Source organism: Micromonospora sp. NPDC003944 (assembly GCF_053605225.1).
The window spans coordinates 115,344-173,014 of record NZ_JBSGIV010000002.1; the positions used below are offsets into that span (position 1 = coordinate 115,344).

Here is a 57,671-nt window from a genome sequence, read left to right on the forward strand (position 1 = left end):
TGCGCACGCTCGCTCCCACGTTCGCTCAGTTGGAGACCGAGCTGCGGGCGGCGGTTCGGACGTGAGGTACAGCTGCACGTCAGGGCCCCGTCCTCGGGCGGACGGGGCCGTCGTCCGAGGACCGGGAGGCTGACCCGATGCACGCGATACTGCTGGTGGGGGGTCGGGGCACCCGTCTGATGCCGCACACCAGCAACCGCCCGAAGGCGCTGATGCCGATGGGACAGCACTCCCTGCTGGAGATCAGCCTGCGTCGGCTGCGTGCCTGCGGATTCACCCGGGCGACGTTGTGCGTCTCGCACCTGGGTTCGATGATCCGGTCTGCGTTCGGCGACGGCTCCCAGCTGGGTCTGCGAGTGGACTACTGCGTCGACGAACGTCCGATGGGCACCGCCGCGCCGCTGCTGCTCGTCCCTGACTGGACCGGGCCCGCCGTGGTGATGAACGGCGATCTGCTGACGTCACTTGACTTCGGGGACCTGTACCGGCGGCACGTGGCCAGCGGCGCCGGGTTGACCGTGGCGTTCCAGCGGTACTGGGTCTCCACGGGGGTAGGGCTACTGCGCACCGACGGTGACCGGATCCGACGTGTACACGAGAAGCCGACCTTCGAGTGGAACGTCTGTTGCGGCATTTACGTGGCCGACCCTGATGTCCGGTCGCACATCCCCGCTGGTGAGCCGACCGACATGCCGACCCTCATCAACGCGCTGACCGACGCCGGGAAGCCGGTCAACGGATACGCCTTCAACGAGTCCTGGCATGACGTGGGCACGCCAGCCCACTACGAGCAGGCGCGTACCGACTTCCTGGCGGATCCGGACCGGTACCTGCGGTTGGTGCCGTCCCCGCCGACCGTGGAACGGCCTCGCCCGGAACTGGACGTCTTCTTCCTCGACGAGCCGGTGCCGGGCGGCGCCACGATCGAGACGTGGACGTGAGCGGCGACGTCGGTGACATCCTCGTGGTCTTCGCCGGCTACGGGGGCGCACGGGCAGGGGCGGAACGTATGGCGGTGCGCGCGACGCAGGGCCTGGCCGCACGCTCGCGGCGGGTGGCCGCACTGGTCACCGCCGCCCATCCGGACACCGTCGCCAGCCTGCGCGCGGCGGGCGTGCCGCTCTTCACTGACGCCGCCCAGCTGCTTGGGGCACACCCGGGTTTCGCCCCGTCGGTGGTGCACGCGTTCGACCTGGCCCGTCCCGACGCGCCGGTCGAGGCGGTGCGACTGGCTCGTCGTCATGGTGCCCGGCTGGCCCTGACCCCCTGCTCGGCACCGGAGGTCTGGCCAGACCCGGTCCGCGCCGGTGAGGTCTGCCGTGCCGCCGATGTGGTCTTCGCCCTGACCGCCGCGGAGGTGAGAGCGCTGAGTGACCTGGGTGTGCCGGACAGTCGGATCCGACACCTGCCGTCCGCCTCGGACCTCACTGGGCCGGTCGACCCGGAAGGGTTCCGACGCCGGCACGGGATCGACGGCCCGTTCGTGCTCTTCGTCGGGCGTCGTATGGTCAGCAAGGGGTACCGGACACTGCTGGAGTCGATGACCACGGTGTGGGGACGGCTGCCCGCCACCCGGTTCGTCTTCGTCGGCCCGGACGTCGATGTGGACGCTCCCGCCCACTTCGCCGCTCACGCCGATCCGCGCCTGCACGACCTGGGCACGGTCGACGAGCAGACCAAACACGACGCGATCGCCGCTTGCGAACTGCTCTGCCTGCCCAGCCTCGCGGACGTGTTCCCGCTGGTCTTCGTCGAGGCGTGGACATGTGGCCGGCCAGTGGTCAGCGGCGCGTTCACCGGCGCCTACGAGGTGGTGCGTCAAGGGGTTGACGGCCTGGTCGTTCCGCCCGGTCCGGCGCACCTGGCCGCCGGGCTGATCGAGCTGCTCGGCGACACCGTTCGACGCCGACAACTCGGTGCCGCCGGCCGGCGACGCGCCGCGCGGTCGTTCGGTTGGGAACGCGTCCTCGACGCCTACGAATCGAGCTACCCGCCCTCGCCCGACCCGGCCGCGCGAGCACGGTGAGCGGCACCGCGACTTCCTGCCCACCCGACGGAAGGAGTCCACACCGATGAGCGCACCGACGGCCCGGCGTTGGCGGGTCACCCTGGCCGACAACACTGTCGATGAACAGGAAATCACCGCGGTCACCGAGGTCCTGCGCTCGCGCTGGCTCTCGGCTGGCGCACAGACCGCCGCGTTCGAGCGTGAGTTCGCCGACCGGCTCGGCGCCGAGGACGCCATCGCGGTCAGCAGTGGCACGGCCGCGCTGCACCTGGCGATGATGGCCCTCGACCTCGAGCCCGGTGACGAGGTGATCATGCCGGCTCTGACGTTTGTGGCTTCCGCCGCGGTGGTGGCGTTGGCCGGCGCAACCCCGGTCCTCGCCGACGTGTGCGCCCCGGACGACCTCACCGTGGATCCGGTGGACGTGACGCGGTTGGTCACCACTCGGACCCGGGCGGTGGTCGCGATGCACTATGCCGGCTATCCGGCGGACCTGGCCGCGCTGCGTGCGGTCAGCGACCGCCACGGCGCGGTCCTGGTCGAGGACGCCGCGCACGCCCCAGTCGTCGAGCACGACGGGCGGATGCTCGGCACCCATGGCGACATCGGCTGTTTCAGCTTCTTCGCGACCAAGAACGTCACCACCGGTGAGGGCGGAATGGTGCTCGCCCGGGACCACGCGGTGCGGGAACGGATCCGACTGGCCCGCTCACACCACGTGACCACCTCCACGTGGGACCGGCTCAGCACCGGCGACGCCAGCTACGACGTCGCCGGACTCGGGCTGAACTACCGGCCGACGGAGGTCTCCTCCGCGTTGGGCCGTGTGCAGTTGGGCAGGCTCGCCCTGGACCGGCAGCGACGCCGTGCGCTGGTCGACACGTACCGGGAGGTGCTCACCGCGGCACCCGAACTGGTGCTGCCGTTCGGCGGCCGGACGGGCGACTCCGCGCTGCACCTGATGCCGGTGGTGCTGCCCGAGGGGACCGATCGGGGCACGGTACGCGAGGGACTCGCTGCAGCCGGCGTGCAGACCTCGGTGCACTACCCGCCGGTGCACCATCTGTCGGCCTACCGGAGCAGCGCGGGCGCGGGTCGCTCCGCGCTGACCGTCACCGACGCGGTCGCACCGCGTCTGCTGTCCCTGCCGCTGCACAGCCGGATGTCCAACGACGATGCGGTACTTGTCGCGCGGGCACTGCTGCGTTGCCTGCGGGAACGCTGAGTGTCGGTGCCCGCGCGATAGCCGCAGGCTCCGGCCCGACCGCATCATTCCCTCATCGACTGGACGGAGCACACCATGATCTCCTCACCATCCGCCGCCACAGCCGCTGCGACCATCCTCGGGCTGCTGACCGAGATGACCGGTCACGAGCCGGGGTCGCTGACCGGCGACACCAGGATCTTCATGGAGCTCGGCCTGACGTCGGCCAGGATCCTCGAGCTGTTGATGCGCTTGGAGGACGAGGTTGGCGTGCCGCTGGTCGGTCATGTGGACTGGTTGCGCATGGAGACCGTCGACGACCTGGCCGCGTTCGTCGCGGGACGGCAGGCCGGCGCGGCGCCCCGATCCTGAGCGCTCCGTGGTGACGGCCCGGGCGGCCTCGGCTGCCCAGGCCGTCACCACGACCGGAACCCTCATGCGTAGTTGTGCACCAGCACCAGCGCCACGCAGACCGGCGCCCGCCGCTCTTCCATCTCGTATGCCAGGCTCAGAGTCATCTGTACGCCGCCTCGAAGCGGCCGAACTCCTCGCAACGTGACACCGGCCCGGATCCGGGAACCGACCAGCACGGGCGAGAGGAAGCGGACTCGCTCGCAGCCGTAGTTCACCTTCACGCGGACGCCCTCGGGGACGAGCACCTGCTCCAGCACCCGGGACGTCAGCGCGAGGATGAGGAACCCGTGAACGACCGTGCCGCCGAAGGGGCCGTCGGCCGCCCGCTTCGGGTCCACGTGGATCCACTGGTGGTCGCCGATCGCCGCGGCGAAGAGGTCTACCTGCTCCTGAGAGATCGGCATCCATTCGCTGAAGCCGAGGTGGTGCCCCACCAGGGCACGCAGGGGTTCGGCCTCGGTACCGACAACGACCATGCTGTTCCCTTCCCGTACTGGTGATGAGACCGCCGGGCTCACCGGGGTCAGTGAACGAGGAAGTACGCCGGTCCCAGCCGCTCCGGCGCGGACGCGTCGACTGCCGCGCCCAGGTGGCGCAGCATCGGGACGTCCATGTCCAGGTCGATCCGCCAGTACGCGCCCGCAGGGCTGCGGTGCGCGGGCCAGTCATCGTCGTCGAGCAGTCCCCAACCGATCAGCGCGCGGAGGAAGAACGGGTCGGCCGGCCACCACCGGTCCTCGGCGTCACCCAACTCCAGCCAGTGGTGCCGGTTCGCGAAGGGGCGCGACAGGCACAGGCCGGTGGCCGGCCGGACCGGGGTACCAAGTTCGCCTCCCCGGGACACCAGGTGGCGCACCGCGAGGGTGCAGTCGGCCAGGCCGGTCTCCCGCAGGAACCCGAGATCGGCGGTGAGTCCCGGCGGCAGCAGATGGAACCGTAGCCTCGCTGCCTCGTCGAGGAGCAGCCGTTGCTCGGGGGTGGGTGCCGGCGGTGCGGCGGCCGGGGCCAGACGGATGTCCACCTCGAACCGGGACGCCTCGGGTCGGCGGGTCGCCACGACCTGCGGTGCGGACGTCACCGCCGAGTCGAGGACGAAGACGCAGCCGGCGCAGTGGTCCCGCTGCGGGCAATACGCGCGCACGATCACCGTGCGTGCCACGACCGCCTCGGCCCCACCGATGCGCAGGGCCGCCGCCATAGCCTCGTACGTCGACCGCTGCGGCGACCGCACCCCCAGCAGTAACGCCGCGTTGCGCAGGTCGTAGCGATCAAACAGCAGGCCGTCCGCGTTCGAGGAGTGCGGGAGACCCAGCTCCACCAACTGCTCCAGGATGGGCCGGGACAGCCGGTGGAACCGGGCCGCGTCCTCCAGCGGCGTGTCGAAGGCGCGATAGCCGTCGGGTACCAGGCTGACCTGCCTCACCACGGCCTCGGTCGTCGACACGGCGGCCGGCTCGGGCGTGGGCGTGGGCATCGCCGGTTCTACCGACTGGGCTTACGGGCAAGGAACAACCCGTTGCCGGGAGCACTGCGCACCGGTTGGAACTCCACGTCTACCAGCCCTGCGTCGGTCAGCCAGTCGTGGACCTCGTCGAGCGGGTACGTCTGCTGGCCGACGCTGTTGAACATGCTCAGCGCCATCATCGCGCCGAAGCTGCGTCCGATCGGGCCCAGTTCCGGGGCGGGGAACTGGTCGAGCAGCACCAGCAGACCGCCGGGGCGCAGGGCGGCGGCGGTCCGGGCGACCAGTTCCCGGTTCTGGCTGTGGCTCTTGGAGTGGATCACGTTGAACAGCAGCGCCATCGAGGTGCTGCCCAGATCGTCCGTGAAGAAGTCGCCGGCCCGGAAGTCGATCCGGTCTGTCATGGCATTCTCGGCGATGGCCCGGTCGGCGAGCCGCTGCATCTCCGGGATCTCGAAGATGGTGGCGCGCAGCTGTGGGTGTCGGCGGCAGAGCGCGATGCTGTAGAGGCCGTAGCCGCCGCCGAGGTCCAGCAGGTGCCCGGACGGGTCCGGCACCGGCACCCGCTCGAGCACCTCATCGATGTTCATGTTGGTGAGGGCCACCATGCCGTCCTGGAACAGTCGCCACTCCCTGGCCAGCCAGCGCGGGGTACGCGGCTGGTCCGGGGTGAACGGGAGGGTCAGGTCGCCGTGCAGCCGGTCCTCCAGGTTCGCCCAGTCGGTGAAGACGATCTTTTCGAAGTACGGGATGCCCATGGTGATCATCGGCAGTAGTTCCCGGGTGGTTTCGGTGGCCGTGTACCGGTGACCGACGCGGGAGACATAGCCGAGGCAGTCGAGGCAGTCCAGCAGGAACGCCGTGCCCCGCGGGTCGAGGTTCGTCTTGCCCGCCACCTGCTCGGCAGTCAATTCCTCCTCGGCGACCGCCGCCAGCACACCGAGCCGGAAGGCCAGGGTGAGGGCCCGGAAACCCCAGGCCGAGAGCATGTCGAACATGAAGGCGGGTACCGCGTTGTCGGCTCCGGTCAGGGACTTCTCGGCGCCAGGGACCGTGATGGGCATGTCGCTCTCCAATCGATCGGCCTCGTCGGTCGCTGATTACGGACGAGGTCAGTGGGGGGATGGCTGGTCGGTTCGGGGTGGTGCGACAGGCCGTCGTGGCTCGGGCGGCTGGGCGACCAACTGCCAGTCCTTGCCGTCCAGAACCACCTCCTTGCACACCGGGGAGCTGGCGGTCGTCCGCCAGCGCAGCTGGATGCGTCGTACGGTCGCCGCGTGGTTGACAAGCAGCACCTCGTGCGGGTCGGCGGCGCGCCCGGGCAGGATCTCCACGTCCGGGTCGGCGCAGTCGACCTCGGGGGTCAGCCCTGCCAGGGCGGCGACGCGTCGGTAGAGGCCCTCCCAGACGGTGGTGGTAAGCCGGCCGGGCACGTCGAGCTGGCGCTCGATCGGGGCCGCGCAGAACACCATCTGCCCGGCGCCGATCGGGTTGCGCACCAGGGCCGGCGTGCCACCGGTGTACCGGCCGAGCACCTGCCCGGTGGTGGCTGCCAGTACCGACGGCCGGACCCCGGCACCGGCCCAGTCGATCGGCCACCGGTCGGTGTCCCACTCGACGTGGTCGTGTCCGTCGGTGAGAAGGGTGTAGTCGACCGGTTCGACGCCGGCCAGTTCGGACCCGGGAAAGCCGTGCAGGTGATCGGCCATCGAGTAGTAGACGGTCGCGCCGTGGCGGGCCGCGGAACCCAGCCGGTCCAGATCGGTCAGCGTGACGTGGCCGACCGACGGGCAGACAACCAGCCGGTAGCCGGTCGGGTCGCCGGCGACGATGTCGACGTCCAGGTGTGCGCGTTTGAGGAGCAGATAGGCGTAGAACGTGGCTACCGTCCCGACCCCCGTGTCGAGGTACGAGCCGCCGTCGACCCGGGCCCGCTCCGGCAGGTAGAGCGCGACCGAGGCCCGGTCCGGGCCTGGCCGCAGTCGGGGTGCCGCGCGCAGCGCCTCGCGCAGCCCTGCCATCGCCGGGCGGGGTGTCCCGTCGAGGCGGTGCAGGCCCACGAAACGCTCACCGGGGCGCTGCTGGTAGGGCTCCAGGGTGGAGGCGATGTCCTGCCAGCACCAGACCAACACTCCGGCGGCGCCGTTGCCCAGGGCGGAGGCGGTGGCGGCGCGCAGGTAGTCCGCCGTCGTGGCCTCGTCGGTGCCGTAGCTGGTCAGCTCGTCGACGAGGGGTACCCCGAACGCCCGCGCGTAGCGGACCAGGAACGGCACCAGGTTGCTCGCCTTGTACGAACTGGTCGACTCGATCGACACCGGCGCCCAGGTGGGAAAGCCGTGCAGCGCGATCAGGTCCAGCCCGGTGGCGTTGTCCGGGCCGAACGGCGCGGCGCCGAGCACACCGGAGGCGTCGTTGGCCTGAGTCACCAGCAGCCCGGGAAGCTGGTCGCGCAACGCATCGGCCAGCCCGCTCTGCCAGGCGACGATGGTGTTTCTGGGCAGCCGGGCGGCCGCTGGATCAACGTTGGCGATCTCGTCACCGAGATCCACGGCGAGCACGTTCCCGGCTCCGCGCAACGCGGTCGCCACCCGTCGGGCGTAGGCCCGTTGCCGGTCGAGCAACTCCGCATCGTCGAAGAGGCTGCGTCCCCGCCGCCAGGGTAGATCCAGGCGTTGCCCGTTCATCCAGATCGTCAGCAGGGAGAGCACGCAGGCCAGCCCCGCCTCGGCGGCTAGGTCGACGGCCGCGCGCAGCCGGTCGAACATGACCGGATCGTGGTGACCGGCCGTCGGTTCGAAGTCACGCCAGAACAGGAAGATCCGCACGGTGTTCAGGCCCGCGTCGGCCATCGCTCGGAAGTCGCGCCGCAGGGCCGACGGGTCCCAGTCGGTCCAGATCTGGCATCCCGCCCGCGACGGGTGGTAGTCGACTCCGGCGACGGTGAACGGGGTGCCGTCCCGCCACAGCTCACCGTCGCGGATCTCAAACGTCATGCTCGGCTCCGGATGCCCGGAGGCGCGCCGACGCTCTGGTCGTCGGCGAGTGCGGCGGCGTACCAGTCGAAGGTCTGTCGCAGCCCTTGGGACAGGTCGACGCGGGGCGCATACCCGATCGTCCGCCGTAGCCGGCTGAGGTCGGGCAGCCGCCGATCCGGGGAGCCGGGCGGGGGGTCGAAGACCTCGAAGGTGGGTGCGTAGCCGCCCATCTGGGTAATCCGTTCGGCCAACTCCCGGATCACGACCTCCTCGGTGTCGTTGCCGATGTTGGCCACGATCGGCTCGGGATCGGGCAGACGGGTCAGGCCGATGGTCGCGTCGACGGCGTCGTCGATGTGACAGAACGCGCGGGTCTGGGTCGCGCCATAGATCGGAAAGGGGTCCTGACGGGCCAGCGTCCGGGCCACGAAATGGGGTATCACGTGGTCGTGACCCATCCGGGGGCCGTAGATGTTGTGGTAGCGGCCGATCCGCACCGGAAAAAGGTCGGCGCACTGGCGCAGCAGCGTCTCGGCGACGATCTTGCTAAGCCCGTACGAGGCCCGGGGCAGCGTCGGGTCGGGAAGCACGAAGGGCACGTCCTCCGGCACCGGGAACGGCGCCAGCCCGAGGCGGGTGGCACCGTCGGCGACCTCGCTGGTGGAACTGAGGTAGAACCGCCCCGGCGGGTGACGCCGGCACCACTGGAGCACGTTCAGCACCGCGCGCAGGTTCACGTTCAGTGCCAGGGAGGGGTTTTCGCTGTTCTGCCGTACCCCGACGACCGCGGCAAGGTGGTAGACCTCGTCGAAGTCACCCACGAGTAGGTCCCCGGGGATCGGCGCGGTCAGGTCGTGCCGAACCAGCCGGGCCTCGCTCCGAACCTCGTCGAGATCCCGGTCGGCCCGGCCCCGGGACAGGTCGTCGAGCAGGGTCACGTCCGCGCCCTCACGAAGCAGGCGGCGGGCGAGGTGCAGACCCACGAAGCCGGCGCCGCCGGTGATCAGGATCCGGTCAGCCACGGCCCAGCCTCCGGTAGTCCACCTCGGCCGCCGCGGACAGCGACGGCGCTAGGTCGCCCCAGACGTCGACCACCACTGCGGGACGGTTCATCGTGCGACGCAGCAGTGCGGCGTCGAGATCGGTGCGGTAGCGCGGATGGTCTACCAGCAGCACCAGGGCGTCGGCGCCGGCCAGACCGTCGGCGAGGGACGCCGGAACGTATCCGAGCCGAGCGGTGACGTCGTCGGGGACCAGGTAGTCGTGGCCGGCCAGCAGGCGGACGCGCTCGCGCAGGCCGTCGGCGACGACGGTGGCGGCCGAACCGCGGACGTCGTCGGTCTCCGGGCGGCCCTTGTAGGCCATCCCGCAGACCAGGACCTTCGCGTCGGCCGGCGCCCGACCGGTGGCGGCCAGTGCCTTGAGTACCCGCTCGGTCACCAGGTGCGGCACCTGCTCGTTGACGGCGCGGGCGGCGGCTACCAGTGGCGGGTGGTAGCCGGCCGTTGCGGCCGAGTACATCAGCAGGTACGGGTCCTTGGTCAGGCAGCTCCCGCCGACGAAACCCGGCCGGGACAGGTCGGGCCGTGGGTAGCCCAGGTTCGCGGCGGCGATGACCTCGGTGGCGTCCACGCCGACCGCCTCGGCGATCATCGCCAGCTCGTTGCCGAAGCCGTACAGCAGGTCGGTGTGAGCGTTGCAGGCCAGCTTGACCAGCTCGGCCGTCTCCAGGTCGGCGGCAACGACCTGGTCGGGGGTGAGCCGGGCGAACAGCTGCCGGGCCCGTTCGGCGGAGCGGTCGTCCAGGCCGCCGACGACCTGCGGGAGGCTGGCGAGTTCGGCGAGCGCGCGGCCCTGGATGGTCCGTTCGGGGCAGAAGGCTAACAACGGCTCGTCCGCCTGTGCGCGCAGCAGGGGTAGCAGCACGCGCCGGGTCGTCCCGACCGGGACGGTGCTTCGTACCACGACGAGGGTGTCCGCGGTGCTGGCGGCGGCTGCGGTCTCGGCGGCCAGCGTGAAGTGGTTCAGGTCCGGCCGTCCGGTGCTGGCGTCGAGTGGTGTGCCGACGCAAATGACGACCGCGGATACCGTGACGCCGTCGAGCGTGTCGGTGACGGTCAGCCGGTCCGCCGGCAGGTCGCGCAGCAGCTCGTCGACACCGGGTTCGAACAAGGCGGGTGTGCCGGCCCGCAGGGCCGCCCGGGTGCCCGGGTCGGCCTCCACTCCGACGACGGGCACGCCGGCTCGGGCGAGGCTCACCGCCAGGGTCAGGCCGACGTACCCGAGGCCGATGACGGCGACCGGGTCTTCCGGCCCGTCAGCGGGGGTCCCTGGTGGTGGGGATGCGGGGTGGGTCATCTCAAACCTCGCTTCCAATCGGTACGGTGGCCACGGCGGCGATCACGGCCTGCCTGTCGACCTTGCCCATCGCGGTGTGCGGCAGCCGGGTCAGCGAATGGAATTCGTGCGGCACCTCGTACGGCGCGAGACCCCGTCTGCGACAGTGTTCGGCGAGGCTGGCCAGTCCGGTACCAGGCCCGAGCACCACTGCCGCGTGCACCCGTTGCTCGCCGCCGGCGTCGGTGGAGCCGAAGACGAAGGCCTCCCGCACCCCCGGGTGCTCGCCGAGGACCCGCGCCACCCGGGTTGGGTTGACCTTGCGACCGCCGACGTTGACGAAGGTGTCCTTGCGGCCGAGCAGGTGCAGCCGGCCGCTGGCGTCGATGCGGGCCAGGTCTCCGGTGTCGTAGAAGCCGTCTGGCCTGTGCACCGGGCCTGGTGCGCCCAGATAGCCGGCAAAGAGGGTCGGCGTGTACACCGACAGCTCGCCGGCGCCGGCAGGTCCGCCCGGTTCTGCGGGGGTCAGCCGCAGCCGCACACCGGGGGCCGGCACCCCGACCGATAGGTCGGGCAACTCGTCGCCGGGGTCCGGCTGGTAGCTGATCAGGCCGGTTTCGGTGCTGCCGTAGAACTGGCGTACCGGGACGCCGAGCACAGCGCGCGCCCGGTCGGCGAGGTCAGCGGGCAGCGGTCCGCCCGACGACACGGCGGCCCGCAGGCGGGCCGGCGTCGGGCGGTTGTGCAGCACCGGGGTGAGCAGCCGGTATCCCTGCGGGGTGCCGAACAAGACGGTTGCGTCGCCGGCGAGCGCGTCGGCGACGCGGCCCGGCTGGAACCGCCGCGTCGTACGGAGTTCGGCGCCGGAGACGATCGCGGCGGTGAGCGCGCCGACCAGGCCGAACGAGTGCGCCAACGGTACTGCGGCCACGACCACGTCGGCCGGGGTCAGTTCGAGGATCTGCTGGTAGGTGCGCCCGCCATGCCATACATTGGCCATCGAATGGCGGACGATCTTGGGTTCGCCGGCTGAGCCGGAGGTCAGTTGCAGCACCTCGCCGGCCCGGCGCGCGGAAGATCCGCCAGCCGTGGTGGGGTGGGCTCGGCACCGCTCGTAGCTGAGGAAGGCGATCCCCGCCGGCTCGGTGCCGGCCGTGCGGGCTGGGCCGACGACGGTGCGGATGCCCGGGTTGCGGGTCGGCGCGAGCAGGTCGGTCAGGTGGGAGCTGACCTCCTCGACCGGCAGCACGTCCACGCCGGCGGCGGTCATCCCGATCAGGGCCGCGGCGCTGGCCGGGGTGTTGTCCACGATCAGGAGGACCGGGGCACCCGGCTCCAGCGTCGCGGCGCCGGCCCTGGCGGCGCACGCCGTGTCGTGCAGCTGCTCCCAGGTGGCGATGTAGCCGCCGGTCGCCGTCGCGGTCCGCAGGGCCACCGCGTCGGGGCGCTCGTCGCGACGTCGGCGCAGCTCAGTCAGCAGCCCGTCGGCCGTCGCTCCGTGGCCGTCAATGACGCTGCCCCCCGCCTACCGCACCCGGCACCGCCGCGTGCGCGGCGCAGACTGCCGCCAAGCCGGCCGGGGTCGCGTCCTCGAAGATGCTCTCCAGGAGGGCGGACTGTAGAGCCTCGCCGGCCTCCGGCCCGGTTGGCTGACAGACATCGATGAGCCGCTGCAGCACGACGACGGCGCGGACCGAGTCGCCGCCGCAGTCGAAGAAGTCTTCGGTCGGGGCGAGCGGGCCGCGCAGCAGTGCCGCGCCCATCAGCTCACCGATCGTGGCGCTGAGGTCGGAATGTCCGTTGCCCATGTCGTCCCCGATCAGCTTGTAGCGGGTGGATGCGTTCGGTGCCGGCGGCCGGACGGGCACGCCTCGTCGCCGTGGGGTCGCCCAGGCGCCGTGCCACCAAGGTTCGTCCGAGCCCGGCTTGGGCAGAAGGCGCGACTGAGCGCGCCAGTGCCCTGCGCGAACGGGTATGGCGCAGTGCGTCGAGCGGCGTCCCGGGCAGCCGAGCGGTGTGTGTTGGTAGCTGCCCGCCCTGACCGTCGGAGCGCCCGTTGGCGGCTTGTCGTGCGCCGTGCAGCGCCAAGAATGGCCAGGGACGGCACAACCGGGAGGCGATGGCATGGCAGACGACGTCGGCGTGCAGGGAGTGCGGTTTGAGGAACTCGCGGCGCGGTACGGTACCCCGCTGTATGTGTACGACTCGACGGTGCTGGGTGCCCAGTTCAGCCAACTACGGGAAGCGCTAGATCCCCGACTGGAGTTCTTCTTCTCGCTGAAGGCGAACCCCAACGTGGCGATCTGCGCCCGGCTCGCCGGCCTCGGCGCGCGCGCCGAGGTGTCGTCCCTGACGGAGCTGCTCACCGCCCGCCGGGCCGGGGTGCGTCCGGAGAACATCATCTTCCTCGGCCCGGGAAAGAGCGCCGAGGAGTTGCAGGCCTGCCTGGCCCAGCGGATCTACGCGATCGTCTGCGAGTCCCTCGGCGAGCTGCGGCTCATCGACAGCCTGGCCAGGGCGGCGGGCACGATCGCTCCGGTGGCGCTACGGGTCAATCCGAACTTCACCGTGAAGGGGTCTGGCCTGACGATGGGGGGGCGGCCTCGGCAGTTCGGCATCGACGAGGACGAGCTGATGCGTCAGACCGGGCTGAGTACCCGCTACCCGGGCGTCCGGCTGATGGGGGTGCACGTCTACATGGGCACCCGCATCCTCGACCCGAAAGTGGTCGCTGACAACAGCCGGCGCATCTTCGCGCTGGCCGAGCGGCTCTCCGCGCGGCTCGACTTCCCGCTGGAGCTGGTCGACGTCGGCGGTGGCCTGGGAGTAGCGTACTTCGACAACGAGCGGGACCTCGACGTCGACACGCTCGCCGGGCTACTCAACCCGGTCCTCGGCGAATTCCGGGCCCGGCATCCGCGGACCCGGCTGGTGATGGAGCTGGGGCGCTATCTGACCGCCCCGGGCGGCATCTATGTGGTCCGGGTCCGCTACCTCAAGACCTCCCTCGGTCAACGGTTCGCGGTGACCGATGGGGGCACGCACCATCACATGGCGGCCGTCGGCATCGGCTCCTACGTCAAGCGCAACTTTCCGATCCAACTGCTCCGTGCGGCCACCGGCGCGGCGGAGCCATGGCAGGTGACCGGGCCGCTCTGCACGCCCAACGACACGCTGGGCAAGAACGTTCTGCTCCCACCGCTGCGTACCGGTGATCTGCTAGGTGTGCTGCGCTCCGGTGCCTACGGTCCGACCGCCTCGCCCGTTCAGTTCCTCAGCCACGGCTACCCCGCCGAGGTCCTCGTCCACGATGGACGGCCATTTCTGGTGCGGGAGCGCGATCGTCCGGAGGACATGATGCGCCGTCAGCATCTGCCCGGTGCGCTCCGGGCCCGGCCAGCTGTGCCGGCTCGCTGACGGCGGGATCCGGGAAGACGACCGGTTCCGACACCGAGCGACGGCGCCGTCGGGCCCGGTGGCGCCGCCGGTGTCAGCTGCCGAACGGTTCGTTGTCGCCCGGCCGGCTGGGCGACAACGGCGTCGCGCCGGCCAGCGCCCGGACGAGGTCCACCGGGCGGCAGTGCCGGTACTCAACCTCGAACGGCTCGGTGCCGGCCAGCGCGACGCTCCCCTGGTAGCCGGGTGGAACCCGCAGGCCACGTACCCGCCACGGGCCCGGGATTCGCCCGTTTGGCCGGTGCACGAGCAGCCCGTCCGGACCCGCCACCGGTAGATCGAGCCCGTTGAGCAGCCGATCCCCGGCGGCCTTGACGCACGCTTCCTTGCGGGTCCAGAGCGTCAGGTGGACGGCGGTTCGCTCGGCGGGTGGGGCGGCGGCGACCAGTCGGGCCTCGGCCGGCGGGAAGTAGCGCCGGGCGATCGCCTCGACCGGCCGGTCACGGTGGGCTCTTTCGACGTCGACGCCGATGTCGCGCTCGGTGCTCACCGCCAGCAGAGCGCACTGGCCGGAGTGCGAGATGTTGAAGCGCAACGCGTCGTCGCCGAGCAGTGGCTTACCCCAGCGTCCGGTACGCAGTGGCACCCGCGCGGGTGGTTCCCCCAGGTAACGGCCGAGGATGACGCGCAGCGACCCGTACACGGCCAGGAACCGGCGCCGCACGGCCCGATCGGCGTAGCTGTCCCGGCGGGCACGCTCGGTCGGATTCAGCACGTCGTCGAAGATCTGGGCCAGTTGCGGCGACAGATCCAGCCCGAGGCGCCAGACGTGTGCCACGCCGGGCCCGGTCACCGGCGTTCCGCCGTCGCCGCCCTGTCTCCGGTGGAGGGATACCCGTCGAAGGCGCCGCGGTCCATCGCGGCGGCCACCGCCAGCCGCTGGACGTTGCTGGTGCCCTCCATGTACTCCAGCGCACCGGCGTCGCGGGCGAACTTGTCCAGCAGCGGCTGGTCCAGTCTGGCGCCCGGCCCGAAGCTGCACAGCGCCCAGCGCGTCACGGCGATGGCCAGCCGGGTGGCCCGCAGCTTCGCCGCCGAGGCCAGGTGCCCACTGCCGCTGTCGGAGTCGACCGCGATGGCCGCCAGGCGGGTCAACCGGCGTACCCCCTCGATCTCTGCCTCGATGCGGGCCAGCACATCGTGCTCGTCTGGGCGCAGCGCGCGGCGGTGCTCCCGGACGTGGTCGCAGGCGGCCTGGGCGAGTCCCACGGCCATCGCCGCCACCGTCGGGCGCAGCAGGTTGAATGTCCGCTGCCAGCCCCAACTGCCACGGCGTATCGGTGAGAGGTGTCGGCCGAGGAGCTGCTCCTCGGCGATCGGCACCGCGTCCAGGGTGAGCGCGCCGAGCTGGGCGCCGCGTACACCGAGGGTCGGCACCGCAGCGGCGGTGAAGCCGGCGCTGGTGGTGTCGACCATCGCCGCCCCGAGGCCGAGTGGCCCATCGCCAGTGCGGTGGAACACCACCCCGACGGAGGCGCGCAGGGCGTTGCTGATGTAGCGCTTGCGCCCGGTCAGGCTCCAGCCGGAGTCGTCGGCCGGCTCGGTGGCGCGGGTGCGCAGGCCACCGGCGTCGGTTCCGCCACCGGGCTCGGTGAGGGCGAAGAAGGTCCACGTGGGCCGGTCCAGGAGCCGGCCGTAGAACCACTCCTGCTGGGCCCGGTCGCCGATGGCCGCGACCAGCACACCAGACATCGACGCGCCGGGCAGCGCCAGCATCATTCCCAGGTCACCGCGGGCGATCTCCTCGCAGAACACCACCCGTTCGAGCGCGGCGGTGAGGTGGAAGCGTTCACCGGCCAGGACCAGCGGCGCCGGGTTGAACGCGGCGGGGATCTGCAGGTAGGCCGCACAGGTGAACGCCGGCGCGTCCAGCAGCTGCAGCACCACGTCGGGATCGCGGTCCAGGTCCAGGGCGTACGGGCGCAACTCGGCGGCCCAGCCACGGGCGTGCCGACGCAGCAGCCGCAGCCGGTGGTCGAGCTCGGGCACGGCTGGTCACCTCCTCAGGCCGGTGTCCGCACGTCGCGGGGTGCCGGCAGGTAGACGTCGGCGAGCAGGTGGGACAGGTACACCGCCCGCCCGGGACCGTCCACGGTGAACCCGGCAGCACCGAGCACCGGCAGCAGCGCGTGATCCGAGGCGGTCAGTTGGTGGTGCGTCTGCACAAGGTCGGCCACCGGGTCGGCGACCGGGTCCACATCGGTCAGCATCGCCCGAACGGTGAGCTGGTCGGTGACCGCCTCGGCGAGGGTGGCCTGGACGAGCTGCTGGCGCAGGAGAGGCCCGTCGGTGGCCCGCCGCCCGGCCAGGTGGGATCGGGCCTGGTCCAGCAGCCCTGCCGAGATGCCCAGCCGCAGCCAGGCCAGGCCGAGCAGCCAGGTCCGATAGGGTGCCCATCCGGGCCCGTCCGGGCCGGGCAGGCCGCGGACGGCCAGCAGGTCGAGGTCGTATACCGGCGCGGGCAGCGGGACAGTGGTGATGTCGGCAAGCCCTCGCAGCGGTGTCCCGCCGGGCCACACCCACTTGGCGGCCCGGCCGACGGGGCCGGGTGCCAGTGCCTGCCCGGTGGGTCCGGCGACCAGTGACCGCGCGGCGACCCGGTCGTGGAGGTCGGTGAGGGCGGCTTCGACGCCAGCGGACCGGGCGGTGTCGTACAACCCGGTCCAGCGGGCCGGAGCGCTGGTGATCATCGTTGCCCCGCCGCCGGGACGTCCAGCAGGCAGGTGGCGAGTCGATCCTGGTCGGAGTCGTGGTCGGCGATCAGCACCCGCGCCCCGTCGACCTGCCATTGGGGTAGCCGGCTGGCTACTTCCTGCCACACCCCGGTGACCGGTTGGCCCAGCGGAGCCGGCAGCACCATGGTGGCGGACGGCACCATGGGCAACCGCCCGTTCAGGCCCGCCCCGGTCACCAGCACCTGCGGTTGGTGCTCCGCCAGCGCCTCGGCGAGGGCCGCTTCCGGCGTCTGGGCAGTGGTCAGCACGCTGCGTGGCGGGTACAGCCGGCCGCCGTCGGCCACCGGGTCGAACGCCAGCACCACCACCGCGTCACGCGTGACCTGCAGCCGGTGCGGTACGGGCAGGTCGTGCAGCAACACGGTCTGGTCGACGACGATGAGCAACAGTCGGCCCGCGCCGTCGCGGCGGGACCGGTTGGCCAGCACCTGCAGCGCCGTGAACGCGGTGACCAGGCCCTGGTCAAGGACAGCGAAGGCGAGCCCAGCATCGGGTACCAGGGTGCTCAGGTGACACATCGGGAAGCCCGGCTGCGAGTCGGGGGTGGCGGCGGCGAGGACGGCCAGGTCGAACCGATCGGCGTGGGGACGCAGGCGAGGCATCACCGCGGTGACCATGTCGGTGAAGGAGTTGCGTCGCCCCTGGAATGCCCCGGGTGGGCAAGTCGTGCCATAGGAGCGCATCAGGTCCGGGTAGTAGACGTGGTCGTCGTTGCCGAACGGCCCGCCGGGGCCGAACACCTGATGCACCGCCCGGGCCAGGCCGAGCGGTGCGGGTTCCCCCGCCGGAGCGCCGATCTGTGACCGACGCTCCGGCGCGGTGATGTACATCAGGCGTTCTCCTCGACCTGGCCGGCGACGTAGCTGACGAGCGCGGCGACGGTCTCAAAATCGGTCGGTTCCAGGGTGTCGGTGTCGAACTCGACGTCCAACTCCGCCTCCAGTTGGATGAGCAGCTCCAGCACGCTGGTGGAGTCGAAGGAGAGGTCTTCGAACAACCGCAGCTGAGGGGCGATGCTCTCCGGGTCACGGCCCAGCATCTGCCCGAGGGCACCGACCACCACGCCGGTGATGTCGCTGGTGGCGGCCTGTGGAGCAGCACCGATGGTCGCGTCGCTCATGTCGTCTCCCTGTCTGGTCGAGGTCCCTCCCGAGCGGGCGGGGCCGGTGGTGCGGGCCGGTGCGGGGCGCGTCGGCCGGGGTTTGGCGGAGGAAGGTCGGCCCGGGGGTAACCCGACGGCGGGCTAGGGCTGTTCGAGGCTCGCGGAGCAGTCCCGCAGCCGGTCGGTGACTTCCCGGTCGATGGCGGCGACCTGCCGGGCCGAGTCGGCGGCCACGAGGCCGTACAGCCGGCCGCCGAACCCGGTGCCCTCGCCTCCGGCGGCGCTCACGGCGGCGTTCACGGTGGCAAAATTGTTGATCACCAGGCCCGGCCGGTCCGGTCGGTCGGCGAGCACACCGTCCAACAGGTCCCGCAACTCGCCGAAGGGCAGCGCTCTGGTCAGCCGGATCGGGTACTGCCGGGCCAGCACGACCGTCTCCGGACCGAACCAGGTCCGGCGCAGCCGCTCCTGGTAGGTGGACATGTTGTTGCGCGCGTTGATCTCGATGATCGGGTAGAGCCGACCGTCGGTGGTGGTCAGGGCGTCCACCCCGACCACTCCGAAGTACCCGTCGGCGGCGAGCCGGCGGCCGATCTCCTCGGCGGCGGAGCGCACCTGTCGGTGTTGCGGTGGGGTCAGGGGTGCCGGCATGCGGTGGCCATGGTGCACACCGTCGCTGGTGATCGCCTCCTTGACCACGTCGAAGTGCACATCGCCGAAGCGGTCGACGGTCATCTGGTAGTTGAGGTCGTAGCGTTTGGGCAACCACTCCTCCACGGTGACGCCCACGCGGCCATCGCCGCGTCGGGCCCTGCGGGCGATCAGGGCGTGCAGTTGGGCGAGACGCTGGGTGTCGCGGACGACCATGATGCCCTTGCCGGAAACACCGAAGGCGTCCTTGAGCACGATCGTCCGCCCCGCGTCGAGCCAGGCGCCGGCCCACCGCACGGCCCGGTCCAGCTCGTCGATATCGCGGCAGACCATTCCCGCTGGCTGCGGCAACCCCACCTCGTCGGCGAGCAACCGGCTGTAGATCTTGCTGTTGACCTGCTTGCAGACGGCAGCCGCCGGTGCGGCCAGAGGCAGTCCGGTGAGCGCCGCCAGGCGTTCCTCGACCACCGAGACGCCGTGCGGCCACAGCTGCGCGCCGGTGCCGGCCAACCGGCCGAGTGCGGCGACGAGCTGCGGATCGGCCACCGCGTCCTCGCTGACCGTGCGCTGTGGCTGCTGGTGACCGATGGTGAGTACCCGCGGCAGGGTTAGTCCCAGATCGCCGAGGTAGCGCAGGTAATCCTCGTCGGGTGGGGCCTTGAGGACGACGTGGTCGTCCGGGCCGGCCAGCAGCAGCGCGCATTCGTCCATCCGGTTGACGACGACCCGGCTGGCCGGCATGGCGATCCCGGGCAGGCCCGGCTCGCCCTGCGCCCAGTGTTCCTCGACCTCGAAGTTGCCGAGCAACACGAGGGGACGGTCGGCGGCGCCGGTCAGCGCGGTACGCAGCAGCGCCAGGACATCACCGCTGAGTGTGTGCATGTGCACGTGTCGCTCTCCAGGCTCGGGGTTCAGTGGACGAGGACCATGGCGGAGACGGTGGCGCCGAGCCCCACCGACGTCATCAGGTAGGGATCGCCGGGTGCCAACCGGCCCTGTTCGCGGGCCAGCTCGTAGGCGGCGAAGGAGTCCGCGGCGAAGCAGTGCCCGGTACGCGGAAGGTTTTCCAGGACCAGGCGCTCGACGCTGCGTATGTTCAGCAGTCGGAGCACCCGCAACCAGGACACCCGGTTGACGTTGTGCGGCAGGATCGCCGCGATCCGATCCAGGTCAATACCGGACTCCTTGACAGCGGCCCGCACCACTTCGGCAAGCATGATCGGGTAGTCGTCGCGGAAGGCTGCCGCGTCCTCCTCCGACATCCACGGTCCGGCGGAGAACCGGCCGTAGGTGCCGGTCGCGTAGGAGAGCACCCGGTCTCGGTGGCCGTGCGCGCTCACCAGCACTGCCGAGCAGCTCTCCCCCATCACACCGGTGCCGGCGATGACCTGGGCGGAGGCCGTGAAGGCCTTCTCCCCGGTGAGCACCAGCGCCAGGGCCGCGGGATCGGGGTCGTCGGCCAGCAACGTGCCGGCGAGATCGACGGCGAGCAGGCCGGAAGCGCAGGCATGCTGGGTGACGGTGAACGTCGTGGCGTGGCCCAGGCCCAACCGCCGGGCGGCCTCCTTCACCGGATTGACCGGGTAGGGCGCCACCACCGGCATCGTCCGGGCGTGCAGCACATAGCGGACCAGGTGTTCCCGGCCGGCGAGCGCCGCCATCCCGGCGCCGCCGCCGACCAGCAGGTCGGCCAGGCTGCTCTGCGGGTCGAGTCGCACCTCGCGGAAACCGTAGAACCGCTCGTGCATCCGAATCTGGGCTGCCGAAAACCCGTAGGCGGCGAGGCACTCACCCACCGGCACGCGGTTCGGTGGTAGGTACGTGTGCACCGCCTCGATGGACGTCACCTGAGCCCCCTTGCGTCGTCGCCGAGCGTCTGATGGGTTGCGCGGTCCCGGGTCGGCACCGCCTTGCGCCAATGACCCTCCCCCGCACTGAGTGCACTCGAAAGCCACCGACGGGCGCACCAAGCCCCTGACCGGACGAGCATGCCCGCAAGCGGGGGTTCTGAGCCCTGTGGTGGACGCGAAGACTGACCTGGTCCGTCGACCCGACGGACCAGGCCAGTGGGGAGAGTGTCCGTGTTCATGCCGATGACCATCGCGGGACGTTCCGCGCGCTCCCCTGAGCGGATACCGGTGGAGAATCCGGCCACCGCCGATGCGTTCGCCGAGGCGCCCCGGTGCACGGCCGCTCAGCTCGACGACGCGGTGCTGGGAGCGGCCGCCGCCTTCGACCGTTGGTCCCGCTCGGATGAGGACTTGCGGCGGGCGGCACTGCTGGCCTGCGGGTCGGTGTTGACGCAGGCGGGCGACGAGGTCGCCGAACTGCTCACCGCCGAGCAGGGCAAACCGCTGCGCCAGGCCCGGGCGGAGGTAGCACTGGCCGCGGACTGGTTCGCCCACACCGCCGAACTGTCGTTACCCCGGCAGCACCTGGTGGCCGAGGCATCCGTCGAGGCCACGATGGACAGGGCGCCGGTGGGCCCCGTCGCCGCGATCGCCCCCAGCAACTACCCGATCATCCTGGCGGTCACGAAGATCGCGCCGGCGCTGCTGGCCGGCAACACGGTGGTGCTCAAGCCGTCGCCACTGACCCCACTGGCCACCCTACGGATGGGGCAACTGCTGGCCGAGGCTCTGCCGGAGGGCGTGTTCAGCACGGTCAGCGGGGACGACGGTCTCGGGCCGGCGCTGGTGGCGCACCCGGCGATCAGGATGATCTCGTTCACGGGTTCGGTTCGCTCCGGGCGGGCCATCGCGCGCTGCGCGGCGGACTCGTTCAAGCGGGTGGTCCTGGAGCTCGGCGGTAACGATCCGTGCGTCCTGCTGCCCGGCGCGCAGGTCGACCGGGTGGCTGGGGAGATCTTCCGGCGGGCCACGGTCAACAGCGGACAGTTCTGCGCCGCGATCAAGCGGGTGTACGTGCCGGCGGGCCAGGCGGACGAGCTGACCGAGGCGCTGCGTGCCGAGGCCGAAGCGGCGACCGTCGGCGACGGGCGTGACTCCCGGACCGATCTCGGTCCGCTGGTCAGCAGGGCCCAACTCGCGCACGTACACCGGTTGGTGGAATCGGCTGCGCGGGCCGGCGCCCGGGTGGTGACCGGTGGGGCGGCACTGCCGCGACCCGGGCACTTCTATCCACCGACCGTGGTGAGCGATCTACCTCGGGGCACGAGCCTTGAGCAGGACGAGCAGTTCGGGCCGGTGGTGCCGGTCATCGGCTACGACGACCTCGACGAGGCGTTGGCTCGGGCCAACGGGACACGCTTCGCTCTGGGCGGCTCGGTGTGGGGTGAGCCGGCTGCCGCGCAGGCGTTCGCCGCCCGGCTCGAGTGCGGCACCGCCTGGGTCAACACACACGGCGACCTGCGACACGACGTCCCCTTCGGCGGGCTGCGCGAGTCCGGCACCGGCGTGGAATACGGCCACTGGGGGCTGTTGGAGTACACCAACATCAAGATCACCCATACCGCACGGCGGCCCTGAACCACCGGATACCGCCGCCGGCCCATCCCTCCTGGAGGTCAACCATGTCCAGTGCAGTCACGTCGTCCGGTCCGCTGCCGCAACCGGAGCCCGACGACATCAGCGCCAACCCGTCGGGCAACCGTCTCTTTCATGACGTCCTCGCCGCCCGGCTTTCCCGCCGTGCCGCGCTGACCGGCGGCGTCGTGGCGGCCGCCGGGTTCCTGGGCGCGGGCGTGGCCGGCGGCGAGGCGGCGGCCACCGCCGGAGCACGGCATCGCCGACGGTTGCTGGGTTTCCGGCCGGTCGAGATCAGCTCGGCGGACACCCTCACCGTCGCCGATGGCTACACCGCGGAGGTACTCATCCCGTGGGGCACCCCGATCCGCGCGAACGGACCGGCCTGGCGCCGGGACGCGACCAACACCGCGGCCGAGCAGGCCCAGCAGATCGGCATGAGCCACGACGGCATGCGGTTCTTCCCGCTGGGTCCCGACCGTGGCCTGCTGGTCCTCAACCACGAGTACACCGACCAGGTGCTGCTCTTTCCCGACGGGGACGCGGTGATGAACCCGGAGAAGGTGGCCAAGTCGCTGGCGGCGCATGGGGTCAGCGTGGTGGAGGTGGCGCTGCGCCGGGGACGGTGGCAACTGGTGGACTCCCGGCTGAACCGGCGGATCACCACGGCCACCCCGGTACGCTTCGCCGGCCCGGTCGCCGGCAACCACCCTTCGTTGCAGACCGGGGCCGAGGCGCGCGGGACGTTGAACAACTGCTCGTGCGGCGCCACCCCGTGGGGCACCTACCTGACCTGCGAGGAGAACTGGAACGAATACTTCGCCACCGACGACCCGGGCTGGGAGCCCACGGCGGAGCAGGCTCGCTACGGCGTGACCCGGCAGGGCTACGGGTACCGCTGGCACCACGGGGACCCGCGCTTCGACCTGGCGGCGACGCCCAACGAACCCAACCGGTTCGGGTGGGTGGTGGAGATCGACCCGCGCGACCCCACCAGCAAGCCGGTGAAGCGCACCGCCCTGGGGCGGATCAAGCACGAGACGGCCACGGTGACCGAGTCCCGGGGACGGGTGGTCGTCTACACCGGCGACGACCAGGTCGGCGAGTACATCTACAAGTTCGTCAGCTCCGGGCGCTGGCGAACGATGCGGGCAACCGGCCGGCACCCGCTGGACCACGGCACGCTCTACGTCGCCCGGTTCGACGACGACGGGACCGGGCGCTGGTTGCCGCTCACCCACGGCTCCGGTCCGCTGACCGCGGCCAACGGCTGGCGCGACCAGGCCGACGTCCTGCTCCGGACCCGGCAGGCGGCCGACGCGGTCGGTGCCACGCCGATGGACCGGCCGGAATGGATCGCCGTCCATCCGCACACCAACGAGGTGTACGTGACGCTGAGCAACGGGCCCGGCTTCCCGAACGCGGCCAATCCTCGGCAGCCCAACCCGTTCGGCCACATCGTGCGGTGGCGTGAGCGGCACGCAGACGCCACCGCCACCACCTTCGAGTGGGATATCTTCCTGCTCGCGGGTGACCCCGAGTTCGACCCGAACGTGCAACTCGACGCGGCGGGGAAGTTCGGTTCGCCCGACGGCCTCGCCTTCGACGACGACGGGCGGCTGTGGATCCAGAGCGACATCTCCAACTCGTCCCTGAACAACCCGCGGACGTACTACGTCAACATGGGCAACAACGCGCTGCTGGCGGCCGACCCGGTCACCGGGGAGGTGCGTCGCTTCGCGGTCGGTCCGCGCGGCTGTGAGATGTCAGGTATCACCTTTACCCCGGACCACCGGACCATGTTCGTCAACGTGCAGCACCCGGGCGAGGCGGTGGCCACCCTGGAGAGGCCCTCGCCGGCGAACCCACGGACGGTGAGCAACTGGCCCGATGCCGATCCTGATGGGCGTCCCCGCTCGGCGACCGTGGCGATCCGACGCCGTGACGGCGGAGTGATCGGTCGCTGACCCCGCACAGCGTCGTGGGCCGGGGGAACCGCTCCCCCGGCCCACGACGGTTCAACCTGCGGACGGCGCCGTGGCGGTGACCTGTCGGCGGACCCGGTTACCACCTCTGACGGCTGCGGCCAACTCCCGGGCGGCGTCCTCGACAACTCGTTGCGCCTTCGCCACATCGGCCCCGGGGGCCATCAGGGAGAGCACCGGCTGCCGGAAGCCCAGTCCGCGAACCGACGTCGGGTAGATCCGTACCCCGTCGGCCCAGAGCCGCGCGAGCACTGGCCGTACGTCATCGAGGTACGACAGCGGGCCCCGGGTGCCGAGGGTCACCGCGTCGTGCGAGAAGACCACCTGCTCGGCGGGCCCCCAGCGGTGCAGCATCGCGATCGCCGGCATGGCGCCGCTGCGCCGGGCGTTGATCTCGGTCACGTGGTAGGAGCCGTCATCGGCGAGGACGAAGTCCACGCACATCCAGCCCCGGAATCCCCGGGCGTGCGCGGCAACCCCGATGCTGCGACCGATATGGGTCATCCGTTCCGCCTCGGCCGGGGGCACCGAGCCGGGTCCGACGTGCACCCCCCGGACCCGAGAGACGTCCACGGCCATCGCGGTGGCCACGATCTCCCGGATCCCGTCGTCGTCGATGCGTAGGTCCACGGCGGGGCAGCCGACTCCTTGACGATGCGCCACGAACTGTTGCACCAACAGCGGGAAGGTACGCAGGAAGGGGTCCCGCTCCACAGCCGTCCACAGCGCGCCGATGCCGCCTGCGTCGCGGTGCAGTACCACCGAGCCGTCCCCACCGACGCCGTACGGGCTCCGCACGATGACCCGCTCGTGCAGGGTGAGCAGGTGCTCGGCCGCACCACGCAACTCGGTGCTGTCGACGACCAGCAAGCCGGGCGGCACCTGCACTCCGGGCACGTCGCGGGCCAGGTCGAGGCAGCTCAGCTTCGAATCGAGGTGGCGGCTGACCCAGTAGTCGCGTTCCGGCACCCCGTCGAGGCGTACCGTCAGACCCCAGCCGCGCAGGGCCGCCGCGAGCAGGAAGACCTCCGGAGTCGCGCCCCAGGTGACCAGCCGGACCTCGTCGTGGCCGGTGAGGAGGTCACGCAACCGGGCCAGCGCCGCGCCGTCGCCCAGCAGGTCCCGTGCCACCATCCCGCTGACCGGGGTGGGCGAGACGACCGGTGGCACCGGTTCGTTGAGCAAGTCGTGTACGTCGGCATACCAGTGCGGGTCGTGGCCCGCCGGCAGCACCAGCACCCGCGGCCGGCTGCTCCAGTAGGCCGCGTAGTCGCCAAGATGCCCCGCCAGGCGGGTGACGACGTCGGTGACGGCCGGGCCCAGCGACACGGCCGGATTGCGGGTGTTGAACTCGGCCACGTTGGGCACGACGACGTCGATCGGTTCTGTCATGCGGACCTTCTCAGTCAGGGCTGCCGTGCCGGCAGGTCGTCGGCGGCCACCACGCGGAGATCGGGGTGGCCGATGGGTGGCAGGACCTCGGAGAGTTGACGGGCCGCCTCCAGGGTCGTGCGGTCCTGGAGGTAGTCGCCGGCCACCGCGATACCGATCGGCAGGCCCCGCGAGTCGCGGCCGACCGGCACCACGGTCGACGGCAGGTAACTGACCCCGGTCAGGCCTGCCCAGACGATCTGATCCCAGTAGGGGCGCGCCACCCCGTCGACGGTCACGGTGCGGTCCTGGAACGGTCGGTGGTCGTGCCGGGCGACCAGGTTCGGCGCCACCGGCAGCAGGATCGCGTCGTAGCCGGTAAAGAACTGCCTCCACCGGGCACGCAGCCGGTTCCGCTGGTCGTCGGCTTCCACCCAGTCGCGGTAACGCTGGGCGACGTGCTCGCCGCCCAGGACCGCGCCGGGCGGCCGCCGCCCGGAGGCGATCTCGTCGATGTCGGCGGCCGTGTGCTCGGGCATCGCCACCGACGCCAGCAACCGCCGGAAGACGCCGTCGCTACCGGCGAGCCGCACCCCGGAGGGCCGGGCCTCCTCGACGATGACGCCGCTGTCGGCGAGCCGGTCGGCGGCATCGCGCAGAGCGGCCCGCACTTCGGCGTCCACCGGGCAGTACGGGTCGTCGAGCCACACCGCCACGCGGCGCACCGGGCGCGGCGGTGGTAGCGACAGCCGCCAGGCCGGCGCGTCCCACGGATGCGGCACGGCGATCGCTGTCAGCGCGATCTCCAGATCCTCCACGGTGCGGGCGATCGGGCCGACCACGGCGATGTCGGCCTCCCGGGGCTTGAACGGGTAGGGCGGGACATGACCGACCATCGGCACCGCCCGGTAGCTGGGTTTGTGGCCGAACACGCCGCAGGCGCTGGCCGGCACCCGGATCGAGCCGGCCACGTCGGAGCCGAGTTCAAGCGGGGTGAACCCGGCGGCGACGGCGCCGGCCGCCCCACCAGAGGATCCGCTTGTGGTGTAGGCCGGGTGCCACGGATTGCGGGCCACGCCGAAGAGCTCGTTGTAGGACTGCAGGTCGCCCGAGCCCGTCGGCACGTTGGTCTTGCCGAACACCACCACGCCGGCCCCGCGCAGCGCGGCCACCGCTGTGGCGTCCTCGCGGGGCTGATAGGTCCGCAGGTCGGTCAGGCCGCCGGTGGTACGCAGGCCGGCGGTGGCGAGACAGTCCTTGATCGTCATGGCCACGCCGTGCAGCGGGCCCCAGCGTTCGCCCCGCACGGTCGCCTCGTCGGCCTGCCGGGCGCGCTCGCGCGCCTGCTCGTCGATGGTGACGACCAACTCCAGTCCGGCGTTGTGCTTGTCGACCCGGGTGAGCTGGGCGTCAAGGTACTCCCGGGCCGAGATGCGACGGGCGGCGATCGCCTCGGCGACCTGCCGCGCCGACCACCAGCACGGATCTGGGTCGGTCTGTCCAGCATCGGGCACCGTACGCCACCTCATTCCACCGTCGTCAGGTCACCGCCTGCCCAGTCTTCGCGTCGGCGGCGGGCACGCGTACCCCTCTCTTCAGCCCTCGATCGGCCATGGCCAGGCGGGCCCGCGCCGCGGCTGACCGGCCGACCGTCAGGCCAGGGCGCCGCGGTGGCCGTCGGGGCAGAGCCGACCGGCCGCCCGTCGGAGCAGGGCGCATCGGCGGCCGTCGGCGGTTGGCCGGGAGCGGTCCGGGTGGCCCAGGATCGCAGCGACCCCAACCAGCGCCGGCGCGGTGTGCCGCGTCGGCCCCGTCACGAAGGTGCGCCGATGACCATGCCAGGAACGCGGGCCGCCGAGCCCGGACGCGGCGCGAGCCCAACCATGCGTGCGGTCGTCTACCACGGTCCGGGATCGGTGCGCGTCGACGAGGTGGCTATGCCCCGGATACTGCATCCGCGTGACGTGATCGTCCGGGTCACCCGCACCGCCGTGTGTGGTACCGACCTGCACCCGTACCGGGGTGAGCTACCGGCGTTCGCGCCCGGCACGGTGCTCGGGCACGAGTTCGCCGGGACTGTCCACGAGGCGGGATCAGAGGCCCCGTTCGCGGTCGGCACCCGGGTCTTTGCCTCCGACGTCGTCGCCTGCGGGCGCTGCCAGGCGTGTGCGCGCGGCTGGCACTACCAGTGCCCGGCGGTGACCCTGTTCGGCTACGCCGACGTGGTGGGGACGCCACTGCCCGGCGGGCAGGCCGAGTTCGTTCGGGTGCCCTTCGCCGACGTGGTGCTCGCCGCAACCCCCGACGACGTCACCGACGAGCAGGCGCTCTTCGTCGGTGACGTGCTGACGACCGGGCTGGCGGCGGTGCACGGCGCCCGGGTGACCCCCGGTGACCTGGTCGCCGTGGTGGGTGCGGGTCCGCTCGGGTTGCTCGCCGGGCTCTGCGCGGTGACCGCCGGGGCCGCGCGGGTGGTGCTCGCCGACCCGACGCCGGCGCGGCGGGAGAGGGCAGCCGGCTTCGGGTTCACCGCTGTCACCCCGGAGCAGCTCGACGAGGCGGTACGCGACGGTAGTGACCGGGGCGCGGACGCGGTCATCGAGGCGGTGGGCAGCGACGCTGCGCTGGCGTGCGCGGTGCGGGCAGCCGCCGCGCACGCCACGGTCTGCGCGGTGGGCGCACACCATTCCGCCGCGATGCCCTTCCCCACCGGGCTCGCGTTCGCCCGCGAGCTGACCGTGCGTTTCGCCGTCGGCGACCCCATCCGGATGCGGGAGCCGGTGCTGGCGCTGATCCGGTCCGGTCGGGTGGATCCGAGCCGGATCGTTACGCACCGGCTGCCGCTGACCGAAGCCGGGTCGGCCTACCGGCTGTTCGACCGGCAGGACGCGTTCAAGGTGGTGCTCAGCGCCGACGGAATGGCCTGACGGCCCACCCATCCGCAGGCCGGCCGGGCACGAGCGACGGAGCATCGACGGAGCGGAACAGGCCACCGCCCGTGCCACGGACGGGCGCGGGCGGTGGCCACCGGTCGGCCCGCCTTCAGGCGGCCAACGGGATGGGGGCGACGTCACGCGAGGCGAGGAAGTCCGGCCGCGGGCTGTCCATCGGCCGGGGTGCGTTGCGGACGCCGTTGTAGACCATCAGCAGCATGCCCCGGTCGAACGGTGACAGGTTGGGCGACGAGGCGTGCAACACGTTGGGGTGGAACATGAGCACGGATCCCGCCGGCCCCTTGGGGCTCACCAGCCCACCCTCCTCTGCCAGCCGGCGGATGACGGCCCGGTCGACCTGGAACTTCTCGGTGGCCGTCAGAGTCGCCATCCAGTTCGGTCCGTCCTCGTAGCCGGCCGGCATGGCGTCGGTGTCGGTGCCGGCGAGCAGCCCGTGCCGGTGGGAACCCGGGATGAACGTCAGTGGGCCGTTGAATTCGTTGACCTCGTTGAGAAACACCGTGACGTTGACCAGGTCCGGCCGGGGAATCCCGTCCCGATCCCGCCAGTTGATGTAGTCCTGGTGCCACTCCCACTGGTCACCGGCGAAGGCGGCCTTGAGGTTGACCTTCGACTGGTGCACGTACACCTCGTCGTCGAGCAGCTGCCGGGCCGCTCCGGCCAGTTCCGCCGACCGGCTGACCCGGGCCACGACTGGATCGGAACGGTGCGGTCCGTACACCGAGCGCACGGTCACCCCGTCGCGCTCCAGTACGCGCTGCGGCCCTTCCTGAGCCAGGATCAGCGGGGCGGCCTCGACCAGCTCGGCGAGCTGATCGGCGGACAGGTGGTCCGCGGGCAGCAGCAGGAACCCGTCGCGGTGGTAGTCCGCCACCATGTCGGCGGTCAGCGGCGCGTGCCCTGCGGTGGGCCGCGCGGCATCGGTTTCGGCCATCTGCGCTCCCTTCTCGTGTGCGAACGGGACCCCGTCGGTGGTCGGCGGTGGTCCGGCGGTCGGAGCCGGCCACAACGCGCTAGCCCCGGTATTCACGCTAGTCAACCTCGACGCTCGCAGCGGAGTCTGCTCCTCATTGCGACCTGGTCAGCTGGGCAGGTCGACCGCCCGCGCCTCCTGCGCTTCCGCCGCACGCCGCCTCAGGCGAAGGTGGAAACGTGACGCATCAGGGCCTGCCGGTCCGTTGATGCCTGAACGATCTCGCCCGGAGAGTGAGTCAGATGAGCAGCACCGAGTTCGAAGCCGGCGACCTCGAAGAGGTCATCCTGACCCACGACGAAGCCGTCCTGATGCGCGGCCTCTGCGCTGAGGCCGTCGAAGCCCTCGGCGAGGCGGACCTGAGCACCCAGGCGGCGATGACCACGGTGGAGCTGATCGGTTGCCGGCTGCCCGAACGCCTGGTCGCAGCCCTGGTGGCCTTCCGGTGCAGCAGCAGCCCGTCGGGCGCGCTGCTGCTGCGCAACGTGCCCGTCGACGATCGGCTGCCCGCCACACCCACCGACGGTTATCTGCCCGACTGGCGTGCGGCCGGCATCGCGACGGCCGCCCAGCTGATGGTCATGTCGCACCTCGGCGACATCATCGGGTACGCCGACGAGAAGCACGGCCGAGTCGTGCAGGATGTCGCCCCGATCGCCGGTGCCGAGCACCAGCAGGAGAACAGCGGCTCGGCCTACCTGGAGCTGCACACCGAGAACGGCTTCCACCCGTTCAAACCGGACTTCCTGAGCCTGCTCTGTCTGCGCCCCGATCATGAGCGGAGCGGACACACGCTGACCGGAACGGTGACGCACGTGCGGCGCCGGTTGTCCCGATCCTGTGTCGACGTGCTGCGTCAGCCGCTGTTCCGGATCCGATTCAGCAGTTCTTTCGCTCAACTCGGGTCGAGCGGCTACTCGGAGCCGGTGGCGGTACTGTCCGGTCCGGTGGACGACCCGGAGCTGACCGCCGACTTCCACGCCATGGAGCCGATGACCGACGAGGCGCGCCATGCCCTCGACGAGTTGGAAGCCGTGCTGACTCCGTCGTTGGCCTCGGTGGCGCTCGACACCGGGAGCCTGCTGGTGGTCGACAACTGGCGCGCGGTGCACGGACGTACCGGTTTCACCGCCCGTCACGACGGCACTGACCGGTGGCTGCGCCGGTGCTTCACCGTGGCCGACCTGCGGCGCTCCCGCGGCGCCCGGCTGGCCGGCTCGCGGGTGCTCGCGCCGCTGACCACGATCTTGGCCGACCGGCCGTCGGTGCAGCCGCCGATGCCGTTGACGGGCGCCACCCGTTCGACCGCCTCGAGATGAAGGGTCCACGATGCGCCGTTTCATCACCACGCTGGACGAGTTGATCGCCCGACCGCCCCGGCACCTGGTGCTGTTGTACTCCGGCGGTCTGGACGGCACCTACCTGCTGCATCTGCTCAAGGACGCCCCGGTCAGCACGACCGCGCTCAACGTCCGCATCGGCCCTCCCGGCACCGACGCGCGGACCCGGGACCTGGCCGCCCGGTTCGGCGCGACATACTTGGAAGCCGACGTGAGCGAGGAGTTCTTCGCTGAGGCCGTGCCGGCCGCGATCCACGCCGACGCCTACTACCAGGGACAGTTTCCGGTCGGGTCCACACTCAGTCGACCGTTGATGGCCCGGGCTGCGGTCCGGGTGGCCCGGGACGTCGGCGGCGACGCCGTCGGACATACCGCCACGTACATGCAGAACAGCACGGCCCGCCTGGGCCGCTCGGTCGTCACGTTGGATCCGACGCTGCACGTGGTCGCACCGTTTCTCGGCTCGAACGTAACCCGGGCGGAGAAACAGTCCCGGCTGGCGGAGGTCGGCGTCGTCCTGCCCGACGCCGTGCACAGCGTCGACGTCAACCCGTGGGCACGGGTCATCGAGAACGGCAGCCTGGAGACCCCGGAGAACCGCCTCGACGAGACGGTGTTCACTCTCACCCGGCACGCGGTCGACTGCCCCGCCGAACCTGTTGAGCTGAGCCTGACCTTCGAAGCCGGGTTGCCGGTGGCGCTGGACGGCGCCACGCTGGCGCTGCGCGAGATGGTGATCGGGCTCAACGAGCTGGCCGGCCGGCACGGCATCGGCCGGTACTCCGGGCTGGAGGACACCGCGTTCGGGGTGAAGAACCACGAGGTCCGGGAGTCGCCCGCCGCAACGGTCATCACGACCGCCCACCGGGCGTTGGCCAACGCCGTGCTCGGCCCGCGCGAGCACGCGGTACGAACGCTACTCTCGGCCGAGTGGACCACCACGGCGGTACAGGGCGGCTGGTTCAGCCACCTCGGGCGCACCCTTCGGCGGTGCCTGACCGAGCTGGACGAGCCGTTGACCGGCACCGTCGAGCTGCGGCTGTACCGCGGTGCGGTGACGGTCCTGAGACTGGTCACGCCGCACGGGCTGCACTACGCCCGGCTCGGCGACGACTTCCACACCTGGATGGACGACTACGGGTACGCCTCCTGGCACCACCTGATGACCCTCGCCGACACCGTCCGCACCGCGGGCGACGGCGACGCACCCCGTCGGAGGGAACGTCGATGACCAACACGGCACCGCAGCTCCACCCCACCGGATCCGGGTCCCCGTCCCGACTGGTCGACCTGTCGCACGTGGTGCGGCACGGCATGACGACGTACCCGGGTCTGCCCGGCCCGCACATCGAGGACCACCTGTCACGGGAGGAGTCCCGTTCCCGGTACGCGCCGGGCACCGAGTTTCAGATCGGCCGGGTGACCCTGGTGGCCAACACCGGCACCTACCTGGACGCGCCGTTCCACCGGTTCGCCGACGGCGGGGACCTGTCACAGGTGCCGCTGTCGCGGCTGGTGGACGTGCCGGGTGTGCTGGTCGACGTCAGCAACTCGTCCACACCGGGGATCGGCGTGGACGCGTTCGACGGCTGCGCCGTCAGCGGCCGGGCGGTACTGGTCCGCACGGGCTGGGACCGGCACTGGGGCACCGCGGACTACGGCGCGTCCGGTCATCCGTTCCTGACCGCCGAGGCGGTCTCCTGGTTGGTGTCGCAGGGCCCTGCGGTGGTCGGCATCGACTCGGTCAACATCGACGACATGGCCGATCTGCACCGCCCGGCGCACACTGGGCTGCTGGCCGCGGGCATCCCGATCGTCGAGCACCTGTGCGGGCTCGAGGGTCTGCCGGCGGAGGGCTTCCGCTTTCACGCCGCGCCGGTCGCCGTCGCGGGTATGGGCACGTTTCCGGTCCGGGCGTACGGGCTGATCGACCCCGTGTGACCCGTACCGTCACCTGCCGCTGGGCTGCCATCCTCGACCGATGGCGGCCCAGTGGTGTATCCGGAGAAAGACGCTGGTCAGCCACTGCGCAATTCAGGAGATGAGCGCCCAGGGTCGCCAATAGCACGATGGGTCTGTAGCCGATGAAGGTCGGCGGAGACGGCCCACGCCATGGGGAGGTGCCGACGTGATGGGCGATCCGGATGCGCTGACGCCGACGGACGCCCGCCTCGTCTCATGACATCGCCTCGCAGGGGGCCGGGGCGGGCTCGTCGCGGCGGCGCGGTTACCACCCTAGTCCAGGTACCCGTACGGCGCCGCCTCGTCCATCGGGCCTAGCCGATCGACGAGGGTACGACGTCCGCCGCCGACGAAGGCGCATCCCGCTGACGCAGTGGAGGTAGTGGAAATGCACAGCATGCTGGAGGTCGACCGCGGCACACTGACAGTCGCGGTCCTGGTGGACAACGAGGTGTTCGGCCGGGGCATCGAGGCGGTGCTCGGTAACGTGCCGGAGGTCTCGACGGTGCACCGCTGCGGATCCCGCGAAGAGTACGAGACCCTGTCACAGTTCGGCGGCATCGACTTCCTCATCGTGGGGCCGCCCGAGGCGCACTGGCTCGAGACCGAGGCCCGGGCGGTACGGGGCAGCACCCACGTCATCCTGCTCGTCGACGAGGCGTCGACCACAAACGTCACCCCGCTGGCCTCGATGCCGGTGGACGGTTTCGTGTCCCAGCAGCGCCTGACCGCTGATCTGCTCAGCGACACCCTGCACCGCATTTGCCGCGGCGAGCTGCCGATGCCGCCCACGCTGACCCGTGCGCTGCTCGCTCGTGCTGACGAGCCGGGGTCGGGCACCCGCGCCCGCACGGTGAACCTGACTGCCCGCGAGACCGAGGCGCTGACTCTGTTGGTGAAGGGGTTGAGCAACAAGCAGATAGCACGGCGACTGGCCATCTCCAGCCACGGCGCGAAGCGCCTGGTGGCGAGCATCATGCTCAAGTTGGACTCTCCCAACCGCACGACAGCCGCGATCAACGCTATCCGGGCCGGTCTGGTGGAGTGCGACTAGTGCTGTGACCACTAACGTGCACCGGGTTGTCGGTGGTGTTGTGGTTCCTCGCCCAGACGATGTCGGAGCGAGCGACTCCCCACCGGTAGTGGGGCGGCCTCAGCCGGCCAACCGACCCTGACACCGCTGGTGGCCCGCGTGGGTCACGCCGGGACGGCGTTGCCGCTGCGCCCGGGTCAGACAGAGGCCGACCCGGGCGGTGCGATGCGCCACCCGCGGCGCTCCCGAATCCCTCCGCCTGGGCATACCCGAAGCCAACCACGAGGATCCCACACAACCCGGCCACTGTTGGTGGACACAGCACTAGCCTCTGGCACTGCTCTGCGTCGCCATCCGAATGGCCACCTTCGCGGCGACTGATGCTCCGGTGGTGCGCCGCGGTCCCCACCCCTAACATCGATGCCAGTCTTGACCAGAGGGGTCGGGTGGACAAGGGGCGGCGACAGTGCGTTATGCCGATGGGCCGAGCTTGACCTGTGAGGTCCACGTCGCGACGAGTCCGTCACGGCTCTGGGATCTGGTAACGGACATCCACCTGCCGCCGCGGCTGAGCCCCGAGTTGCAGCGGGTGGAGTGGCTCGACGGTGTGGACAGCCCGAGAGTGGGTGCGCGGTTCATCGGCTACAACCGACACCGACGCCTCGGCGAGTGGCGCACCGAGTCGCACGTCACCGAGTTCGAACGTCCGCTCACGTTCGAATGGGTCGTCACGGACGTGGACGGGACCTTCGCCGGCGCCGAGGACAGAGCAAGCCTGACGTCTCCGGCGGCCACCTGGCTCTTCGAGCTCACGCCTGAGTCGACCGGCACCCGGTTGCGGCATTCGGTGCGGATCGGCCCCGGCCGCTCGGGACTGAGCCTCGTCATCGACCAGAGCCCCGAGAGTGAAGAGCAGATTGTCGCGCTCCGCCTCGGCGAGCTTCGCGACAACATCGAGCTGGTCCTGAGCGGCATCAAGAGTCTCGCCGAGGAACAGCCTGATCGGCGTCCTTCCCCTGCCTAGGTCCGCACCACCGTCACAGACATGAGGCACGTGCCCTGTAGGGCCGGTGAGTCCGTCGGGCGCGGGAGGAGACGCGCCCGCCGGGGCGGGCGCGGGACCCGATGACTACGCCCGATAGCCCTCGGCGACGATACGTCGCGCCGACTCCTCGTACGCCGCCGGCTCGGTGGGCGCGAACGTGCCCAGCCCGTCGACGTATCGGTTGTACATGCAGAAGGCCGCAGCGATCAGCACCGTGTCGTGGATTTCCAGGTCACTGGCGCCCTCACGTCGGGCCGCAGCGACCAGGTCAGCCGTCACCTTCCGACCGTCCTGCTGGACCGCCGCGGCGATGTGCAGCAGGGCGCGCAGCTTCACGGAGATCGGTGCCGTGTCGGGGTCGGCGCGGACCTGGTCGACCAGAGTCATTCCGGTGTCGAGCTGCGCTGCGGCGAACGCCGAGTGCGACGAACAGCAGAACGTGCATTCGTTGAGGCCCGAGACGTAGGCGGCGATCAGTTCCCGCTCGCCGGCGGTCAACGGGTGCGGCCCTCGCAACAGCACCTCCGCCAGCGCGTTGAGCGGTCCGGCGGTCTCCGGACGGTACTTCATCAGACCGGAGATTCCGGGGAGCTGCTGCTCGTCGAGGCCGAGGTCGATGTGTGCCATGCTGCCACGCTCCTGGTCTAGTGCGGATGACGCCGACGAATCGTCTGGCGCCTTCTGTCGACAGTGGACTTGGTGGTGGCGCAGATTTTGGCAGACATCATCGGTCGAAACTTCTTCCTTCGTGCCCTCTTTCCGGTCGGTGGGATCGGTGGCCGGGTGTGACCGCGCCGCTGGACGCCGCACCGTTGACAGGTCGGCCGTCCATAGGAGATTGTCGCCTCCCGTGGGCGCGACGAGGAGGTTCCCGTGCGGCAGGCCGAGGATCACGTTGAAGTCGACGAACACCAGTACGTGATCATCGGTGCCGGCCCAGCTGGCATCCAGCTCAGCTACTACCTGCAGCAGATCGGCGCGGATTACGTGACCCTGGAGCGGGCAGCGGAACCGGCCGAGTTCTTCCGGCGGTTTCCCCGGCACCGCCGGCTGATCTCGCTCAACAAGGTGCACTCGGTGAGCGACGATCCCGAGATCCGCCTGCGCTGGGACTGGAATTCCCTGCTGCACGAGCCCGCGGAGCTTCCCTTCGCCAACTACAGCAATGAGTACTTCCCGCACGCCGATGACATGGTGCGCTACGTGGGTGACTTCCAGCGGCACCACAAGCTCGCGGTCCGCTTCGGGGTGACAGTCGAACGGATCGAGCAGCGCGTCGGCTATTTCCTGGTACACACCGATGACCAGACCCTGCGCTGCCGGGCCGTGATCGTCGCCACCGGCTGGGTCCGACCGAACGTGCCGGCCATCCGTGGGATCGAGCACGCCGTCGGGTACGAGGAGATGGAGACCGACCCGGCCGCGTACGCCGGCAAGCGGGTGCTGATCATCGGCAAGGGGAACTCGGCCTTCGAGACCGCCTCGGCGATCCTCGGGCAGGCGTCGATGGTGCACCTGGCGAGTCCCCGGCCGCTGCGGCTCGCTTGGAACACCAAGCATCCCGGCGACGTACGCGGGCACCACGGCGCGGTGCTCGACAGCTATCAGTTCAAGACTCTGCACTCGGTGCTGGACTGCGTCATCGACGAGATCCGACCCGGAGCCGACGGCGGTTACGAGGTGCATCTCACCTACACCCACGCCGACGGTGAGACCGCCATGCTGGAGTACGAGTCGGTCATCCGCTGCACCGGATTCGCGATGGACACCTCGATCTTCGACTCGGGCTGCCAGCCGGAGTTGGTGGCCAGCGGTCGGATGCCGACGACCGGACCGGACTGGCAGTCGACAAACATCGACGGGCTCTACTTCGCGGGCACCCTCGCCCAAGCACGGGACTTCAAACGAGCCTCGTCCGCGTTCATCGACGGCTTCCGGTACAACCTCCGCACGCTGACCGCCCTGCTGCGCGAGCGCTATGACGGGGTGCCGCTGGCGTACTCCGTGGTGGCCAGCGACGCCGACATCCTCACTGCCCTGACGCTCGACCGGCTCAACTGGAGTTCCGCACTCTGGACCCAGTTCGAGTACCTCTGCGACGTACTGGTGGTGGACGAGACGACCGGCGAGGTCCGGCACCACGTCGACCTACCCGAGGACCTCGCCCGGTCACGGTTCCACGACGAGCCGCACTACTACACCTTCGGCCTGCGCTGGGGCCGCGACGACTACGGTGACGTCTTCGCGATCGAGCGGCATCCCGAGCCGCACCGGGCGGCCGAGAGTGCGTTCATCCATCCGGTCGTCCGGCGCTACCACGGCGAGACGCTGATCGACGAACTCCACCTGTTGGAGGATTTGTTGGCCGAGTGGCGACGCCCGGAGCGCCACGTCTCGCCGCTGCGGGCGTTCTTCGCCCGCGAGTTGCAGCTACGGCGCTGATTCGCGCATTGCCGTACACCGATCACCGCCTGATCAGCACCTCCGACATCGGCTTGCGGGCGAGATCGGGAACGGTCGCGTCGGGGGCAGGGTGCCCAACCGGCATCACCACGTACGGCCGCTCCTCCGGGGGCCGCTCGCACACCTCGTTGAGAAAGCGCATCGGACTGGGAGTGTGGGTCAGCGTGGCGAGGCCAGCGTGGTGCAGCGCGCTGATCAGCAGCCCGACAGCGATGCCCACCGACTCCTTGACGTAGTAGGGCTTCGGACTGTTCGGGCCCTGATGCACCTCGAAAACCACGATGACGACCGGCGCCACCTCCAGGAACGGTTTACGCCAATCCGTCGCCATCGGGGCGATCGCCGCCAACCACTCCGCGCTGGCCCGCCGGGCGTAGAACTCACGTTCCTCGGCCTCGGCCGCCTCACGCAGGCGCCGCCGGCGATCGGGGTCGGTCACCACGACGAACCGCCACGGTTGCAGGTTCGCGCCGCTCGGTGCCGTCGCCGCGGCGCGGATCGCCTCCTCGACCACGACCAGCGGCACGGGTTCGGGCGAGAAGTGGCGCATGGACCGGCGGGTCGACATCAGATCCGCGAAGGTCCGGGCCGCCTCGAGCATGTCCGCTGTCGTCCTGGTGCCGATTCCGGCGCGGTCTGTCCCGATGGTCATGTACGCCTCCCGACGTCTCCCACCGCTTCAGCATCACGCATGAGGATCGACTGCGGTTACGTAAACGTGCTCTCGTTGCGCGGCTGGTGCACCGCACTGGGTTCGGTCACCGCGATCAGGTAGTCGACCGCGTCGGTCAACCGGCCCCGGCTGGCCACCGCCGCACGCTGGCGGGCCGCGCCGCTTCCCATGCGGAACAGCCGGGCCAGCCCGGAGTCGACCAGCACATCGTCGCCGTGGTCCCGCAGCACCGGCAGCAACGACCGGACGAGGTCGGTGAGCACGTCCCGGGTCGGTGCCGGGCGGCCGGTGCGCAGGTCGAGCACGTGGCCTTCCAACCCGTCGCGCGCCGCCCGCCAATACGCCGCCCGGAGTAGCTCAGCGGGAATGTCGGGACCGTCCTCACCTCGGTCCACCGCCTCGGCGGCCCGGACCACCAGGGCGCGGACCAGAGCGGCGTAGAGCGCCGACTCATGCGCGGTGACCGGGACGTCGGCCACCCGGATCTCCAGCGTCGGGTGGTTCATCGAGGGGCGGATGTCCCAGAAGATCGTGCCGGCGTCGACCGTCGCGCCCGCTGTGAGCAGGGTTTCCACGATCTGTTCGTAGTGGGCGAGCGAGGTGAACGCGGGCGGCGGGCCGGCGACCGGCCAGCGAGGCCAGATCATCGTCCGCCAGCTCGCGTATCCGGAGTCCCGCCCGGCCCAGAACGGCGAGTTCGCGCAGAGCGCGAGCAGAAGGGGCAGGTAGGCCCGGAGGTGGTTGCTGACCAGCACGGCGCGTTCCCGGTCGGGCAGTTCGACATGTACGTGTAGCGCGCAGATGGCCAGTTCGTCGTGCAGGCCACGGAACGTGGCCGTGCCACGGTCCTGCCTGGCGCCCTCGGTGACCGGCGGCGGGATCGGGCCGGGCAGCACGGGTGTGCCGGTGGCGATGACGCGCAACCCGACGCTGGCGGCACATTCGGCGATGACCCGGCGTGCCTCGATCAGTTGGGTGAGCAGCTCCGCCACCGAAGTGGTGGGCAGGGTCCTCGTCTCCACGTGCAGCTTGGTGATCTCACCGGAGACACCGGCGCCGAGGCGGGCCCGGGCCGCTTGCACGACCGTGTCGGCCTGGGGTGTCACGGACCGGGTGACCGGGTCGACGACGAAGAACTCCTCCTCGACCCCGAGGCGTGGTGCCGACCCCGTCGTGGCGCTCATTTCGCTTGCCCGCACGTCGATCGCCCTCTCTCGGCCACCGCCGCCGCACCGCGTGCGGCCAGTGCGACAGGTTACCGGTCGCTGGCGCTGCGGTGGTAGTGACGAGGCGATCGGCCCGGCGCCCGCAGTGTCCACAAGCGATAGCGGCATCGTGTGTTGAGCGGGTCGTGGTCACTTGTCACTGCTGGGTCCGGGCGAGCGGCTGGTTCGCCGCGGCGGGCGGGGCGTCCGGCCCGGGCGCGGTCAGGATGCGCGCCATCAGGGCCGCCAACAGCGCGGTCCGCTCGGGCATCCGCGAGACGTCCACATACTCGCCCCGGGCGTGCGGGCACCCGCCCACGCCACCCAGTCCGTCGAGGGTCGGCACACCGAGCGCGCCGGTGAAGTTGGCATCCGACGCTCCGGGCGCCTGGACGCCGCTCACCGGTGGCAGACCGAGTTCGGCGGCTACCGCCCGGGCCGCCTCCAGCAGCGGTAGCGCCACCTCGGCCGGCATCGGATACCGGTTGATCCCGCCAGCGATGCTGAGCCGGGCTCCTCCGAGCCGGGGTGCCAGCGCCCGGATCGACCTGTCCACCCGGTGAAGTTCGTCCCTGGTCCACGCCCGCACATCGACGGAGAGGACCGCGGATTCGGGCACCACGTTGGTCATCGTGCCGGCGGAGAGTGTCGTGGGTGTCACGCTGGTCTCGCCCGAGGCCAGCGCGCCGACCGCGAGGACGTGGTGGGCCAGCTCCACGCTGGCGTTGATCCCGCGGTGTGGCTCGACGCCAGCGTGCGCGGCGCGCCCGGTCACCTCGACCCGGTAGACCGATCCGCCCTTGCGAGCCACCTTCAGCTCTCCGGACTCGGTGCTGGGCTCACCGACCAGGACCGTGCCGGATCGTCGGGCCTGTTGCTCGATCAGGGGGCGCGAGGCGGTGGATCCGCTCTCCTCGTCGCAGGTGAGCAGCAGGCCGATCCGGGAGGTGTCCGGCAGCAGCTCGAGGGCGGTGAGCATCTGCACGATGCCGGCCTTCATGTCGCACACGCCGGGTCCGGTGGCAATGGTGCCGGTCAGGGCGAACGGCCATTCCCGGATCGTTCCCGTCGGCCAGACCGTGTCGTAGTGCCCCAGCAACAGCACCCGTTGCTCTGCTGCCGGCCAGAGCAGGTGGGGAAGCCCGTCAAGGATGATCCGCTGAGCCGGGCGGCCCAGCGCGGCGGTGCCCCAGGCCTGCAGCAGGTCCGCGCAGGAGGCCAGTTCGGCGGTGGCCCCTGGTGGTGACTCGCGGGTCACCACCTCGTCCAACCGGTTGATCATCAGCCCAGCTCTGGCTCGCGCACCGCGGCCGAATTCATTGACATCGATCATCGTTAAATGGTGTCATCCGGGCCGCGTCGGGAGCAGGACTGTTGTGCCATCTGTTGCCCGGTCCTCGGGTATCCCCTGCTCTGGGGCTCGGATACGGCACGATCAGAGGCGACGGGTTCCGCCGGTGCTTCCCGGGACCGCACACGCGGGCGCCACGGTGGGGCCCGACCCGCCTGCCCTACCGTGGCGCCCGACGACGGTGCCCTTTCCTACTCCTGTAGCACGGAGAGGATGTTGCCGGCCGGGTCGCGGAACCAGGCGATCGGTGGGCCCTCGCCACGATAGATGCCGTTGGCGTCGACATTGTCGTACGCCTCGAAGACCACGCCCCGCTCGCGCAGCGTCGCCACCGCCTGCTCGATGTCCTCGACCGGGAAGTTGAGCATCGTGTAGGTGGCGGGCTGATGCTCGGACTTGGGATAGACCAGCACTTCCTTACCGCCGGCCAGGCGCAGGTGCAACATGCCGTACTCCTCGTCCACGTCCAGCCCCAACGTCTCGCCGTAGAACCTCTGCGCCGCCGGGATATCGTCCACGGAGAACCCGCTGAACGCCTTGGAATGCGCCAGCGTCGTCCCTGCCGTGGTCGGGGCGGCCCGCTGCGATGCGAGATACGCCTCGTTGAGTTCGATGATCTGCACGTAGTTGCCGTCCGGGTCGAGAAGCGTGCCGAAGATCCCGTCCTTGCGTTCCTCCACGGGGGCGAGCCACGTCACCCCGATGCCGTCGAGGTGGGCGGCGACCGCCCGGGCGTCGTCGACCTCGAAGTTGAGGATCATGCGGCCCGGTTCGGCATTCTTGACCGCGACGTCGTCACGGCCATCCATCAGCACGTCGACCCCACCGAAGTCGAGGAACCCCGACGGTGTCACTACCGGGGAAAAGGCGGCGACGTACCACGCGCGCAGCCGCTCGGGGTCGGCCGTGCCAAGCAGGATGCTGCCGAGCCGGAGTTGTGCCATGTGCTCCTCCTCGTGACGTTCCCAAAGACTTTCAGACCCGTCTATCACATGCAGGCGGGCGGTTCGCGTCGCGCCACGCGCGTTGACCGCTCGGACGTCGATTCAGCCTTGTGGTGACTCGCCGATCTGCCGCGCGAGCGTCTCGGTGAGACGGACGGACCGCCCGACGCGGTGGGCCTCGGTCAACAGGGCTCTTCCCCAGCGGGGCCAGAGCCCGGCCAGCCGGGAGGTGAGCAGCACGGTGTCCGCCGCGCCGTCGGCGAGCACGCTACGCAGGCCGATCGTGTGGTGCCCCACGTGCGAGGTGCCGGAGGTCGCCCTGGCGAGCAGGTCCGCGTCGAAGTCCAGCAGGATCGCCGACGGCAGGGTGGCCGGTATCCGGCCACCCGCCCCGACGATGACCGTGCGGCCCGCCGGGTCCAGGCGGGGTATCTCCTGCGCCAGTTCGGCAGCCACATCGGTCCCGCGCGCCCGGTCCGCCCAGGCCAGCAGGAACTGGTAGCTGACCTCCAGGTCCAACGGGCTGACGCGTCGCATCAGCCGCCAGACGATCTCGATGGGTGGCTCCGGATGCTTCACCATCAGCCGGCGGAGGTTGACCATGCAGTCGGCCAGGATCGCGTCCGTGTCGCGGTCGTGGGGGGCGTGTACCGCCCACGCCTGCCGGCTGACGCGGAACCCGACCCCGTCCTTGAACAACCGGTAGGCGAGTTCCAGATCCTCCAGGCCCCAGCCACGGAAGTCCTCGTCGAAGCCGCCCAGCCGCCAGAAGTCGTCGGCCCGCAGGGAGCAGTTCAACGTCCAGAACAGCACCCATGGGGCGGCCAGCCGGCCCAGATCGAAGTCGCAGGCGACGAACTGTGGTTGTCTGGCGTCGGCGAAGCTCGCCTCGTGGTGGAATCGGGCGACGATCTGCTCGGGCGGCATCTCGGCGGCTGCTGTCAGATAACCGGGTGCGGCCGCGGCGGGATCGTATCCGTAGGCGTAGCCCACCACCGCCGTGCGTTCGCCGGCAGCGTGTGCGGCGAGATGGCACTGCAGGTAGTCCGGTCCGACGAGTGCACCGGTGTCCAGGAACACCAGGATCGGGGCCGTCGCCAGCCGGGCGCCGGCGTTGCGCGCGGCACCCGCCCGGAAACCCTGGTCCGGCTGGAAGTGGTAGCGGATGGTCAGCGTCTTCGCGGCCTCCGCTACCACCGCACGGGTGTCGTCCGACGAGCCGTCGTCGGCGACGATGACCTCGAACATCTCCGTCGGCATCCGCTGCCGGGCCAGATTGTCCAGGGTCTGGCGCAGCAGGTCGCTGCGGTTGAAGGTCGGGACGATGATCGACAGTTGCGGGCTGTTCCTGGCTGAGGTCGGCATGCGCACCCTTCGGATCGAGTCCCCGGCAACCAGTCTGCCGACTGTCATCCGTTAACACGCCTCACAGATTGCCGTTCTACCCCCGATCGTCTGCCGGTACCCGGCGTCGCTGACCGGCCGGGCCGGCGTCACCGGGCGGGCCGGCGGGCGACGCCGGGCGCACGCTTGGCGCGGCAGGAGAGGGGGTGGGCTGCGCCGGTCGCACAGCAGTGACGGCGCATCATCGCCTCCCAGGTGATCTGTGCAGCCAGCAGGGGTGGTGCCAGCCGACGGACGCCGGCGGTAGTCCCCAGCCGGGCGCTGCGTCGTGTCGGTGCCGGCTCAGTAGCGTCTGAGGGCGCGGACCTGCCTGGCCAGCGCGTCGGTGAGGCGCACCGAGCGGCCGATCCGGTGCGCTTCCACCAGGAAGTCCGCACCCCAGCGGGGCCAGAGCCCGGCCAGCCGGGAGGTCAGGAGGACGGTCTCGACCGCGTCGTCGGCCAGCGGCGTGCGCAGGCCGATCGCGTGGTGTGCCCGGTGCGAGGTCCCAGAGGCGGCCTTCGCCAGCAGTTCGGCGTCGAAGTCCAGCAGCACCGCGCCGGACAACGCCGCCGGTACCCGGCCACCCGCGCCGAGGATGGCCGTCTGACCGGCGGCGTCGCAGTGGGGCAGTTCCCGCTGCACCTCGCCTGCCACGTCGACCGCCCGCATCCCCTCGGTCCAGGAGAGCAGGAACTGGTAGTTCTCCTCCAGTGCCAGCAGTTGGGTACGCTGCATTACTTTCCAGACGATTTCCACCGGCGGCTGCGGGTGCTGCGCGAGGAACCGCGCGATGTTGGCCTTGCCGTCGACCATGTTGGCGTCCCGGTCGCGGCCCTGGGGCGCGTGCACCGCCCATGCCGACCGGGTCAGGCGGAAGCCGACCCCGTCTTTGAACAGCCGGTAGGCGAGTTCCAGATCCTCGATGCCCCAGCGCCGGAACTCCTCGTCGAACCCCCCGACCCGCCAGAAGTCCTCGGCGCGCACCGAGCAGTTCAACGACCAGAACAGCACCCATGGGGCGGCCAGCGATCCCAGGTCGAAGTTGGCGGCGGCGAAGTAGGCGTGTCTGGGGTCGAAGAAACTCGGCTCGTCGCAGAATTGGGCAACGACCTGCTCGGGCAGAACCCCTTCCATCGCCGCTGCCAGACCAGGCATCTCGCCGTCGATGTCGTAGCCGTAGGCGTAACCGACAAGTGCCGTGCGCTCGCCCTCGGCGTGCTCGGCGAGGACGCGCTCCAGGAATTCCGGGGCGACGAAGGTGCCGGTGTCCAGAAATACCAGGATCGGTGCGGTGGACAACCGTGCGCCGGCGTTGCGCGCCGCGCCGGCCCGGAAGCCGTCGTCCGATTGAAAGTGGTACCGAATGTGCAGCGTCGCGGCGGCTTCGTCCACCACGGTGCGGGTGTCGTCGGACGATCCGTCGTCGGTGACGATGACCTCGAACTTCTTCGCCGGCAACCGTTGCCGTGCCAGGTGCTTCAGCGTCTGCCGCAGCGCCTGGCTGCGGTTGTAGGTCGGAATGATGACCGACACCTGTACGTCGGTACGGGTTGGACGTGACATGGGGGCACCCTTCCGGTTTGGGCCGGCGGTGGCCAGTCTGTCACCGGCCTCCAGGCCGTCTCATCTCCCGAATTGCCGTCCGGAGCCGCACGGGTGACGGCCGTGGGAGCGCACACACGGAGATGCATCCGCGTCGATCGCCCTGCAAGGCTGTGGCGACCTGTCCGGTTCAGGTGCGTGTGACCGCGCCGCAGGTCCGAGCGGCCTTCTCGGGTGGGCTTGGACGACGCTGCCGACGACGTGCCGGGCGCGCGCTGGCCAGCCGCTCAGGGGCCTGGTCGCGGCGGGTGAGAACCACGATGACCATCGGAAGATCCGTCCACCTCGATTGCTCACCGTGCAGATCGTCTGCGCGGGTTCCGCTTCTCGGCACCGGTGCCGGCTGACCGCGTGGTGACGCGTGCGGCGTGGTCACCACCGGGGCTGGGCGTCGGTCGAGCCGTTGATTAGCAGGAGACAAAATGGCCAACTCGCGGCGCTGTAGCGTGGTAATCCCGACCTACAACCGGGCTGACCTGCTCGCCTACACATTGGATTCGCTGACCCGGCAGAGCCTGCCGACCGACCGGTTCGAGGTCCTGATTGGCGACGACGGGTCCACCGACCACACCACGTCGGTGATTGACCGCTACCGGGACCGGCTCGATCTGCACCACCTTTATCAGGAGCACGACGGCGTCGGCGTCACCCGCGCGCGCAACGCGTGCATCAGGCGCGCGACGGGTGAGATCTGCGTGATGCTCGACTCCGGCGTCCTGGCACATTCCGGGTTGCTCGCCGCGCACCTGGTCCGCCACGAGTCGGCGCCCGGACCAGTCGCGGTCATCGGTTACGTCTATGGCTTCGACCTTGACGGCGACAACAACAGCAAACTCGAGCAGTTGATCGACCCGTGGGACGCGGACAGGGCGATCGATCGCCTCACCGCCCAGGGTGGCTATTCCGACGTCCGTGAAGGGTTCTACCGGCGCTACGACAACGATGACTTCGCCGACCTACCGGCACCGTGGATCATGTACTGGACGTGCAATGTGTCGGCGCGTACCAGCCAACTGCGGGGCGTGGGCCTTTTCGACGAGACCTTCCGCACCTTGGGTGGCGAGGATCTGGATCTGGCATACCGGCTGCATTGTGACGACGCCCGCTTCGTGCTCGACCGCGCCGCCAGCGCCGTGCACTATCCCCACCCCAAGGACTTCACGCAGAACCTGACGAACGCGACGATCAACTACCAGCACATGATCGGTAAGTACCGCTCTCCGGTCATGCCGCTGCTCCTGGCGGTGCCGACGATCCACCCATTCAACATCAACGACGTGATCGCCGTGCTGGACCTGCCGCCGAACGCCACCCGGATGGACGGGAAGCAGGCTCGGTGACGGCCAGGTGGAACACCGCACTGGCAGAGCTGAGCAAGCGGTGGAGCATCGTCGGGATCCTGCCGCGCGCCGGCAGGAGGCCGATCGCCGGCCTCGCCGCGATCAACGTTCTCCTGGGTGTCCTTCCGGTGGTCTTCGTGATTGCCACGAGCAACCTCCTCGGTCGCGTGCCCGAGGCGGTCACCGGCGGAACGGGTTCGGCGGCCTGGCGCTCGGTGCTCGCCATCTTCGCGGTGGCCGCGTCGGCCTTCGTCGGTCAGCAGATCGCGGCGCCCTTCCAGGGCTCGCTCGGCGAACTGGTGGCCCGCCGCGTCGACGGGCAGATGTTCGACGAGCTGATGGCCGCCGCTCTGCGGTCCCGGGGCGTAGCGCCCCTGGAGGATCAGGTGGCCCTACAGGACCTCCGGGCGGCCGTCAACGAGGTGCAGTACGGCTTCCAGAGCCCCGGGCAGGCCTGCGCCGGCCTGCTCGCGCTCGGCGCCCGATACGTGCAACTCATCGGTTACGCCGCGGTCGTCGCCCTCGCGTTCGCCTGGTGGGCGGCCCTGGCCCTGGTCGTGGTGGTGCTGCTGTTCCGCTACGGCCAACGCAACGGCATCCGCCATTACTCCCGGCTGCGCTACGCCCTCGACGGGCCCGAACGCAAGATCGACTATCTGCGCGACCTCGGTATCCAACCGGCGGCCGGCAAGGAGATCCGCGTCTTCGGACTCGCCGGCTGGCTGACCGTGACGCTCGATCAGGCATACCGGGCCTGGCTGGCGCCGCTCTGGGTGGCCCGCCGGCGGCTCTACCTCTGGCCCTTCTTCCGGTACGCCCTGGTCGGGCTGGTCCTCACCGGCATGGTCTTCGCCTTCACCGGGCGCGCTGCGGCTGACCAGCTCACCCTCACCGGCTTCGCGCTGGTCATGCAGGCCAGCCTCGGCGCCCTGCGGCTGTCGGAGTTCTATCCCGAGGCGGACAACCAGATCGCCGTGGGCATGACCGCCTACGCCGCCGTCCAACGGTTCGCCGAGCAGGTCGACGCCTACCCGGCCGAGGTCCGCGGCGCCGATCCGGACCGGGCCCCGGCCCCCGCTGCGGCCGCCGTACCCGATCCTGTCGCCACCATCCACTTCGACCGGGTCTCGTTCTCCTACCCCCGGCAGGACCGGCTCGTCTTCGACCACCTGGACCTGACGATCCCGGTGGGCCGGTGCACGGCGATCGTCGGCCTGAACGGGGCCGGTAAGACCACCCTGATCAAGCTGCTCGCCCGGCTCTACGAGCCGACCGGCGGAACGATCCGGGTCGACGGAGTCGACATCCGCACGTACCCGGTCACCCAGTGGCGCCGCAAGCTCGGCGTCATCTTCCAGGACTTCGCCCGCTACGAGATCTCGGCGGCGGCGAACATCGGCTACGGCGCGATCGACGCCGCCGACGACCGCGAGGGCATCGAACAGGCGGCGCGGGCGGTCGGCATGGCCGACGACCTGGCGCGGCTACCCCGAGGTCTGGACACGCCGCTGACCACGCAGATCCTCGGCGGCACCGACCTCTCCGGAGGGCAGTGGCAGCGGATGGCGCTGGCCCGCGCCCTGTTCGCGCTGCGCCACGGTTCACCCATCGTGGTCCTCGACGAGCCCACCGCGAGCCTCGACGTCCGCGCCGAGGCCCGGTTCTTCGACGAGTTCGCGGAGCTGACCCAGGGCGCCACCACCCTGCTGATCTCCCACCGCTTCTCCACGGTGCGGCAGGCCGACCACGTCGTCGTCCTGGCCGACGGCACGGTCGTCGAGCAGGGCAGCCACGACGAGCTCATCGCCCTCGACGGCCGCTACGCCCGACTGTTCCGACTTCAGGCCGACCGGTTCACCGAGGACGCACCGCCCGAGGAGGTGACGACATGATCACCGTACTCGCAGGTTGTCGACAGCTTCTGGGCACCGCCTGGCGGATGGACCGCACCCGGACAATCGCCTCCATCGTCCTGATGGCCTGCGGCGCGCTCGCCGCCCCCCTGCTTGCCGTCGGTCTCGGCGCGATGACCGACGCCGTGGTGGCCGGACGTTGGCGCGAGGGGGCCGTCAACGGCGTCCTGGTCGCCATCCTGGCCATCGTCTCGCTCACCTTCAGCCACTTCGCCCACGTGCTCTACTTCGAACTCTCCGAGCTCGCCGAGATCGACTTCGACAGGCAGCTGATCGGCCTCTCCAACGGGACCGTCGGCATCGCCCACCACGAGCAGGCCGAGCAGGCCGACTCGCTGACCGTCCTGCAGCGGGAGAGCCGCCGCTTCCGTGCCGGCCTGGAGGCCCTGTTCGCCGGGGTGAGCCTGGTGCTCGCCATGGTCGTCACCGCCGTGCTGCTGGCCCGGTTGCACCCACTGTTGCTGCTGTTGCCGCTGGCGGCGATCCCCCCGCTGTACACCGGGCGGCTGGCCGAGCGGCGCCTTGACGCGGCCAAGACCGCGACCGCCGAGCCGGTCCGCCTCTCGCTCAACTTGTTCACCCTGGCCACCTCCTCCCGCCACGCCGGTGAGGTGCGGGTCTTTCGGCTACAGGAGCAGCTCCGTCGCCGGCGCGCCGAGTTGTGGGCGCGCTCCACGAGCGGACTGCACCGGGCCCAGAGCGCAGCCGCCGCCACACTGGTCGCCGGGCAACTGGTCTTCGCCGTCGCGTACGTGGGCGGCGTTCTGCTGATCCTGCGCGACGCCACCACCGGCCGGCACAGCGTCGGTGCGGTGGTCCTCGCCGTGGCTCTCGCCGCCCAGGTCAATCAGCAGGTCACCACGGCGGTCGCGCTGATGCAGGATCTCTTCCGGATGGCCAGCACCTACCAGCGGATGGCGCAGCTGAACTCCAGGGTCGTCGTGCCCCAGGCAACCTCCGCGGGTAACCTGCCGCCCGATCGACTGCGGGCCGGAATCGTCTTCGACAACGTCGAGTTCAGCTACCCGGTGACCGACGCGGTCGCGCTGCGCGGCGTCGATCTCACCCTGCCTGCCGGTTCCATTGTCGCGATCGTCGGCGAGAACGGCGCCGGGAAGACCACCCTGGTCAAGCTCCTCTGCGGCTTCTACCAGCCGACCCGGGGTCGATTACTGATCGACGGGGTCGACCTGCGCGAGTTGCCCATGGACGCGTGGCGGCAGCGGATCGCCGCCGGATTCCAGGACTTCATCCGCTACGAGCTGCTCGCCCGCCAGACAATCGGCGTGGGCGACCTGGCCCAGATCGACAACGACGCCGCGGTGCGGGCGGGGTTGGAACGCGCCCGGGGCGCCGACGTGCTCACCCACCTCCCGCAGGGGTTGCAGACCCAGCTCGGCAAGAGCTACGCCGACGGTGCGGAACTCTCCGGTGGCCAGTGGCAGAAGCTGGCGCTCGGCCGGGCCCTGATGCGCCAGACCCCGCTGCTGCTGGTCCTCGATGAGCCGACCTCCGCGCTGGACCCGGAGGCCGAGCACGGTCTCTTCGACCGGTACGCCGAACAGTCCCGGCTTGTCGCCACCACGACCGGCGCGATCACCGTGCTCGTCTCGCACCGGTTCTCTACCGTCCGGATGGCCGACCAGATCATCGTCGTGCGTGACGGGCGCATCGCCGAGGTGGGCAGCCACGCCGAACTGATCCACGCCGGCGGTCAGTACGCCGAGCTGTTCGCGCTGCAGGCCAGGGTGTACCAGTGAGGGGTCTCCCGGGGTGTCGGGCACCTCCGCGCTGGTGCTGCTCGACGACAGAGCGTAGGCAGCCTGTCCGGACTGAGCAACGAGAACCCGAACCGCGGGCCTGATGTTGACCGAGGTGAACAGCGGGGCACCGCAGAAGATCAGATATAGATAACTATCGATTGGAACTCTCGTGAATCGTCGCATTCCCGGCCGGTCATCCGCCATCCTGTCCCTGCTCGCTACCAGCACCCTGATGCTCGCCGTCCCGGCGGGCGCCGCGAGCGCCACGCCCCGCGCGAGCGCCCCGAGCACCGCCGCCGACAGCTCCTGTCCGTTCACCCGCACGCTCTGCCTGTGGGACGGTGCGAACTTCACCGGCACCCGGTTCACCGTGCAGGCACACACGTCCTCCGGCACCTGCGTCAATCTCGCCGCGCACGGCTGGGGCAACGGTCGAGCGAAGTCCGCCCGCAACACCAGCACCCAGGCGGCGACCCTGCGCTCCACCACTGCCTGCGGCGGCAACACGGTCACGATCCTCCCGCAGCCGTACGGACCGTACGGAGCGATCAACATCGCCTCAAACAGCGTGTACGTCTACTAACCCCGCCACCGCGAAGGCCGGTCCCCCACGAGACCGGGGACCGGCCACGATCGAGAACCTCAATCTGAGCAACCACACCCCCACATCGATCGCTGGATGCTCGGCCGAACACGCCACCCCGGCGGGCCGCGGACGCTCGGATTGAGCGCCCTGTATGTGCGGACAGATTGTCGAGGAGGGACGAGACCGCCGCCAAGGCACCCGCCGGGCACCGGTGACCGCGTCGCGGGTTGCACCGAGACGATCCCACGACGCGTCGGGCAGGTCGGCGGCCCATTCGACGATCTCCGCGAGGCGGTTCGATCCCGAAACCACCGCCGCGCTCGCGATCGCGAGCAGTCCCGGCAGCGGATGGATTCCGGCCGCCGGCGTCTTGTGGGTCCGGAGCCCGGGAGGGCCTGCAGCAACCGTGGTGTGTCCTGTTTCGACAGCGGCAAGATGCGCCGCTGCACCGATCGCGACGCCTGCATGACGAGACGCCTTTGATGAACAACGCAGGGCCGACTACCTGGACGCATTGATCGGTGTCTTGACTCTATGCGCCGCCCTGCTCATGATTTACTGCGGCGTTTCAACAGTGGGGGTCAATGTAATGACGCAGGTAGGACCACCGGCAGGAGGCCCCCCATCAGCCGTCACTCTCAGCGATCCCGGACAAGATGGCCGACTCGCGCGTGTCCGTTCCGGCGCGAGGGATTGGCTGACACGCGGGGCCCACCGGCGGGAACTGAGCATCGCGGGCCTCGGTTCAGTGCTCCTCGCTGTCGCGATGACCTGGCTGATTCCGCCGTACGCGATCCGCGTGATGACTGCCGGCGCCAGGACTGTGCCGATCGCCGACCCGGCCCACACCATCGTCGGTGACGCGGGTGACCCGGCGGCCCAAGCATGGCTGGTGGGATGGGATGGCCACGCTCTCACCCACGGTCTGCGTGGCCTGTGGGACACCAACGCCTTCTATCCCGACAAGTACGGCCTGGCCCTCAACGACAGCCTGCTCGGCTACGCCCCGGCAGGGCTGATCGGCAGCGGTGTCGTCGGCGCCGTGCTGCGCTACAACATCCTGTTCGTGCTGGCTTTCGCGCTCGCCTTCCTCGGCGGCTACGCGCTCCTGCGCCAGCTTGGCGCGAACAAGGTCGCCGCCGCGGTAGCCGGGGCCGCCCTCGCGTACGCGCCCTGGCGCTACGGCCACGACGGCCATTTGAATATTCTCTCTACCGGTGGCATCACCCTGGCCCTGGCGATGCTGGCACGCGGCCACGGACTGTCGCTCACCCACGGCTACCGTGCCGAACGAGTCCGGCCGGGCTGGGCGTTCGCTGGCTGGCTGGTCGCGGCCTGGCAGGTCAGCCTCGGCTTCGGCGTGGGGCTGGGATTCGTCTACGTCCTCGCCGCCCTCTGCCTGATCACACTGACAGCCTGGCTGATCCACCGCCCACGCCTCAGCCTCCGGCTGATCGTCGGCGATCTGACCGGCGGGCTGGTCTTCACCGCGGTGACCGGATACTTCGCGTACGCGTACCAACACGTGCGCGAGCTCAACCCACATGTCACCCGGGATTGGGACTACGTCGCGTTCTTCTCCCCGACACTGCGCGGACTTCTCGTGGCGCCGCAGTCCTCGCTGCCCTGGGGCACCCTGCACACCGACGCCCGCACCGCTCTTGGTGGCGCACCGACTGAGAAAGTGCTGCTATGCGGGTACGCACTGTACCTACTGGCCTTCGCCGGGCTGTTCATATCCCGCTGGACACCGACGCAACGGCTTCTGCTGCTGTCTGGGGCGGTCGTCGGAGTGTTGTTCGCGCTAGGCACGAACGGGCCGATCTACCGACTGCTCTACCTTTACGTGCCCGGGTTCGACGGATCCCGTACACCAGGCCGGTTGATCTTGTGGCCCACTCTCTGCCTGGCCATCCTCGCGGCGGGCCTGGTCACCCACCTGGCCGAGGTGGCTCGCAGGGGCGCCAAGCCGCAATGGTCGGTGGAAGCGGCACGGCTAGCGACCGTTCCGTTGCTGGTCCTCGTGCTCGCTGAGGGCCTGCCTGACCTGCAACACCCCCAAACTCCAGCCAAACCGGCCGCGATGGCGCTAGCCTCCGCGCACGCTCCAACCATGGTGTTGCCGTCCGACGACGGCATCGACCTCCACGTCCTACTGTGGTCGACCGACGGTTTTCCCGCCATCGTCAACGGTGCGGCCAGCTACACCACACCCAACCGTCAGGCCATCCGCGACGTCATGGCGACCTTCCCCAGCCAGCCGGCCTTGGATCGGCTGCACCAGCTCGGCATCCGCAGCGTCGTCCTGCTGCGCAACCGGGTCCAAGGCACCCCATACGAACCACTGCTCAACATCCCCGACGTACCCGGCATCACCCGCCACGACGTCGAGTCCGACGTGGTCTACACCATCGACGCCAACATGAAGTGATGGTGGGCGTGTCCTCGGGATACGAGGATCGTCCTGTCGCCAAGGCACGACAAAGGGCCGTCTCGATCTCCCGAGATGGCCCTTCACCTGCGTCGGGACGGCCGGATTCGAACCGACGACCCCTTGACCCCCAGTTTCACAACGATTCTGTCACGGCATGTCAGAACAGGCTGATACGTCCTGGAATTAGACAAGAGCGACACCTCGCAATGCTGTCCCGTGTCGTGCTTTGCCGCCTGATCCGTCCGTTGCGTTCCAATGCGTTACCGGGCTCGTTACTGCGGATCGTCAAGGACGTCCTCTGCCGCGCGGTCCGCCGGGCTCCGGCGCTCGTGCGATCGCCAGTGGGCCGATCATCGACGTCAGGCTGGATAAGGTCCGACACAGTGCCACAACCCTTCGCCCGCCGCACCGTCGACTACCGTGGGCCTGAATGTTGTCGTCAGGAAGCAGCCGAAGGAGGCTGGTCGATCATGGGTGGTGCAGACACCGGCGGAGCGCCGACGGGTTCCCGATACGCCGACCAGCGGCCCTACGTCGTCGCCGACCGGCTCGACGCCCTGCGAGGGCCGACCAACGGCGTGGTAAGCCTGGATCGCCGGCTCGACTGGTCCGGGCGGGCGCGCTACGACCTGGACAACCCGCGGCGCCTGGCCAGCATGTACGAAACCGTGCTGCGCGAAGCCACTGCCCCCGACGATCTCACCCGATGGCTGGATGGCCGGACCCTGCAACGCCTGTGGCCGGCTCTCGTGGTGCCACCGCAGGTTCGCCGTCTGTGGGAAGCACGATTCCCCGAGCTGGCCAACGCGCCCCGACACGCCGCATAGTGGGCGGCCAGACTCCGCCGATCCATCGCCGGCTGGCGCAGATCGCCCTACAGGTCGGCGGCCAGTACGGTTCGCCTTGGCCGGCGGGCACGCCATCGCCGCCCATGGCATCCTCGACCGCCCCAGTGAAGACGTCGACCTGTTCGCCGACTGGCAACGCCGCGCCGACTTCCCCACCGCCGTCAACGAGGTAATCGCCGCATACCACGCCGAAGGTCTCCGCGTCGAGGTCGACCTTCGACTCGATACCTTCGCTCGACTGCACGTCACCGACCCAGCTCACCCAGAACAGCAGCATCGGGTGGAACTGGTGGCGAACTGGCGCGCCCAGCCGCCCGTCCAGATGGACATCGGTCCGGTCCTGCACCCTGATGATGTGATGGCCGGAAAGATGGACGCCCTCTACAACCGTGCAGCCGCCCGCGACTTCCTCGACATCGATGCCGCCATCGGCAGCGGCCGGTACACCCTCGATCAGCTCTGCGACCTCGCGCACGCCGCCGACGACGGATTCGACCGAGGCATGTTCGCCGCGATGCTTCGCCACGTCGACCGCTTCGACGACGAAGACTTCACCGACTACGGTCTGGCGCCGCATGAGGTCGCCGACATGCGGGCTCGCGTCTCTGCATGGCGGACCACCCTACTCCGAGTAGTCGAATAGGTTCGATCAGGCTGCTCTGCTGCCGCCGTCTCCTCGGCCTGCTCGACTCACGGCACGTCCGGGTCAGGGCGCTCGATCCGCCAGCGGCTCGCGGCAGCGTCATCGATCAGACTGCTGTCGAGCAGCCAGTCAATGGCCCGGCGGGTTGCCCGAGCCTGGTGAAAGGCGTGCCAGACCGTCAGCAGGTGCGGATACTCGTCGTGCAACTCGTCCCTGAACCGTCGGAAGGCACCCCTGCCTTGGACGGCTCGTAAGAGCCTGCGGCCCGCCTGCTCGTCGCCGACCCGCTCGGCGAAGTCGACCATGTCGCGGTACCAGACGGGCTAACCGGCCGAGGTGACGGCGTGGCGGTGATCGATACTGAAGAGGTCTCCGTTAAGTGGGTTAGCGCCCCTGCGTCACCGGGCAGCGTTCACCCGGTCGGAGGTCAGGACACGGCGTACGGAGGCCGCCCTCGGCAGCTGACGCTACTTGCTGCCTGGGCCGCCCCACGGTTCCTGCACATCGGCGATTGGCAGCGGCCCTGTGGCGGCGAAGCCAAGTCTCGCCTCGATGGCGCTCGGGGCGCGACGGTACGCAATCGGGTCGCCGTGCAGCAGCGATGTGGCGTTGGCCAGCTCCAGCAGCGCGATCAACTCGAAGGCGAGCTGTTCGGCGTCGATCGTCTCCGCGAGGTCGCCGAGTTGGCGCGCGTCCTCGATCGTCCGCGCCATCAGGTGGATCCAGGACCCGCTGGTCGTCCGAAGCGGACGTGGCACTTCCTCAGCGCTTGACGCGGAATCAAGAACCAGAATGCCGCTCCATCCAGAACGCAGATGAAGCGGCAGGTCAGAGCGTTCTACAGCGCGCACACCGACGGCCAACCATCCACGTGGTTACCGCCAACAATGATCATCCGTTACCGGATGTTACCGCCGTTGCCTGAGAAGATCTTCGTCTCCCCAGGTCAATCGGTCGGGACGGCCGGATTCGAACCGACGACCCCTTGACCCCCAGTAGTTGAGGGTCCCAGCGGCATGCTCACGCACGTTTGTCCAGGTCGCCTGAAGTATAAGCCAGCCGAGTAATGGGTTCGTCGCAACACTCCCGGAAGCGCCGGGCCGAGTTCGGCCTGCGGGCGTCGTGGAACTCGCGGTCGGCGATGCCGAGCACCACCACGTTGCCGACGCGCCGACGGCAGTGGCGTTGCCGCCGAAGTCAGCCCCGATGGCGAGCGCCCACCAGAGCACCTGAGCCTTACCGAGCCCACCCTCGGCGTCCACCAGCTCGTCGACGATCGGGCTTATCGTGGCCACGTACGGGATGTTGTCCACGATCGCCGACAACCCGGCCGACGCCCACAGCAGCAACATGGTGGCCGGCCACAGCTTGCCCTCGACGGCCTCGCTCGCCGAGCGGGCGATGCTGTCGATCACCCCGGTGGCGATCAGCGCTCCGATCATGATGAACAGGCCGACACCACGGCGGTCACAACAGGATGACCATGATTGGGAACGGGCGGCCTCGGGCCTTCTTGGCGCTCCAGATCGCCAGGTACTCGCAGGCCGGCGCGTTTCAGCTCGCCGACGATCAGCATCATCCCCAGCAGCAGAAAGACGAGTCCAGTCGATGCCCGCCTCTTCGGAGAAGAACGCGTGCTCGGCGTCGGTCGCCCCAATCGCCAACATGATCGACGCCCCACCCAGGGCCACCGTCACCCGGTTGACCTTCTCCGTGGCGATCAGGACGTTAGGCGGCGGCGAACACGGCCACCGCGATCCAGGCCAGGGTGCTCATGCGGCGCTTCTCCGGTTCTGGTCAGCCGTCATCGCAACGCCGACCAGGCTTCCCTGCACACCTGAGATCAACCTATCAGCCTGGACGATCGACATCGGCACGGTGCTATGCGGCGCGCAGCTGTGGGACTGCCATGGCCGCACCACCACCACTGGGCCCTGACCGTATACGAGCACACGCGCCTCGTTCGGCATCCGGTTCCCGCCGGAGCGCGCCGCCCGAGTCCCGTCCCGCGGCGCGTGGCCGTCATGCTCTGCCAGTGGCCGAAGGGGCGGCCCAGACGATCGGGGTACCGCGAAGAACACGGCCGACTGGTCGTCAGCCCCCGGAACCCCCAGAGTCGGTGGCAGACCGTGCCCCGGCATGCATCCGGGCAGCCAGGAACGCCTGAGTCTCTGGATCCGTGGAATAGAGCAGCACACCGCGCATGCCCCGGGTCATCAGCACCCGGTAGGCGTTGCGAATGAGGCGGTCGGCGGCTTCGTCGCTCATGGCTGCACTGTTGCGGAACGTCGGATCCTTCGATGCTGAAGGGCGGGTGACCAGTCGGCCGTCACGGGCGACAAGGTCCGGACCGATGATGACGCCTGCCCAGTCGTAGTCGAAGCCCTGCGCTGTGTAGACGGTGCCGATCTGACCGAAGCCGTTGGGGTCGGTTGCCCAGAAGGCGGAACCGGGGGCATCGCCGACGCTGCGCTCACTCCTGGCGTTCCAGGGGCGGGCCCAGCCGTCGATCTGCACGTCCGGCACGAGCGAACCGTCCGGTCGAGGATCGCTCCAGGGCCAGCAGTAGCCGGCCGACAATCTCGCCGTCTCGCCAGCCGCATGCTTGCCAGCGAGGGACGCCTCCATCTCTTCCGGCGAGTCGACCATCCGCAGGTCGAAACGACCGTCCCCGCTCCACGTCATCGGCTTATCATCGTCGGCGCTGAGCAGGGCTTCGGTCCACTGGACGTAGGTGCGACTGCCACCCGACCGGAATTGGTCATGCAAGGAGACAACCTCGATCTCCAGGTCGTGCTTCCTGGCATACCGGGCGATGAGCGTCAGGCTACCCAGCTCGCCAGGCCGGACCACTTGATCCTCGTCGAGGAGGAAGACCGGCACCCGGGCGGCTTCCATTAACTCCTCGATCTGCGGTCGATGCCGGTCCCGCCGACTTCCGGGGGTGAATCGGTTGACCGAGGTTGCCCGTATGCGATGGACCTCGTCACAGATCAGCACGTCGAGGCCGTTCGGCTCAGCTTCCATGAAGCTGTTGAAGTAGCGGAACAGGCTTCGGAGCCGCTGACTTCCCTTACCAGCGTACCGGCGCAAGGTCTGCGTGAACGACCGCGACCCGGTGGCGTGCATGACCGAATGGCCCTGCCGGGCCAGCTCGCCGAGCACTGACAGGCCGATGACGCTCTTGCCGCTACCTGGCCCACCGGACACCACCACGACTGTCTTGCGTTCCGCGGTACGGGCGCGCTTCACCGCGCGCAACACCATCTCGTACGCCACGCGTTGCTCGTCGAGCAGCCTGAAGTGTGAGCGCTCCCGCAGCTCTTGGCCGGCGTACCCCAGCAAGTGCCTGCTGGGGCGTACGGGACTCGCGAGCAGTTGGTCAGCGGCACCCGCTCCGGAGGCGGAACCAAGGTGAGCGCACAGGTAGTCGAGGAACGGTCCCCGTCGTTGCTTGGTGAAGACCCGGCCGTGGTCGTCAGCACTGTGGGCGAGCAGGTCGCTGACGTCGCGATCCACGGCCTGGTAAAGATAGGCGGCCCCTCGGATCGAACCGTCCCCGGTTGCGGCCAGCACACCGAGAACGTCACTCAGGTATTCGCAGTACGCACCAACCTGCACACCCGGATGCAGGTTCGCCACTCCTGCGTGCCCGACCGCCACCAGCGAAACAGAATTCGCGATCGACCGTACATGCGTCCACGGCTTCAACTCGACAACCACGTACGCAGGACGCCCGGTCTCCGGATGCACACCGGCGAGCACCACGTCGACCTGCCTGGTGCTCAGTGGGAGTTGGAAACCGATGATCATTGAGACCGCGCCGAGCCCAGCCCGCACAAGCTCCGCGGCCAACGTGGCCACCCGGCGCATCGCCGCGCGAACTGCGGCCGCCACGAGGGGATCGGAGTCGGGATGGGTGTGCCCGATGACTGCCCCAGGCAGAGCGCGCTGCGCGACGAGTCGCGTCAACTCGGCGGCAGAGAGAACGAACGTGACGCCGGCGAGGGACACCCCATCGCTCTCCG

The 57,671-nt window shown here is 70.1% G+C and carries 50 protein-coding genes and 1 pseudogene (2 of these 51 cut by a window edge); 22 read left to right on the forward strand and 29 right to left on the reverse strand.

The window, feature by feature from the left end; genetic code table 11:
• The 5 genes from ACWER9_RS01675 to ACWER9_RS01695 form a co-directional block, all read left to right on the forward strand.
• Positions 1-65, forward strand: the 3' portion of a protein-coding gene (locus tag ACWER9_RS01675) for a hypothetical protein (RefSeq protein ID WP_452299954.1). It extends 838 nt beyond the left edge of the window; 65 of the gene's 903 nt are visible here — the last part of the coding sequence; the start codon falls outside the window, past its left edge; it ends in the stop codon at positions 63-65.
• A gap of 72 nt (positions 66-137) precedes the next feature.
• Positions 138-941, forward strand: a complete 804-nt coding sequence (locus ACWER9_RS01680; protein WP_452299955.1) for a sugar phosphate nucleotidyltransferase — start codon at positions 138-140, stop codon at positions 939-941.
• A complete protein-coding gene (locus ACWER9_RS01685; RefSeq protein ID WP_452299956.1) occupies positions 932-2,026 on the forward strand; it encodes a glycosyltransferase family 4 protein in 1,095 nt (364 codons plus the stop codon). Before ACWER9_RS01680 ends, ACWER9_RS01685 begins: the two co-directional genes overlap by 10 nt.
• Positions 2,027-2,072: 46 nt before the next feature.
• Positions 2,073-3,233 carry a DegT/DnrJ/EryC1/StrS family aminotransferase gene (locus tag ACWER9_RS01690; RefSeq protein WP_452299957.1) on the forward strand — a complete coding sequence of 387 codons (1,161 nt, stop codon included), beginning with the start codon at positions 2,073-2,075 and terminating at the stop codon, positions 3,231-3,233.
• Positions 3,234-3,308: 75 nt separating this feature from the next.
• Positions 3,309-3,584 (forward strand): acyl carrier protein, encoded by a 276-nt coding sequence (locus tag ACWER9_RS01695; protein WP_452299958.1) that lies wholly within the window; start codon positions 3,309-3,311, stop codon positions 3,582-3,584.
• 62 nt (positions 3,585-3,646) lie between these two features.
• Here ACWER9_RS01695 and ACWER9_RS01700 read toward each other — a convergent pair whose 3' ends face one another.
• Genes ACWER9_RS01700 through ACWER9_RS01735 form a run of 8 tightly spaced genes read right to left on the reverse strand, consistent with a single transcriptional unit; the run spans position 3,647 to position 12,268 of the window.
• The gene (locus tag ACWER9_RS01700) at positions 3,647-4,102 is read right to left on the reverse strand and encodes a MaoC family dehydratase (RefSeq protein WP_452299959.1); all 456 of its coding nucleotides are present in this window, start codon (positions 4,100-4,102) and stop codon (positions 3,647-3,649) included.
• Positions 4,103-4,149: 47 nt separating this feature from the next.
• On the reverse strand, positions 4,150-5,100 hold the full coding sequence (locus ACWER9_RS01705) for a hypothetical protein (protein WP_452299960.1): 951 nt from the start codon (positions 5,098-5,100) through the stop codon (positions 4,150-4,152).
• A gap of 8 nt (positions 5,101-5,108) precedes the next feature.
• On the reverse strand, positions 5,109-6,152 hold the full coding sequence (locus ACWER9_RS01710; protein ID WP_452299961.1) for a methyltransferase: 1,044 nt from the start codon (positions 6,150-6,152) through the stop codon (positions 5,109-5,111).
• Between the two features lie 48 nt (positions 6,153-6,200).
• Complete coding sequence (locus ACWER9_RS01715; RefSeq protein WP_452299962.1) at positions 6,201-8,081, reverse strand: beta-galactosidase trimerization domain-containing protein; 1,881 nt, start codon at positions 8,079-8,081, stop codon at positions 6,201-6,203.
• Positions 8,078-9,085: an NAD-dependent epimerase/dehydratase family protein gene (locus ACWER9_RS01720; protein WP_452299963.1), complete on the reverse strand. Its 1,008-nt coding sequence runs from the start codon at positions 9,083-9,085 to the stop codon at positions 8,078-8,080. Before ACWER9_RS01720 ends, ACWER9_RS01715 begins: the two co-directional genes overlap by 4 nt.
• On the reverse strand, positions 9,078-10,421 hold the full coding sequence (locus tag ACWER9_RS01725) for a nucleotide sugar dehydrogenase (RefSeq protein ID WP_452299964.1): 1,344 nt from the start codon (positions 10,419-10,421) through the stop codon (positions 9,078-9,080). Before ACWER9_RS01725 ends, ACWER9_RS01720 begins: the two co-directional genes overlap by 8 nt.
• A gap of 1 nt (position 10,422) precedes the next feature.
• Complete coding sequence (locus ACWER9_RS01730) at positions 10,423-11,910, reverse strand: class I adenylate-forming enzyme family protein (RefSeq protein ID WP_452300033.1); 1,488 nt, start codon at positions 11,908-11,910, stop codon at positions 10,423-10,425.
• A complete protein-coding gene (locus tag ACWER9_RS01735; RefSeq protein ID WP_452299965.1) occupies positions 11,906-12,268 on the reverse strand; it encodes an acyl carrier protein in 363 nt (120 codons plus the stop codon). The genes ACWER9_RS01730 and ACWER9_RS01735 overlap by 5 nt, the downstream gene beginning before the upstream one ends.
• A gap of 256 nt (positions 12,269-12,524) precedes the next feature.
• On the opposite strand from ACWER9_RS01735, the gene ACWER9_RS01740 reads away from it, so the two are divergent.
• Positions 12,525-13,817 carry a type III PLP-dependent enzyme gene (locus ACWER9_RS01740; RefSeq protein WP_452299966.1) on the forward strand — a complete coding sequence of 431 codons (1,293 nt, stop codon included), beginning with the start codon at positions 12,525-12,527 and terminating at the stop codon, positions 13,815-13,817.
• Between the two features lie 73 nt (positions 13,818-13,890).
• Here the strand turns inward: ACWER9_RS01740 and ACWER9_RS01745 are convergent, their stop codons facing one another.
• The 7 genes from ACWER9_RS01745 to ACWER9_RS01775 all read right to left on the reverse strand — a co-directional run bounded on the left by ACWER9_RS01745 (position 13,891) and on the right by ACWER9_RS01775 (position 20,191).
• A complete protein-coding gene (locus ACWER9_RS01745) occupies positions 13,891-14,649 on the reverse strand; it encodes a 4'-phosphopantetheinyl transferase family protein (RefSeq protein WP_452299967.1) in 759 nt (252 codons plus the stop codon).
• Complete coding sequence (locus tag ACWER9_RS01750) at positions 14,646-15,845, reverse strand: acyl-CoA dehydrogenase family protein (protein ID WP_452299968.1); 1,200 nt, start codon at positions 15,843-15,845, stop codon at positions 14,646-14,648. Before ACWER9_RS01750 ends, ACWER9_RS01745 begins: the two co-directional genes overlap by 4 nt.
• Positions 15,846-15,859: 14 nt before the next feature.
• Entirely contained in the window at positions 15,860-16,546 is a 687-nt protein-coding gene (locus tag ACWER9_RS01755; RefSeq protein ID WP_452299969.1) for a hypothetical protein, read from the reverse strand.
• On the reverse strand, positions 16,543-17,421 hold the full coding sequence (locus ACWER9_RS01760) for a hypothetical protein (protein WP_452299970.1): 879 nt from the start codon (positions 17,419-17,421) through the stop codon (positions 16,543-16,545). Before ACWER9_RS01760 ends, ACWER9_RS01755 begins: the two co-directional genes overlap by 4 nt.
• Positions 17,421-17,711, reverse strand: coding sequence for an acyl carrier protein (locus ACWER9_RS01765; RefSeq protein ID WP_452299971.1), 291 nt, complete (start codon positions 17,709-17,711; stop codon positions 17,421-17,423). Before ACWER9_RS01765 ends, ACWER9_RS01760 begins: the two co-directional genes overlap by 1 nt.
• Positions 17,712-17,834: 123 nt before the next feature.
• A complete protein-coding gene (locus tag ACWER9_RS01770) occupies positions 17,835-19,226 on the reverse strand; it encodes a preATP grasp domain-containing protein (RefSeq protein WP_452300034.1) in 1,392 nt (463 codons plus the stop codon).
• Between the two features lie 29 nt (positions 19,227-19,255).
• Complete coding sequence (locus tag ACWER9_RS01775; RefSeq protein WP_452299972.1) at positions 19,256-20,191, reverse strand: 3-oxoacyl-[acyl-carrier-protein] synthase III C-terminal domain-containing protein; 936 nt, start codon at positions 20,189-20,191, stop codon at positions 19,256-19,258.
• Between the two features lie 240 nt (positions 20,192-20,431).
• Between ACWER9_RS01775 and ACWER9_RS01780 the strand changes: the two genes are divergently transcribed.
• Entirely contained in the window at positions 20,432-21,832 is a 1,401-nt protein-coding gene (locus ACWER9_RS01780) for an aldehyde dehydrogenase family protein (RefSeq protein WP_452300035.1), read from the forward strand.
• Between the two features lie 44 nt (positions 21,833-21,876).
• On the forward strand, positions 21,877-23,796 hold the full coding sequence (locus ACWER9_RS01785) for a PhoX family protein (protein WP_452299973.1): 1,920 nt from the start codon (positions 21,877-21,879) through the stop codon (positions 23,794-23,796).
• Positions 23,797-23,847: 51 nt separating this feature from the next.
• Here ACWER9_RS01785 and ACWER9_RS01790 read toward each other — a convergent pair whose 3' ends face one another.
• On the reverse strand, positions 23,848-25,206 hold the full coding sequence (locus tag ACWER9_RS01790; protein WP_452299974.1) for a preATP grasp domain-containing protein: 1,359 nt from the start codon (positions 25,204-25,206) through the stop codon (positions 23,848-23,850).
• A 14-nt stretch (positions 25,207-25,220) separates the two neighbouring features.
• The gene (locus ACWER9_RS01795) at positions 25,221-26,699 is read right to left on the reverse strand and encodes an amidase family protein (RefSeq protein WP_452299975.1); all 1,479 of its coding nucleotides are present in this window, start codon (positions 26,697-26,699) and stop codon (positions 25,221-25,223) included.
• A gap of 315 nt (positions 26,700-27,014) precedes the next feature.
• On the opposite strand from ACWER9_RS01795, the gene ACWER9_RS01800 reads away from it, so the two are divergent.
• Positions 27,015-28,112, forward strand: coding sequence for an alcohol dehydrogenase catalytic domain-containing protein (locus ACWER9_RS01800; RefSeq protein WP_452299976.1), 1,098 nt, complete (start codon positions 27,015-27,017; stop codon positions 28,110-28,112).
• Positions 28,113-28,227: 115 nt separating this feature from the next.
• Here ACWER9_RS01800 and ACWER9_RS01805 read toward each other — a convergent pair whose 3' ends face one another.
• Positions 28,228-29,073: a phytanoyl-CoA dioxygenase family protein gene (locus ACWER9_RS01805; protein WP_452299977.1), complete on the reverse strand. Its 846-nt coding sequence runs from the start codon at positions 29,071-29,073 to the stop codon at positions 28,228-28,230.
• A gap of 281 nt (positions 29,074-29,354) precedes the next feature.
• On the opposite strand from ACWER9_RS01805, the gene ACWER9_RS01810 reads away from it, so the two are divergent.
• The 5 genes from ACWER9_RS01810 to ACWER9_RS01830 all read left to right on the forward strand — a co-directional run bounded on the left by ACWER9_RS01810 (position 29,355) and on the right by ACWER9_RS01830 (position 34,471).
• Positions 29,355-30,431, forward strand: a complete 1,077-nt coding sequence (locus ACWER9_RS01810) for a TauD/TfdA family dioxygenase (protein WP_452299978.1) — start codon at positions 29,355-29,357, stop codon at positions 30,429-30,431.
• A 10-nt stretch (positions 30,432-30,441) separates the two neighbouring features.
• Positions 30,442-31,683: an argininosuccinate synthase domain-containing protein gene (locus ACWER9_RS01815; RefSeq protein ID WP_452299979.1), complete on the forward strand. Its 1,242-nt coding sequence runs from the start codon at positions 30,442-30,444 to the stop codon at positions 31,681-31,683.
• Positions 31,680-32,393, forward strand: coding sequence for a cyclase family protein (locus ACWER9_RS01820; protein ID WP_452299980.1), 714 nt, complete (start codon positions 31,680-31,682; stop codon positions 32,391-32,393). Before ACWER9_RS01815 ends, ACWER9_RS01820 begins: the two co-directional genes overlap by 4 nt.
• Positions 32,394-32,802: 409 nt before the next feature.
• Positions 32,803-33,468: a response regulator transcription factor gene (locus tag ACWER9_RS01825; protein WP_452299981.1), complete on the forward strand. Its 666-nt coding sequence runs from the start codon at positions 32,803-32,805 to the stop codon at positions 33,466-33,468.
• A gap of 445 nt (positions 33,469-33,913) precedes the next feature.
• On the forward strand, positions 33,914-34,471 hold the full coding sequence (locus tag ACWER9_RS01830; RefSeq protein ID WP_452299982.1) for an SRPBCC family protein: 558 nt from the start codon (positions 33,914-33,916) through the stop codon (positions 34,469-34,471).
• Positions 34,472-34,576: 105 nt separating this feature from the next.
• On the opposite strand, the gene ACWER9_RS01835 is transcribed toward ACWER9_RS01830, so the two are convergent.
• Entirely contained in the window at positions 34,577-35,119 is a 543-nt protein-coding gene (locus ACWER9_RS01835; protein ID WP_452299983.1) for a carboxymuconolactone decarboxylase family protein, read from the reverse strand.
• A gap of 246 nt (positions 35,120-35,365) precedes the next feature.
• On the opposite strand from ACWER9_RS01835, the gene ACWER9_RS01840 reads away from it, so the two are divergent.
• A complete protein-coding gene (locus ACWER9_RS01840) occupies positions 35,366-36,934 on the forward strand; it encodes an NAD(P)-binding domain-containing protein (RefSeq protein WP_452299984.1) in 1,569 nt (522 codons plus the stop codon).
• A gap of 22 nt (positions 36,935-36,956) precedes the next feature.
• On the opposite strand, the gene ACWER9_RS01845 is transcribed toward ACWER9_RS01840, so the two are convergent.
• From ACWER9_RS01845 to ACWER9_RS01870, 6 genes are all read right to left on the reverse strand, one after another.
• Positions 36,957-37,607, reverse strand: a complete 651-nt coding sequence (locus ACWER9_RS01845; RefSeq protein WP_452299985.1) for a nitroreductase family protein — start codon at positions 37,605-37,607, stop codon at positions 36,957-36,959.
• A 56-nt stretch (positions 37,608-37,663) separates the two neighbouring features.
• Positions 37,664-38,812, reverse strand: a complete 1,149-nt coding sequence (locus tag ACWER9_RS01850; RefSeq protein ID WP_452299986.1) for a carboxylate-amine ligase — start codon at positions 38,810-38,812, stop codon at positions 37,664-37,666.
• Positions 38,813-38,990: 178 nt separating this feature from the next.
• Positions 38,991-40,115: a M20/M25/M40 family metallo-hydrolase gene (locus ACWER9_RS01855; RefSeq protein WP_452299987.1), complete on the reverse strand. Its 1,125-nt coding sequence runs from the start codon at positions 40,113-40,115 to the stop codon at positions 38,991-38,993.
• Positions 40,116-40,375: 260 nt separating this feature from the next.
• A complete protein-coding gene (locus ACWER9_RS01860) occupies positions 40,376-41,128 on the reverse strand; it encodes a VOC family protein (protein WP_452299988.1) in 753 nt (250 codons plus the stop codon).
• 102 nt (positions 41,129-41,230) lie between these two features.
• Positions 41,231-42,493, reverse strand: coding sequence for a glycosyltransferase (locus ACWER9_RS01865; protein ID WP_452299989.1), 1,263 nt, complete (start codon positions 42,491-42,493; stop codon positions 41,231-41,233).
• A 321-nt stretch (positions 42,494-42,814) separates the two neighbouring features.
• On the reverse strand, positions 42,815-44,077 hold the full coding sequence (locus ACWER9_RS01870) for a glycosyltransferase (RefSeq protein WP_452299990.1): 1,263 nt from the start codon (positions 44,075-44,077) through the stop codon (positions 42,815-42,817).
• A 461-nt stretch (positions 44,078-44,538) separates the two neighbouring features.
• Between ACWER9_RS01870 and ACWER9_RS01875 the strand changes: the two genes are divergently transcribed.
• From ACWER9_RS01875 to ACWER9_RS01905, 7 genes and pseudogenes are all read left to right on the forward strand, one after another.
• Entirely contained in the window at positions 44,539-45,456 is a 918-nt protein-coding gene (locus tag ACWER9_RS01875; RefSeq protein WP_452299991.1) for a glycosyltransferase, read from the forward strand.
• The gene (locus ACWER9_RS01880; protein ID WP_452299992.1) at positions 45,453-47,348 is read left to right on the forward strand and encodes an ABC transporter ATP-binding protein; all 1,896 of its coding nucleotides are present in this window, start codon (positions 45,453-45,455) and stop codon (positions 47,346-47,348) included. Before ACWER9_RS01875 ends, ACWER9_RS01880 begins: the two co-directional genes overlap by 4 nt.
• Complete coding sequence (locus tag ACWER9_RS01885) at positions 47,345-49,129, forward strand: ABC transporter ATP-binding protein (RefSeq protein WP_452299993.1); 1,785 nt, start codon at positions 47,345-47,347, stop codon at positions 49,127-49,129. Before ACWER9_RS01880 ends, ACWER9_RS01885 begins: the two co-directional genes overlap by 4 nt.
• Positions 49,130-49,301: 172 nt before the next feature.
• Positions 49,302-49,715, forward strand: a complete 414-nt coding sequence (locus ACWER9_RS01890) for a peptidase inhibitor family I36 protein (protein WP_452299994.1) — start codon at positions 49,302-49,304, stop codon at positions 49,713-49,715.
• Between the two features lie 592 nt (positions 49,716-50,307).
• On the forward strand, positions 50,308-52,149 hold the full coding sequence (locus tag ACWER9_RS01895) for a hypothetical protein (protein ID WP_452299995.1): 1,842 nt from the start codon (positions 50,308-50,310) through the stop codon (positions 52,147-52,149).
• Between the two features lie 386 nt (positions 52,150-52,535).
• Positions 52,536-52,979, forward strand: coding sequence for a hypothetical protein (locus tag ACWER9_RS01900; protein WP_452299996.1), 444 nt, complete (start codon positions 52,536-52,538; stop codon positions 52,977-52,979).
• A pseudogene (locus ACWER9_RS01905) lies at positions 52,979-53,643 on the forward strand (nucleotidyl transferase AbiEii/AbiGii toxin family protein). Before ACWER9_RS01900 ends, ACWER9_RS01905 begins: the two are co-directional and overlap by 1 nt.
• A gap of 47 nt (positions 53,644-53,690) precedes the next feature.
• Here ACWER9_RS01905 and ACWER9_RS01910 read toward each other — a convergent pair.
• The 4 genes from ACWER9_RS01910 to ACWER9_RS01925 all read right to left on the reverse strand — a co-directional run.
• A complete protein-coding gene (locus ACWER9_RS01910) occupies positions 53,691-53,948 on the reverse strand; it encodes a UPF0158 family protein (RefSeq protein WP_452299997.1) in 258 nt (85 codons plus the stop codon).
• Positions 53,949-54,110: 162 nt separating this feature from the next.
• Positions 54,111-54,494, reverse strand: a complete 384-nt coding sequence (locus tag ACWER9_RS01915; protein WP_452300036.1) for a TetR family transcriptional regulator C-terminal domain-containing protein — start codon at positions 54,492-54,494, stop codon at positions 54,111-54,113.
• 57 nt (positions 54,495-54,551) lie between these two features.
• Positions 54,552-55,340, reverse strand: coding sequence for an SLC13 family permease (locus ACWER9_RS01920; protein ID WP_452299998.1), 789 nt, complete (start codon positions 55,338-55,340; stop codon positions 54,552-54,554).
• 397 nt (positions 55,341-55,737) lie between these two features.
• Positions 55,738-57,671, reverse strand: partial view of a DNA/RNA helicase domain-containing protein gene (locus tag ACWER9_RS01925; protein ID WP_452299999.1) — the 3' portion only. The gene runs 838 nt beyond the window's last position; only the last 1,934 of its 2,772 coding nucleotides appear in the window; its start codon lies beyond the right edge, outside the window — the gene reads right to left on this strand; its stop codon occupies positions 55,738-55,740.

What these genes read in the sequence shown, in the direction of transcription:
- ACWER9_RS01780 (WP_452300035.1), top strand. Translation starts at nt 20,432, where the DNA reads ATGCCGATGACCATCGCGGGACGTTCCGCGCGCTCCCCTGAGCGGATA.
- ACWER9_RS01680 (WP_452299955.1), top strand. Translation starts at nt 138, where the DNA reads ATGCACGCGATACTGCTGGTGGGGGGTCGGGGCACCCGTCTGATGCCG.
- ACWER9_RS01810 (WP_452299978.1), top strand. Translation starts at nt 29,355, where the DNA reads ATGAGCAGCACCGAGTTCGAAGCCGGCGACCTCGAAGAGGTCATCCTG.
- ACWER9_RS01740 (WP_452299966.1), top strand. Translation starts at nt 12,525, where the DNA reads ATGGCAGACGACGTCGGCGTGCAGGGAGTGCGGTTTGAGGAACTCGCG.
- ACWER9_RS01790 (WP_452299974.1), bottom strand. Translation starts at nt 25,206, where the DNA reads ATGACAGAACCGATCGACGTCGTCGTGCCCAACGTGGCCGAGTTCAAC.
- ACWER9_RS01850 (WP_452299986.1), bottom strand. Translation starts at nt 38,812, where the DNA reads ATGAGCGCCACGACGGGGTCGGCACCACGCCTCGGGGTCGAGGAGGAG.
- ACWER9_RS01800 (WP_452299976.1), top strand. Translation starts at nt 27,015, where the DNA reads ATGACCATGCCAGGAACGCGGGCCGCCGAGCCCGGACGCGGCGCGAGC.
- ACWER9_RS01710 (WP_452299961.1), bottom strand. Translation starts at nt 6,152, where the DNA reads ATGCCCATCACGGTCCCTGGCGCCGAGAAGTCCCTGACCGGAGCCGAC.
- ACWER9_RS01715 (WP_452299962.1), bottom strand. Translation starts at nt 8,081, where the DNA reads ATGACGTTTGAGATCCGCGACGGTGAGCTGTGGCGGGACGGCACCCCG.
- ACWER9_RS01910 (WP_452299997.1), bottom strand. Translation starts at nt 53,948, where the DNA reads ATGGTCGACTTCGCCGAGCGGGTCGGCGACGAGCAGGCGGGCCGCAGG.
- ACWER9_RS01765 (WP_452299971.1), bottom strand. Translation starts at nt 17,711, where the DNA reads ATGAGCGACGCGACCATCGGTGCTGCTCCACAGGCCGCCACCAGCGAC.
- ACWER9_RS01865 (WP_452299989.1), bottom strand. Translation starts at nt 42,493, where the DNA reads ATGCCGACCTCAGCCAGGAACAGCCCGCAACTGTCGATCATCGTCCCG.
- ACWER9_RS01695 (WP_452299958.1), top strand. Translation starts at nt 3,309, where the DNA reads ATGATCTCCTCACCATCCGCCGCCACAGCCGCTGCGACCATCCTCGGG.
- ACWER9_RS01870 (WP_452299990.1), bottom strand. Translation starts at nt 44,077, where the DNA reads ATGTCACGTCCAACCCGTACCGACGTACAGGTGTCGGTCATCATTCCG.
- ACWER9_RS01805 (WP_452299977.1), bottom strand. Translation starts at nt 29,073, where the DNA reads ATGGCCGAAACCGATGCCGCGCGGCCCACCGCAGGGCACGCGCCGCTG.
- ACWER9_RS01690 (WP_452299957.1), top strand. Translation starts at nt 2,073, where the DNA reads ATGAGCGCACCGACGGCCCGGCGTTGGCGGGTCACCCTGGCCGACAAC.
- ACWER9_RS01700 (WP_452299959.1), bottom strand. Translation starts at nt 4,102, where the DNA reads ATGGTCGTTGTCGGTACCGAGGCCGAACCCCTGCGTGCCCTGGTGGGG.
- ACWER9_RS01885 (WP_452299993.1), top strand. Translation starts at nt 47,345, where the DNA reads ATGATCACCGTACTCGCAGGTTGTCGACAGCTTCTGGGCACCGCCTGG.
- ACWER9_RS01785 (WP_452299973.1), top strand. Translation starts at nt 21,877, where the DNA reads ATGTCCAGTGCAGTCACGTCGTCCGGTCCGCTGCCGCAACCGGAGCCC.
- ACWER9_RS01845 (WP_452299985.1), bottom strand. Translation starts at nt 37,607, where the DNA reads ATGACCATCGGGACAGACCGCGCCGGAATCGGCACCAGGACGACAGCG.
- ACWER9_RS01875 (WP_452299991.1), top strand. Translation starts at nt 44,539, where the DNA reads ATGGCCAACTCGCGGCGCTGTAGCGTGGTAATCCCGACCTACAACCGG.
- ACWER9_RS01835 (WP_452299983.1), bottom strand. Translation starts at nt 35,119, where the DNA reads ATGGCACACATCGACCTCGGCCTCGACGAGCAGCAGCTCCCCGGAATC.
- ACWER9_RS01770 (WP_452300034.1), bottom strand. Translation starts at nt 19,226, where the DNA reads ATGCACACACTCAGCGGTGATGTCCTGGCGCTGCTGCGTACCGCGCTG.
- ACWER9_RS01755 (WP_452299969.1), bottom strand. Translation starts at nt 16,546, where the DNA reads ATGATCACCAGCGCTCCGGCCCGCTGGACCGGGTTGTACGACACCGCC.
- ACWER9_RS01820 (WP_452299980.1), top strand. Translation starts at nt 31,680, where the DNA reads ATGACCAACACGGCACCGCAGCTCCACCCCACCGGATCCGGGTCCCCG.
- ACWER9_RS01855 (WP_452299987.1), bottom strand. Translation starts at nt 40,115, where the DNA reads ATGATCAACCGGTTGGACGAGGTGGTGACCCGCGAGTCACCACCAGGG.
- ACWER9_RS01725 (WP_452299964.1), bottom strand. Translation starts at nt 10,421, where the DNA reads ATGACCCACCCCGCATCCCCACCACCAGGGACCCCCGCTGACGGGCCG.
- ACWER9_RS01705 (WP_452299960.1), bottom strand. Translation starts at nt 5,100, where the DNA reads ATGCCCACGCCCACGCCCGAGCCGGCCGCCGTGTCGACGACCGAGGCC.
- ACWER9_RS01895 (WP_452299995.1), top strand. Translation starts at nt 50,308, where the DNA reads ATGACGCAGGTAGGACCACCGGCAGGAGGCCCCCCATCAGCCGTCACT.
- ACWER9_RS01815 (WP_452299979.1), top strand. Translation starts at nt 30,442, where the DNA reads ATGCGCCGTTTCATCACCACGCTGGACGAGTTGATCGCCCGACCGCCC.
- ACWER9_RS01860 (WP_452299988.1), bottom strand. Translation starts at nt 41,128, where the DNA reads ATGGCACAACTCCGGCTCGGCAGCATCCTGCTTGGCACGGCCGACCCC.
- ACWER9_RS01825 (WP_452299981.1), top strand. Translation starts at nt 32,803, where the DNA reads ATGCACAGCATGCTGGAGGTCGACCGCGGCACACTGACAGTCGCGGTC.
- ACWER9_RS01760 (WP_452299970.1), bottom strand. Translation starts at nt 17,421, where the DNA reads ATGTACATCACCGCGCCGGAGCGTCGGTCACAGATCGGCGCTCCGGCG.